The organism is Xanthomonas sp. DAR 80977 (assembly GCF_041240605.1).
Lineage (GTDB): Bacteria > Pseudomonadota > Gammaproteobacteria > Xanthomonadales > Xanthomonadaceae > Xanthomonas_A > Xanthomonas_A bundabergensis.
In genome coordinates this window covers 2,168,396-2,225,694 of the sequence record NZ_CP162487.1, presented here as the reverse complement: position 1 = coordinate 2,225,694, position 57,299 = coordinate 2,168,396, and the positions used below count along the sequence as shown (strand labels likewise).

The 57,299-nt window shown below is 69.8% G+C and carries 47 protein-coding genes and 2 tRNA genes (2 of these 49 running past the window's edge); 17 read left to right on the top strand and 32 right to left on the bottom strand.

Annotated elements, in window-relative coordinates; translation table 11 throughout:
• The 4 genes from mutL to AB3X10_RS09445 all read right to left on the bottom strand — a co-directional run.
• Positions 1 to 565: the start of a DNA mismatch repair endonuclease MutL gene (mutL, locus tag AB3X10_RS09460; RefSeq protein WP_369981017.1), read on the bottom strand. 1,301 nt of this gene lie to the left of the window's left edge; only the first 565 of its 1,866 coding nucleotides appear in the window; its start codon is at positions 563 to 565; its stop codon lies beyond the left edge, outside the window.
• A 147-nt stretch (positions 566 to 712) separates the two neighbouring features.
• Entirely contained in the window at positions 713 to 2,350 is a 1,638-nt protein-coding gene (locus tag AB3X10_RS09455) for an N-acetylmuramoyl-L-alanine amidase (protein WP_369981016.1), read from the bottom strand.
• Positions 2,351 to 2,431: 81 nt separating this feature from the next.
• Entirely contained in the window at positions 2,432 to 2,911 is a 480-nt protein-coding gene (tsaE, locus tag AB3X10_RS09450) for a tRNA (adenosine(37)-N6)-threonylcarbamoyltransferase complex ATPase subunit type 1 TsaE (protein ID WP_369981014.1), read from the bottom strand.
• Positions 2,908 to 4,392: an NAD(P)H-hydrate dehydratase gene (locus tag AB3X10_RS09445; protein WP_369981012.1), complete on the bottom strand. Its 1,485-nt coding sequence runs from the start codon at positions 4,390 to 4,392 to the stop codon at positions 2,908 to 2,910. Before AB3X10_RS09445 ends, tsaE begins: the two co-directional genes overlap by 4 nt.
• A gap of 23 nt (positions 4,393 to 4,415) precedes the next feature.
• Between AB3X10_RS09445 and queG the strand changes: the two genes are divergently transcribed.
• From queG to AB3X10_RS09430, 3 genes are read left to right on the top strand one after another with little or no spacing between them, the layout of a single operon-like run.
• On the top strand, positions 4,416 to 5,543 hold the full coding sequence (queG, locus tag AB3X10_RS09440) for a tRNA epoxyqueuosine(34) reductase QueG (protein WP_369981010.1): 1,128 nt from the start codon (positions 4,416 to 4,418) through the stop codon (positions 5,541 to 5,543).
• 28 nt (positions 5,544 to 5,571) lie between these two features.
• Positions 5,572 to 6,903, top strand: coding sequence for an exodeoxyribonuclease VII large subunit (xseA, locus tag AB3X10_RS09435; protein WP_369981008.1), 1,332 nt, complete (start codon positions 5,572 to 5,574; stop codon positions 6,901 to 6,903).
• Between the two features lie 44 nt (positions 6,904 to 6,947).
• Complete coding sequence (locus AB3X10_RS09430) at positions 6,948 to 7,343, top strand: antitoxin Xre/MbcA/ParS toxin-binding domain-containing protein (protein WP_369981005.1); 396 nt, start codon at positions 6,948 to 6,950, stop codon at positions 7,341 to 7,343.
• A 39-nt stretch (positions 7,344 to 7,382) separates the two neighbouring features.
• Here the strand turns inward: AB3X10_RS09430 and AB3X10_RS09425 are convergent, their stop codons facing one another.
• From AB3X10_RS09425 to AB3X10_RS09415, 3 genes are all read right to left on the bottom strand, one after another.
• Positions 7,383 to 7,925 carry a lipocalin family protein gene (locus AB3X10_RS09425; RefSeq protein WP_369981003.1) on the bottom strand — a complete coding sequence of 181 codons (543 nt, stop codon included), beginning with the start codon at positions 7,923 to 7,925 and terminating at the stop codon, positions 7,383 to 7,385.
• A 317-nt stretch (positions 7,926 to 8,242) separates the two neighbouring features.
• The gene (locus tag AB3X10_RS09420) at positions 8,243 to 8,527 is read right to left on the bottom strand and encodes a hypothetical protein (RefSeq protein WP_369981001.1); all 285 of its coding nucleotides are present in this window, start codon (positions 8,525 to 8,527) and stop codon (positions 8,243 to 8,245) included.
• 331 nt (positions 8,528 to 8,858) lie between these two features.
• Positions 8,859 to 8,934, bottom strand: a tRNA-Phe gene (locus AB3X10_RS09415).
• A gap of 700 nt (positions 8,935 to 9,634) precedes the next feature.
• On the opposite strand from AB3X10_RS09415, the gene AB3X10_RS09410 reads away from it, so the two are divergent.
• The 8 genes from AB3X10_RS09410 to dxs all read left to right on the top strand — a co-directional run bounded on the left by AB3X10_RS09410 (position 9,635) and on the right by dxs (position 19,029).
• Positions 9,635 to 10,111 (top strand): LEA type 2 family protein, encoded by a 477-nt coding sequence (locus tag AB3X10_RS09410; protein ID WP_369981000.1) that lies wholly within the window; start codon positions 9,635 to 9,637, stop codon positions 10,109 to 10,111.
• A 280-nt stretch (positions 10,112 to 10,391) separates the two neighbouring features.
• Entirely contained in the window at positions 10,392 to 10,889 is a 498-nt protein-coding gene (locus AB3X10_RS09405; RefSeq protein ID WP_369980998.1) for a MarR family winged helix-turn-helix transcriptional regulator, read from the top strand.
• Positions 10,886 to 13,066: an FUSC family protein gene (locus tag AB3X10_RS09400; protein ID WP_369980996.1), complete on the top strand. Its 2,181-nt coding sequence runs from the start codon at positions 10,886 to 10,888 to the stop codon at positions 13,064 to 13,066. Before AB3X10_RS09405 ends, AB3X10_RS09400 begins: the two co-directional genes overlap by 4 nt.
• On the top strand, positions 13,050 to 13,256 hold the full coding sequence (locus AB3X10_RS09395; RefSeq protein WP_369980994.1) for a DUF1656 domain-containing protein: 207 nt from the start codon (positions 13,050 to 13,052) through the stop codon (positions 13,254 to 13,256). Before AB3X10_RS09400 ends, AB3X10_RS09395 begins: the two co-directional genes overlap by 17 nt.
• An 8-nt stretch (positions 13,257 to 13,264) precedes the next feature.
• Positions 13,265 to 14,260 (top strand): biotin/lipoyl-binding protein, encoded by a 996-nt coding sequence (locus AB3X10_RS09390; protein WP_369980992.1) that lies wholly within the window; start codon positions 13,265 to 13,267, stop codon positions 14,258 to 14,260.
• A gap of 171 nt (positions 14,261 to 14,431) precedes the next feature.
• Positions 14,432 to 16,216: an acyl-CoA dehydrogenase C-terminal domain-containing protein gene (locus AB3X10_RS09385; protein ID WP_369980990.1), complete on the top strand. Its 1,785-nt coding sequence runs from the start codon at positions 14,432 to 14,434 to the stop codon at positions 16,214 to 16,216.
• 101 nt (positions 16,217 to 16,317) lie between these two features.
• A complete protein-coding gene (locus tag AB3X10_RS09380; protein WP_369980988.1) occupies positions 16,318 to 16,977 on the top strand; it encodes an HNH endonuclease in 660 nt (219 codons plus the stop codon).
• Positions 16,978 to 17,115: 138 nt separating this feature from the next.
• Positions 17,116 to 19,029, top strand: a complete 1,914-nt coding sequence (dxs, locus tag AB3X10_RS09375) for a 1-deoxy-D-xylulose-5-phosphate synthase (RefSeq protein ID WP_369980986.1) — start codon at positions 17,116 to 17,118, stop codon at positions 19,027 to 19,029.
• Between the two features lie 55 nt (positions 19,030 to 19,084).
• Here the strand turns inward: dxs and AB3X10_RS09370 are convergent, their stop codons facing one another.
• The 22 genes from AB3X10_RS09370 to thrS all read right to left on the bottom strand — a co-directional run bounded on the left by AB3X10_RS09370 (position 19,085) and on the right by thrS (position 42,259).
• A complete protein-coding gene (locus AB3X10_RS09370; protein ID WP_369980984.1) occupies positions 19,085 to 20,068 on the bottom strand; it encodes a TraB/GumN family protein in 984 nt (327 codons plus the stop codon).
• A 99-nt stretch (positions 20,069 to 20,167) separates the two neighbouring features.
• Positions 20,168 to 20,638, bottom strand: a complete 471-nt coding sequence (locus tag AB3X10_RS09365) for a cupin domain-containing protein (RefSeq protein WP_369980982.1) — start codon at positions 20,636 to 20,638, stop codon at positions 20,168 to 20,170.
• Between the two features lie 96 nt (positions 20,639 to 20,734).
• Positions 20,735 to 21,496, bottom strand: coding sequence for a WecB/TagA/CpsF family glycosyltransferase (locus AB3X10_RS09360; protein ID WP_369980980.1), 762 nt, complete (start codon positions 21,494 to 21,496; stop codon positions 20,735 to 20,737).
• A complete protein-coding gene (locus AB3X10_RS09355; RefSeq protein WP_369980978.1) occupies positions 21,483 to 22,274 on the bottom strand; it encodes a polysaccharide pyruvyl transferase family protein in 792 nt (263 codons plus the stop codon). The genes AB3X10_RS09360 and AB3X10_RS09355 overlap by 14 nt, the downstream gene beginning before the upstream one ends.
• Before the next feature lie 53 nt (positions 22,275 to 22,327).
• The gene (locus tag AB3X10_RS09350; protein WP_369980976.1) at positions 22,328 to 23,515 is read right to left on the bottom strand and encodes a glycosyltransferase family 1 protein; all 1,188 of its coding nucleotides are present in this window, start codon (positions 23,513 to 23,515) and stop codon (positions 22,328 to 22,330) included.
• Positions 23,516 to 23,567: 52 nt separating this feature from the next.
• On the bottom strand, positions 23,568 to 25,073 hold the full coding sequence (locus AB3X10_RS09345) for a lipopolysaccharide biosynthesis protein (RefSeq protein WP_369980974.1): 1,506 nt from the start codon (positions 25,071 to 25,073) through the stop codon (positions 23,568 to 23,570).
• Entirely contained in the window at positions 25,070 to 26,119 is a 1,050-nt protein-coding gene (locus AB3X10_RS09340; RefSeq protein WP_369980972.1) for a glycosyltransferase, read from the bottom strand. The genes AB3X10_RS09345 and AB3X10_RS09340 overlap by 4 nt, the downstream gene beginning before the upstream one ends.
• Positions 26,116 to 27,249 (bottom strand): glycosyltransferase family 4 protein, encoded by a 1,134-nt coding sequence (locus AB3X10_RS09335; RefSeq protein WP_369980970.1) that lies wholly within the window; start codon positions 27,247 to 27,249, stop codon positions 26,116 to 26,118. The genes AB3X10_RS09340 and AB3X10_RS09335 overlap by 4 nt, the downstream gene beginning before the upstream one ends.
• A gap of 43 nt (positions 27,250 to 27,292) precedes the next feature.
• Positions 27,293 to 28,390 (bottom strand): acyltransferase family protein, encoded by a 1,098-nt coding sequence (locus AB3X10_RS09330; RefSeq protein ID WP_369980968.1) that lies wholly within the window; start codon positions 28,388 to 28,390, stop codon positions 27,293 to 27,295.
• Positions 28,387 to 29,643 carry a polysaccharide biosynthesis protein GumE gene (locus AB3X10_RS09325; protein WP_369981749.1) on the bottom strand — a complete coding sequence of 419 codons (1,257 nt, stop codon included), beginning with the start codon at positions 29,641 to 29,643 and terminating at the stop codon, positions 28,387 to 28,389. Before AB3X10_RS09325 ends, AB3X10_RS09330 begins: the two co-directional genes overlap by 4 nt.
• Positions 29,644 to 29,794: 151 nt before the next feature.
• Positions 29,795 to 31,255: an undecaprenyl-phosphate glucose phosphotransferase gene (locus AB3X10_RS09320; RefSeq protein WP_369980966.1), complete on the bottom strand. Its 1,461-nt coding sequence runs from the start codon at positions 31,253 to 31,255 to the stop codon at positions 29,795 to 29,797.
• 316 nt (positions 31,256 to 31,571) lie between these two features.
• The gene (locus tag AB3X10_RS09315) at positions 31,572 to 32,999 is read right to left on the bottom strand and encodes a GumC family protein (protein ID WP_369981747.1); all 1,428 of its coding nucleotides are present in this window, start codon (positions 32,997 to 32,999) and stop codon (positions 31,572 to 31,574) included.
• Positions 32,981 to 33,679 carry a polysaccharide biosynthesis/export family protein gene (locus AB3X10_RS09310; RefSeq protein ID WP_145705921.1) on the bottom strand — a complete coding sequence of 233 codons (699 nt, stop codon included), beginning with the start codon at positions 33,677 to 33,679 and terminating at the stop codon, positions 32,981 to 32,983. Before AB3X10_RS09310 ends, AB3X10_RS09315 begins: the two co-directional genes overlap by 19 nt.
• 619 nt (positions 33,680 to 34,298) lie before the next feature.
• Positions 34,299 to 34,375, bottom strand: a tRNA-Pro gene (locus tag AB3X10_RS09305).
• Between the two features lie 98 nt (positions 34,376 to 34,473).
• Positions 34,474 to 34,830 (bottom strand): MerR family transcriptional regulator, encoded by a 357-nt coding sequence (locus AB3X10_RS09300; protein ID WP_009597860.1) that lies wholly within the window; start codon positions 34,828 to 34,830, stop codon positions 34,474 to 34,476.
• Entirely contained in the window at positions 34,811 to 35,110 is a 300-nt protein-coding gene (locus tag AB3X10_RS09295) for an integration host factor subunit alpha (RefSeq protein ID WP_003466661.1), read from the bottom strand. Before AB3X10_RS09295 ends, AB3X10_RS09300 begins: the two co-directional genes overlap by 20 nt.
• Positions 35,111 to 35,131: 21 nt before the next feature.
• A complete protein-coding gene (pheT, locus tag AB3X10_RS09290) occupies positions 35,132 to 37,510 on the bottom strand; it encodes a phenylalanine--tRNA ligase subunit beta (protein ID WP_369980963.1) in 2,379 nt (792 codons plus the stop codon).
• Between the two features lie 122 nt (positions 37,511 to 37,632).
• Positions 37,633 to 38,628 carry a phenylalanine--tRNA ligase subunit alpha gene (gene pheS, locus AB3X10_RS09285; RefSeq protein WP_369980961.1) on the bottom strand — a complete coding sequence of 332 codons (996 nt, stop codon included), beginning with the start codon at positions 38,626 to 38,628 and terminating at the stop codon, positions 37,633 to 37,635.
• Positions 38,629 to 38,826: 198 nt separating this feature from the next.
• Positions 38,827 to 39,186: a 50S ribosomal protein L20 gene (gene rplT / locus AB3X10_RS09280; RefSeq protein WP_128421688.1), complete on the bottom strand. Its 360-nt coding sequence runs from the start codon at positions 39,184 to 39,186 to the stop codon at positions 38,827 to 38,829.
• A gap of 10 nt (positions 39,187 to 39,196) precedes the next feature.
• Positions 39,197 to 39,394, bottom strand: coding sequence for a 50S ribosomal protein L35 (rpmI, locus tag AB3X10_RS09275; protein ID WP_002811096.1), 198 nt, complete (start codon positions 39,392 to 39,394; stop codon positions 39,197 to 39,199).
• Positions 39,395 to 39,766: 372 nt separating this feature from the next.
• On the bottom strand, positions 39,767 to 40,306 hold the full coding sequence (infC, locus tag AB3X10_RS09270) for a translation initiation factor IF-3 (RefSeq protein ID WP_128421689.1): 540 nt from the start codon (positions 40,304 to 40,306) through the stop codon (positions 39,767 to 39,769).
• Between the two features lie 48 nt (positions 40,307 to 40,354).
• Entirely contained in the window at positions 40,355 to 42,259 is a 1,905-nt protein-coding gene (gene thrS / locus AB3X10_RS09265) for a threonine--tRNA ligase (protein WP_369980958.1), read from the bottom strand.
• Positions 42,260 to 42,751: 492 nt separating this feature from the next.
• On the opposite strand from thrS, the gene AB3X10_RS09260 reads away from it, so the two are divergent.
• The 4 genes from AB3X10_RS09260 (at position 42,752) to AB3X10_RS09245 (ending at position 46,176) form a co-directional block, all read left to right on the top strand.
• Entirely contained in the window at positions 42,752 to 43,792 is a 1,041-nt protein-coding gene (locus AB3X10_RS09260; RefSeq protein ID WP_369980956.1) for a LacI family DNA-binding transcriptional regulator, read from the top strand.
• A gap of 239 nt (positions 43,793 to 44,031) precedes the next feature.
• Entirely contained in the window at positions 44,032 to 44,331 is a 300-nt protein-coding gene (locus AB3X10_RS09255; RefSeq protein WP_369980954.1) for a hypothetical protein, read from the top strand.
• Complete coding sequence (locus tag AB3X10_RS09250; protein ID WP_369980952.1) at positions 44,328 to 44,594, top strand: hypothetical protein; 267 nt, start codon at positions 44,328 to 44,330, stop codon at positions 44,592 to 44,594. Before AB3X10_RS09255 ends, AB3X10_RS09250 begins: the two co-directional genes overlap by 4 nt.
• A gap of 10 nt (positions 44,595 to 44,604) precedes the next feature.
• Entirely contained in the window at positions 44,605 to 46,176 is a 1,572-nt protein-coding gene (locus tag AB3X10_RS09245) for a PepSY-associated TM helix domain-containing protein (RefSeq protein ID WP_369980950.1), read from the top strand.
• Positions 46,177 to 46,390: 214 nt separating this feature from the next.
• On the opposite strand, the gene AB3X10_RS09240 is transcribed toward AB3X10_RS09245, so the two are convergent.
• The 3 genes from AB3X10_RS09240 to AB3X10_RS09230 are packed head-to-tail and all read right to left on the bottom strand — an operon-like array spanning position 46,391 to position 51,758.
• The gene (locus AB3X10_RS09240) at positions 46,391 to 48,070 is read right to left on the bottom strand and encodes an alpha-amylase family glycosyl hydrolase (protein ID WP_369980949.1); all 1,680 of its coding nucleotides are present in this window, start codon (positions 48,068 to 48,070) and stop codon (positions 46,391 to 46,393) included.
• Complete coding sequence (locus AB3X10_RS09235; RefSeq protein WP_369980947.1) at positions 48,067 to 49,560, bottom strand: MFS transporter; 1,494 nt, start codon at positions 49,558 to 49,560, stop codon at positions 48,067 to 48,069. The genes AB3X10_RS09240 and AB3X10_RS09235 overlap by 4 nt, the downstream gene beginning before the upstream one ends.
• Positions 49,557 to 51,758, bottom strand: coding sequence for a Six-hairpin glycosidase-like protein (locus tag AB3X10_RS09230; protein WP_369980946.1), 2,202 nt, complete (start codon positions 51,756 to 51,758; stop codon positions 49,557 to 49,559). Before AB3X10_RS09230 ends, AB3X10_RS09235 begins: the two co-directional genes overlap by 4 nt.
• A gap of 241 nt (positions 51,759 to 51,999) precedes the next feature.
• Between AB3X10_RS09230 and AB3X10_RS09225 the strand changes: the two genes are divergently transcribed.
• Together AB3X10_RS09225 and AB3X10_RS09220 are read left to right on the top strand one after the other, a co-directional pair.
• Positions 52,000 to 54,108, top strand: coding sequence for a glycoside hydrolase family 97 protein (locus AB3X10_RS09225; protein ID WP_369980944.1), 2,109 nt, complete (start codon positions 52,000 to 52,002; stop codon positions 54,106 to 54,108).
• Positions 54,109 to 54,783: 675 nt separating this feature from the next.
• On the top strand, positions 54,784 to 57,299 hold the 5' portion of the coding sequence (locus AB3X10_RS09220) for a TonB-dependent receptor (protein WP_369980942.1). It continues 244 nt past the right edge of the window; only the first 2,516 of its 2,760 coding nucleotides appear in the window; its start codon is at positions 54,784 to 54,786; its stop codon lies off the right edge, out of view.

Below are 57,299 nucleotides of genomic sequence, written 5' to 3'. Positions count from 1 at the left end.
ACACGCGCAGCTCCACGTCCGGGCGCGCCAACGCCAGCGAGCGCAGCCATTCCTCGATGTGGCCGAGCTCGGTGCGTTCGGCGCGCAGGAACTTGCGCCGCGCCGGCACGTTGTAGAACAGCTCGCGCACCTCGACCGTGGTGCCCGGCGCCTGCGCGCGCGGCTGCACCTGCCCGACCTTGCCGCCATCGACCTGCAGCGCGGCGCCGTGCTCGTCGCCGGGGCGCCGCGAGGCCAGGGTGAAGCGGCTGACCGAGGCGATCGACGGCAGCGCTTCGCCGCGGAAGCCGAGCGTGCCGACCGACTCCAGGTCGTCGAGCGAGGCGATCTTGCTGGTCGCGTGCCGCGACACCGCCAGCGGCAACTCCTCGGGCGGAATGCCGCCACCGTCGTCGCGGATCCGGATCAGGCGCACGCCGCCCTCCTCCAGGTCGATGTCCACGCGGCGCGCGCCGGCATCCAGCGCGTTCTCGACCAGTTCCTTGACCACCGAGGCCGGACGCTCGACCACTTCGCCGGCGGCGATCTGGTTGATCAGGATCTCGGGCAATTGGCGGATGCTCATGCCGCCTCCCGCGCGCACGCGCAAGGCAGGCGCCGCACGCTCGCGCCAGGCTCGGAAACAGGAGGACAGCTACGGTGACGGGACATCGGCACGGCTCACGGCGCGGGCGCCGTCATGAGGATCAGCCGGCGATGATAGCCGAGCGCCTCAGCGGCTGCCGCCGGCCACGGTGCTGGCCGCTTCCGCCTCGGCCTGCGCGCGCGCGGCGAACAGCGTGCCCGGCGGCGGCTGCCGGGTGAAGAAGGTATTGACCCCGTCCAGCACCGCGCCGGCCAGGCGCCGCTGGTAGCCCGGATCGGTCAGCCGGCGCTCTTCGTCGGGATTGGAGATGAAGGCGGTCTCGACCAGCATCGCCGGCATGTCCGAGGTGCGCAGCACCGCGAAGTTGGCGCGCTCCAGCTCCGGCTTGTGGTTGTTGCCGATCCGCTTGAGCCCGCCCAGCACGTGCCCGGCCGCGTCTTCGGAGGCCTTCATGTGCCCGCTCTGGGCCAGGTCCAGCAACACGCTGGCCAGGGTGCTGTCGGTCTTCTGCAGGCGCACGCCACCGACCAGGTCGGCCGCGTTCTCCTTGTCCGCCAGCCAGCGCGCGCGCTGCGACGAGGCGCCCTTGGTCGACAGCACGTAGACCGAGGAACCGGTCGCGCTGCGGTTCTCGGCGGCGTCGGCGTGGATCGAGATGAAGATGTCGGCCTTGGCCGCGCGCGCCTTCTGCGCGCGCATCGGCAGCGGGATGAACACGTCGGTGTCGCGGGTCATGTAGGCCTTCATGCCCGGCGTGGCGTTGATCTGCCGCGCCAGTTCGCGGCCGATGGCCAGGGTCACGTCCTTCTCGCGCTTGCCGGTCGGGCCCATCGCGCCGGGATCCTGGCCGCCATGGCCGGGATCGATGGCCACGATCAGCGGGCGCATGCCCGGCTTCATCGCCACCCGCGACGGCGCGCTCGGCATCACCGGGCGCGCCTCGGCGGCGGCGGCGGCCGCTGCGTCGTCGACGTTGCCCGCCTCGGGCCTGCCGTCGGGCGTCGGCGATGCCGTGCCGACGACGCCCTGCTGCGCCGGCACGGCCGCACCGACGGACGCGGATGCAGCGGCGGGCACCACCGCGGCGACGGCGTTGTTCGGCGCGGCGGCCTGAGCCTGCGCGGCACCCGGGTGCGTCGCCACGGTCGGCGGCGGCGCCACTACCGGCGGCGCAGGCGCAGGCGCGGCGCGCTGCAGCACCGACGAGGTCAGCGCCGCGGTCGCGCGCGCCGCTTCCAGGCGCGGATCGGGAACCGGTTTGGCCACGGCGGCCGCTTGCGCGGCTTGCTCGGTGGATGCGGCCGGCGTCTGCGTTGCGGAACCAGGCGCCGCCGCACCGGCGCTGGCCACCGGCCTGGCCGAGGACGCATCGCCCGGCCATTCGATCACCAGCACCGAACTACCGCCGACGGTCTGCATCTGCGGCTTGAACGCCACCACCGGGCTGCTCAGGTCGAACACGATGCGCAAGGTGCCAGGCACCGGACGGCCGGTGCGCACGGCGGTGACCACGCCGTTGCCGGCAGGCAGCTTCAGGCCCTGCACGGCGGAGGATTCGGGCAGATCGACGACCAGCCGGTTGGGGTTGGCCAGGGTCAGCGTGCTGAAGCCGCCGCTGCCCTGCAAGCGGATCTCGGCACGGGTGCCGGTGGCGCCATTGCCGAGCGACACCGCCTGCACCTGGCCCGCAAACGCCGATTGCGCCGCTAGGCACCAGCCTGCGGCGATGGCGGAACAGGCGAAAAAACGGATCCCCAGGCGCATGGAGCCGATTCAAGCATCACCGCGGCATAAACACAAGCGGTTTTCCCTTAATAATCCATAACCTGCCTGCACTTCCTAGTGTCAGCCGGCAGAAAGACCCCGCAAGTCCACCCGCTCTGCCACCCGCGCCAGCCAGGCTTCGCCCACCGTGGTACCGGCCTGCAGCTGCACCTCGCGTCCTTCGCCGTGCAGCGCCAGCGCCACGACCAGGTCGGCCGGCGGCAGCACGTCGCCGCCGCGTTCGGGCCATTCCACCAGCCACAGCGTCACCGCGGCCTCGTCCAGCCCGAGGAAGTCCAGCTCGCCGGCGGCGCCGATGCGGTACAGGTCCAGGTGCCAGGCTTCGCCGTCGGCCAGCGGATAGCGCTCGACCAGGGTGTAGGTCGGGCTGCGGATCGCGCCCTGCACGCCCAGCGCGCGCAGCAACGCCCGCGCCAGGGTCGACTTGCCGGCCCCCAGATCGCCGCGCAGATGCACCATGGCCTGCGCCGGGCGCGTGGCGGCCAACGCCTGGCCGAGCCGCTCGGTCGCGTCGCTGTCTTCGAGCTGGAAAGACATCATCGGTTCGATTCCGGATTGGCCAAATGACGCAGCGCCGGCAACAGGTCGGAGGGCAGCAGGCCGCGCTGGCCCTCGGCGGCGGCGCGGTCGCCGGCCGCCGCATGCAGCAGCGCACCGACGCTGGCCGCGTCGAAGGCGGCCAGGCCTTGCGCGCGCAGCGCCGCGATCACCCCGGTCAGCAGGTCGCCCATGCCGCCGACCGCCATGCCGGGATTGCCGGCGGCGATGACCCGCGGCAGCTGCCCCGGTGCGGCGACGATGCTGCCGGCGCCTTTCAGCACGACCGCCGCCTGGTAGCGCTCGGCCAGCGTCGCGGCGGCGGCGAAGCGATCGTGCTGCACCTCGGCGGTAGAGATGCCGAGCAGGCGCCCCGCCTCGCCCGGATGCGGGGTCAGCACCGCGTTCGGCAGCGCCCGCGGCGACTGCGCCAGCAGGTTCAGCGCATCGGCATCGATCACCAGCGGCAGCTCGGCGGCCAGCGCCAGCCGCCACAGGCCCTGCGCCCATTCGTCCTGGCCCAGCCCCGGACCCAGCGCGACCACGCTGGCCTTGCGCAACAGCGGCGCCAGCGCGGCGCCGTCCTCGACCGCATGCGTCATCGCCTCCGGGCAGCGCGCCAGCAGCGGCGCGACATGCGCGTCGCGGGTCGCCACGCTGACCAGGCCGGCGCCGCTGCGCAACGCCGATTCGGCCGCGAGCATGACCGCGCCGCCGCTGCCCAGATTGCCGCCGATGCACAGCACATGGCCGGAATCGCCCTTGTGGCTGTCGCGCCGGCGCGGCGCCAGGCGCGTGGCCAGCGCCGCGCTGGTCCAGGCCTGCGCCCGCGCCGCGCAGCCGTCGAACGCGGCGACCGGCACGTCCAGCGCCGCCAGCGCGGTGTCGCCGACATGGTTCAGCGCCGCGCCGGTCTGCAGCCCGGCATGGGCGACGATGAACTGCACGGTCAGCGTCGCCGGCAACGCCGCGCCGGGCACGCTGCCGTGTTCGGCGTCCACGCCGCTGGGCACGTCCAGCGCCAGTACCGGCGCACCGAGTCCGGCGAGCGCGCCGAGCAGCGCGGCCAGTTCGGCGTCGGGCGCGCGATTGAGGCCGATGCCGAGCAGCGCATCGACGACCACGTCGGCCTGCTCCAGCGCCGTATCGAACGCCTCGATGCGGCCGCCGACGCCGATGTAGTCGGTGCAGGCGCGCTGCGCCAGCGCCGACTGCGGGCCGCGCCCGGCCAGCTGCAGCACGCGCACGTGGCGTCCGGCGCAGTGCGCCAGCCGCGCCAGCACATAGCCGTCGCCGCCGTTGTTGCCGCTGCCGCAGGCCACCAAGATGCGTTGCGCCTGCGGCCAATGCTGCAGCAGCGCCTGCCAGGCCGCCTGGCCGGCACGCTGCATCAGCGTGTAGCCGTCGCCGCCGAGCAAGGCCGTGGCCTGCGCATCGATGCGCCGCGCGGCGGCGGTGGCGTAGAGATCGAACGAGTCGGACATGCGCGGGATTCTATACTTGCGCCATGTCCAGCAGCGTCGCCCCCGCCGATCCCCATGCCGCCGCCGCGCGCATCCGTGCGCTCGCGCGCGAGTTCGGCTTCCAGCGCTGCGGCATCGCCGGGATCGAGCTGCAACAGGACGAGGCGCATCTGCGCGACTGGCTGGCGCAAGGCCTGTACGGCACGATGCAGTGGATGGCCCAGCATGGCGACAAGCGCGCGCGCCCGGCCGAGCTGATTCCAGGCACGCTGCGGGTGATCTCGGTCGGCCTGGACTACGGGCGCAACGACGACGATTCGGCCTGGGACACGCTGCACGACGGCGAGCGCGCCTACGTCGCCCGCTACGCGCTGGGCCGCGACTACCACAAGCTGATGCGCAACCGCCTGCAGAAGCTGGCCGAGCGCATCCAGGGCGAGATCGGCCGCTTCGGCCATCGCGTGTTCGTCGACTCGGCGCCGGTGCTGGAGCGCGCGCTGGCGCGCGATGCCGGGCTGGGCTGGATCGGCAAGCACACCTGCCTGATCGACCGCAACGGCGGCTCGTGGTTCTTCCTCGGCGAGATCTACGTCGACCTGCCGCTGCCGATCGATCCGCCGGCCAGCGCGCACTGCGGCACCTGCACGCGCTGCATCGACGTGTGCCCCACGCAAGCGATCGTCGCGCCTTACCGGCTGGACGCGCGCCGCTGCATCGCCTACCTGACCATCGAACACGACGGCGCGATTCCCGAGGAACTGCGCCCGGCGATCGGCAACCGCATCTTTGGATGCGACGATTGCCAGCTGGTGTGCCCGTGGAACAAGTTCGCCAAGCGCAGCGACGAACCCGACTTCCGCGCCCGCAACGATCTGGACCGGGCCACGCTGGCGCAGCTGTTCGCCTGGGACGAGGACGAATTCCTGCGCCGCACCGAAGGCAGCGCGATCCGCCGCAGCGGCCACGAGCGCTGGCTGCGCAACCTGGCGGTGGCGCTGGGCAATGCGCCGACCACGCCGCAGGTGCTGGCCGCGCTCGGCACGCGCGCGCAGCACGCCTCGCCGCTGGTGCGCGAGCACGTGCAATGGGCGCTGGCGCGGCACGCCGACCAAGCGCCGGGCGGCGACGTCGCAGTGCCGCGACCGGCCGATCGCGCCGACGTGCGAGGATAGGCGCCCGCACGCCCACCGCAACGCCCGCATGCCCGATCGCGACGACCAGATCCTCAGCCCCAGCCAGCTCAACACGCTGGCGCGCGACCTGCTGGAAAGCGCGTTCCCGCTGGCCTGGGTGGAGGGCGAACTGGGCAACGTCACCCGGCCCTCGTCCGGGCACCTGTACTTCACCCTGAAGGACGCGCGGGCGCAGGTGCGCTGCGCGATGTTCAAGCCGAAGAGCCAGTGGCTGAAGTTCGTCCCGCGCGAAGGCCTGCGCGTGCTCGCGCGCGGCCGGCTGACCCTGTACGAGGCGCGTGGCGACTATCAACTGGTGCTGGATCACCTGGAGGAAGCCGGCGAAGGCGCGTTGCGCCGCGCGTTCGAGGAACTCAAGGCCAGGCTCGCCGCCGAAGGCCTGTTCGCCAGCGAGCGCAAGCGCGCCCTGCCCGCCTTCGTGCGCCGCCTGGCGGTGATCACCTCGCCCAGCGGCGCGGCGGTGCGCGACGTGCTGAGCGTGCTCGGCCGGCGCCTGCCGCTGCTGGAAGTGGACATCCTGCCGAGCCTGGTGCAGGGCGACAGCGCCGCCGCGCAGCTGACCTCGCTGCTGCAGCGCGCCGACGCCAGCGGCCGCTACGACGCGATCCTGCTGACCCGCGGCGGCGGCTCGCTGGAAGACCTGTGGGCGTTCAACGACGAACGCCTGGCCCGCGCCATCGCCGCCTCGCTCACGCCGGTGGTGTCGGCGGTCGGCCACGAGACCGACGTGACCCTGGCCGACTTCGCCGCCGACCTGCGCGCGCCGACGCCATCGGTGGCCGCGGAACTGCTCGCCCCCGACCAGCGCGACCTCGGCGCGCGCCTGCGCGGCCAGCACGCGCGGTTGCTGCAGTGGCAGCAGCACCGCCTGCGCCAGGCGATGCAACGCGCCGATCGCGCCTTGCTGCGGCTGCAGGCGCAAAGCCCGCAGGCGCAACTGCAATTGCTGCGGCGCCGCCAGCAGGATGCCGCGCGCCGCCTGCTGGCGCTGTGGCGGCAGCAGCACGAACGCCGCGAGGCACGCCTGCGCCATGCCGCCGCGGTGCTGCGCACGGCGCAGCCGCAGCGCCGCCTGGCGGCACTGCGCGAGCGCCTGCTCGCACTCGGCCGGCGCCCGCAGGCGGCGATGGCGCGGCAGCTGCAGGCCGACACGCAGCGCCTGCGCGCGCTGGCCCGCGCGCTGGAGACGGTCAGCCCGCTGGCCACGGTGACCCGCGGCTACGCGATCCTGACCCGGGTCGACGACGGTACGCTGGTGCGCTCGACCGCGCAGCTCGCGCCCGGCGACCGCCTGCGCGCGCGGCTCGCAGACGGCGAGGTGACGCTGCGTACAGAATGAGTGCGGTACATCTGTCGACCGCACCTCATCGCCAGTGCACTTCCATGCCGCACCCAGCCTCCAACGAACAACGCATCAAGGCGGTGCTGCAAGGCATGCGCCGCGGCGAGCGCAACAAGGCCAGCCGACTGGCGCGCTCTACCGACCTGCTGGCCCTGATCGACAGCGCCAGCTACGGCTCCACCGAGGACGCACAGCGCGTGATCGACTGGCTGGCGCGCGACGCGGACACGCTGGCGCCGTTGCGCGAGGCGCATCTGCGCGATGTCGGCGAGATGATCTGCATCGTCTGGAACGGTTGCGGCGGCGACCGCGAGGCACTGTCGCAGTGGCTCAACGGCAACCACCCGCAACTCGGCGGGCATACGCCGCGGCAGCTGCTGCAGGAAGGCGCCAGCGCGCGGCTGCTCGATGCGGCCCGCGCCTGCTTCGCCGGCTAGCGGCGATGCGCCGCTGGCGCGTGCAGACCGGCAGGCGATTCAGTCCAGCGGCGCGACCACCAGCAACGGATCCAGGTCGTAGCCCATCGCCACCGCCTTGGCCTTGATCTGTTCGAACAGCGCCCGCGGCATCCGCGGCGAACGCGACAGCACCCACAGGTACTTGCGGTCCGGCTCGCCGATCAGCACCCACTGGTAATCCGGATCCAGCGCGATCACCCAGTAGTCGGCCCAAACCAGCGGCACCCAGGCCAGCCAATCCGGCGCGAAACGCACCTGCAGCCGCCCGGGATGACCCGCCACCCGCCGCGCCACGCCCTCGGCGGCGAGCAGGTCGCCCTTGCCGGTGCGGCAGGCGTTGCGCACCCCGACCAGCCCGTCGTCGCGCAGCACGTAGGCGGCGGTGATGTCGCCGACGCACTTCTTCTGGAACGACACCGGCAAATGCGCGATTTCGTGCCACTGCCCGGCGTAGCGGCCGAGATCGAACTCGGCGACCGAGGTCACCGGCTGCGCGGCCCGCGCCGGCAGCGCCAGGCACAGCAGGCATGCCAGCAGCATCGCGAGCGATGGATGACGCATGCGGACGATCCTGCAAAAGAGAGAAGACCAGCCTTATGCAGGAGCGGCACGGCGATGTAAAGCGCCGGCTTGGCGCAGCCGGCGACGAACGGCCGCATCGGCCACAGCCCGGGACGCCAGGCGCGCAGACAGCGCACGCCGCTGCGGCGGCAGGCCAGCGCCAGGCAAGGATCCGCGCATCGCGCGCTGCGCGCGTGCAGCACGGCGACACGTGCGATGCGGCACACCGGCGACACGGCACCAGACCACGCAGGCGCTGCTCGCCACGACGGCAATGACGGGAAACAAGGACGCCGCCAGTGCGGCGCGCCAGCGCTCTAGGGCGACAGATCAGCCATGGCGCGGTCCTTGCCCTGGCTGCCGTTGCTGCATTCCACCGGCTCGCGCAGCACGACCTGCTTGGCGACACCGTCGCGCTGCTCCAGGTACACGTTGACCATCATGCACTCGGAGCCGACCTGCTCGATGTAGGGCGCGCCTGGGTTGGGAGCGCCCTGATAGGGATCGGCACCCGGCTTGTGCTCCGCAGGCTCGGCACTGGCGACACCGGCCACCGCCAGAGCGAGCGCGTATACGCACAGCCGCGTCAATTCCTTGTGCATTCGCCCACTCCGCGATTAATCGTGTCCCAATGATTACGACATCGGCGCGGCATAGTTGAGCGCTACATCACGGCAAACCTGAGAATTCACGCACTTGTCTACGAGCGTAAACCCGGCCCGCGTCCACGGCGATAGCACGGAGCAGCCAGCCTTCATGCGGAAGTCGGCACACAATGCGGCACTCGCGACGGCCCGTTGCAGCCGCTTCGCCGCAGCCCAGGCATGCCCGGCGGCCGCACGCGCGGGCCATCCGCCGACATCGCTGGCAGCGCGCCGCAGACGTTGCCGCACAAAGAAAAAGGCCTGCATTTCTGCAGGCCTTTCAGATATATGGTGGCCGAGGACGGAATCGAACCGCCGACACGGGGATTTTCAATCCCCTGCTCTACCAACTGAGCTACTCGGCCACTGCGCAACGCGGCAGGACCGGTGCGGGGACGCGCATCATAGCGATGCGATCGGAATTGGGCAAGTGCGGCATTTCGGAATTTCCCTACCGGCCGACACGGCCCACCCCGACTGCGCCGGACGCCCCGGGCTTCCATGCTGAATGCGTCCCCGGCACCTGGCCTATGCGCGGGCACGGAGGCCGCTGGCGATGGTCATGGGTCAGGCCGCCGAGGGCACCGCGCCGCTGCAGGGCGCGGCGCACCTGCCATTGGAGCGACGGCGCTGCCGGCAAAAGCACTCCGGCCCGCCGGCAGTGCAGCCTGCAGCGACACGCCCTGCTGGAGCCGGCGCCCCAATGCCGATGGCGCAGCGGTGCGGCAAGGCGAGGCGAGGCAACGCCAGGCAACGCGATGCGGCGCGGATGCATTGCATGGCTCTGCCGGAGCACCCGAGCACCGGAGCGGCTGAGCGGCTGAGCGGCGGGACAGCGGGACGGCGGGATCGCGAGATGAAAAGGGACCGGCGCCGACACCGAAGTCGAAGCCGTGCAACAAGAAGCCGTGCAACAAGACGACCCGCCATGGCCGGAACCGCGCGACCGACGCATCTGCGGCGGCCGGCAGGACGCACGCCTCCTCCCCGGCGTGGCGCTCGCCCACGTCGGGTCCAGCGGCGCCGTAGTATTCTTCGCCGGTCTTCACGTCCTGGAATCCGGTCATGCGTCAGCGGCTTCGCCTCGGCTTGCTCGTGTTGTGCACTGCGCTGCTGGCCTCATGCGGCGACGGCATGGTGCGCCGCGTGTCCGACCCCGCGGCCAGCGTGCAGCAGCTCACGGTCAACCTGGACGGCAGCTGGAAGGTGGAGTTGCGGCTGCAGAACTACAGCAGCATCCCGATGCGCTACGACGGCGTGCGCCTGGACCTGGGCATGGGCGGCGAAGCGGCCGGGACCCTGCAGCTCGCGCCGGGGATCTCGATCGGGCCGGAAACGGCCGATGTGGTCAGCGTCGCGCTGCGCCCGAGTTCGGCCGCGCGCATCGCCGTCGCCGACGCCCTGGCCGGCCGCCGCAGCCTCGAATACACGCTCAAGGGCAGCATCGACGCCACGCCGGAAGAGAAGAAGCAGCGCAACTTCGAGATCGATACGCGCAATATGCTCACCCCCGCGCCTGGACTGGACGGCGTCCTGCGCTAGCCGCACTCCGCCGCGCCAGCAGGCGCGGTTCCGCGACCGCTTCGAACGCCTATGACCTTGGGCGGCGATGCGGTGCCCGCCGATCGCCGCGACTGCGGCCATGACCGCTGCATTGGCAGACCCAGCGCTACGTGCGGCCACCCCACCCACGAACGCGGCCGCTGACGTCGCCCCACCCATGCTTCGAGCGCACGCCTCCCGCGCACGCGTTCAGCTGCCATTACCGCCCATTTAGTACATAAATGTAATATATACATATGTACCAAATACCCTGCCAGCCATGAGCCGCTTCGCCGCCACCGAACAGCGCCTGGACATCACCGACCGCAAGCATCCGGGCTTTCCCCGCGATGCGGCCACGGTCGTGCGCCTGATCAAGCTGCTGCACAAGCTGATCCTGGACCAGGGCAACGACATGCTGCGCGCCTATGGCCTGAACTATTCCGAATACAACGTGCTGATGATGATCGACGCCAGCCCGGACGGAACCCTGAGCCCGTCGCAGCTGAGCGACGCGGCCAGCGAGAAGTCGGCCAACATCACCCGCCTGACCAGTCACCTGGTCGACAAGGGCCTGATCCAGCGCACCCCCAGCGCCGAGGACCGGCGCATGCTGCTGCTGCGCCTGACCGCCGAGGGCGAACGCCTGATCGCGGCGTTCATGCCCGACGTGTTCGCCCAGCTCGGCGGCTACGTCCAGCACCTGCAACGCGCCGAGCTGGCGCAGCTGGAGAGCCTGCTGAAGAAATTGCTGCGCAGCGTGGAGGGCGAGGCATGAGCGCACTCGGCGCCGACATCGCCGCCAGCGCGCCCGCCGCGACGCCGCCGCGGCGCCTGCGCACGCTGCTGGCCGAGGCCTTGCGCGGCGAAGGCGAGGCCTGGCTGTTCGTGCTGCGCACGCTGCTGTCGATCTACATCGCCGGCTGGATCGCGCTGCGCCTGGACCTGTCCTCGCCGATGACCGCGATGATCACCGTGGTGGTGGTGATGCACCGGCAGACCGGCATGGTGTTCGCGAAGGGCTTCTACCGGGTGCTGGGCACGCTGATCGGCAGCGTCGCCGCGCTGGCGATGGTCGCGCTGTTCCCGCAGGAGCCGGTGCTGTTCGTGCTGGTGCTGGCGATCTGGATCGGCCTGTGCACCGGCGGCGCGCTGCTGTACCGCAACTTCAAGGCCTACGCGTTCGTGCTGTCCGGCTATACCGTGGCGCTGATCGCGCTTCCGGCGGTGAACCAGCCGGAGAACGTGTTCGCGCTGGTCACCGCGCGCGTCACCGAGGTGCTGCTGGGACTGCTGGTGACCGGCGTGATCAGCGACGTGGTGTTCCCCAGCCGCCTGCGCCAGACCCTGCGCGACACCGTGCGCCGCGCCTACGACGGCTTCCTCGACTTCGTCCGCGACGCCACCGGCGGCCAGCTGTCGCGCGCGTCGATGGAACAGGCGCACCTGCGCTTCGTCCGCGACGCGGTGCAGATCGAGGACCTGCGCAGCTCGGTGGTGTTCGAGGACCCGGAGGCGCGCGTGCGCAGCGGCCGCCTGCGCCTGCTCAACCAGCGCTTCATGGCGGTGTCCACCAGCTTCCAGTCGCTGCACCACTACATCAACCGGCTGCTGCGCCAGGCCGAGGGCGATGTCGCCGCCGCGCTGATCGGCCTGTACCGGCCGCTGCAGGCGGCGCTGAGCGAACGCGGCGGCCGCGAGCGCACCATCGAGACCGCGCGCCGGCTGGCCGAATGCCGCGACGCGCTGGCGCCGCGCGCCGCCGCAGTGCGCGACACCCTGCCGGACGCGCGCCACGAGGACTTCGACACCGGCGTGTCGCTGCTGCGGCGCTTCTTCGCCGAGCTGCACGACTACGTCGCCGCCGAGGCCGCGCTGGTCGCCCCGCAGCAGTGGCGCACGCCGCAGGCCGGCGGCGACACCGCCGTGTTCCTGCGTGGCAACGACTACGCGGCGGCCGCGCTGACCGCGCTGCGCAGCGCGCTGTTGGTGGCGGCGATGTGCTGGCTGTGGATCCAGGCCGGCTGGATCAGCGGCGCCACCGCAGTGTTCCAGGCGGTGGCGTTGAGCGCGATCCTGTCCTCCAGCGCCAACGCGCCGGCGGCGGCGCGCTCGCTGTTCAAGGGTTTCGTGTTCGGCGCCGCGCTGGGCGCGGTCTGCCAGCTGCTGGTGCTGCCGCAGATGGACGGCTACGTCCTGTTCGTCGCCGGTACCGCGCCGTTCCTGCTGCTGACCGTGTACCTGGCCTCCAAGCCGGCGCTGTTCGGTTTCGCCACCGGCACCAATCTGGCCTTCATCTCGATCCTGGCGGTGCAGCCCACGCCGAGCTTCAATGCCGTCACCACCTTCAACAGCGTGGTGCCGCTGCTGCTGGGCACGCTGGCGGTGAGCGTGGCCTTCGTGTTCGTGCCGCCGGTGATCGGCACGCGCTGGCATCGCCGGCGCCTGCTGGAACAGCTGCGGCGGCAGACCACGCTGGCCGCGCGCGCGCCGCTGCCTGGCCTGCACCTGCGCCTGGAGAGCGTCAACCGCGACCTGTTCCAGCAGATCGTCGCGCACACCCCGCCCGGCAGCGACGAGCTGCGCGACCTGCTCGGCTGGGCGCTGTCGGTGCACGAGACCGGGCGCACCCTGGTCGAACTGCGCCGCGACGCCGCCGACGGCGAGCTGCCGCACGCGCTGGCGGCCGAGGTGGACGCCGCCGTGCACGCGCTGGCCGCGCTGTACCTGGCGCCCTCGCCCGAACGGCACCGCCTGGCCCTGCAGCGCATCGACGCGGCGCTGGCCGCGAGCCGGCGCGACGGCGCGGTACCGCTGCGCTGGAAGCCGACCCGCGAGCACCTGCACCTGCTGCGCGGCGTGCTGCTCGATGCCGACTCGGTGCTCGCCGCCCTCGCCGCCGGGCACTTGCCCGACCCCACCCCGCCAGGAGCCGCCGATGGCGCTGCCCGCTGAAATCTCGATCGCCGGCGTGTACGTGCCCGGCCTGCTGGTGCTGGCGGTGCTGCTGCTGTTCGCCGCCTGGGCGGTCGATGCCCTCGCCGGCCGTGCCGGGCTGTACCGCTACGCCTGGCATCCGCCGCTGTTCCGCCTTGCCGTCTACGTCGGCGTGTTCGCCGCGTGCGGCCTGCTCCTCTTGCCGTGAGTCCCGCCATGAAGACCCCTGCCCTGATCCGTTTCGCCCTGACCGCCGTGATCGTGCTGATCGCCGCCCTGCTCGCGCACGCGCTGTGGCGGCACTACATGCTGTCGCCGTGGACCCGCGACGGCCGCGTGCGCGCCGAGGTGGTGCGCATCGCCCCGGACGTGTCCGGCCTGGTCGATGCGGTCGCGGTGGCCGACAACCAGCACGTCAAGCGCGGCGACGTGCTGTTCAGCGTCGACCGCCGGCGCTTCGAACTGGCGCTGGCGCAGGCCCGCGCCGACCTGGCGGCGGCGCAGGCGCAGGCGCGCTCGGCCGGCGCCAGCATCTCCGCCGCGGCCGCCAGCCAGGCGGCGAGCGAGGCCGAGTTCCAGATGCGCCGCGCCCAGGCCGAACGCCGCGCGCGCGCCGCGGCGGTGATCTCGGCCGAGGCCCGTTCCGACGCCGAGGCCACCGCGCGCTCGGCGCAGGCCGACGTGCACCGCACCGCCGCGGTCCGCGGCCAGGCCAGCGCCGCGCAGGCGCAGGCGCTGGCGGCGGTCGCGCAGGCGCAGGCCGCGGTCGATCTGGCCGAACTGGATCTGCAACGCACCGAAGTGCGCGCCACCGCCGACGGCTACGTCACCAACCTGGACGTGCGCGTCGGCGACTACGCCCAGGCCGGCAGCGCGCGGCTGGCGCTGGTGCGCGACGACGCGATGTGGATCTACGGCTACTTCGAGGAGACCAAGCTGCCGCGGGTGCACGTCGGCGACCGTGCCGACATCCGCCTGATGAGCGGCGGGGTGCTGCTGCACGGCAAGGTCGAAGGCATCGCCCGCGGCATCGCCGACAGCGACAACCCGACCAGCGCCTCGCTGCTCGCCGACGTCAGCCCCACCTTCAACTGGATCCGCCTGGCGCAGCGGGTGCCGGTGCGGGTGCGCATCGATCCGGCCAGCGTGCCGGCGGACACGGTCCTGGCCGCCGGCATGACCGCGACGGTCACGGTGCATGGGGAGCCGTGATTGGGGATTCGGGATTGGGGATTCGTAAAGGCAACGGCGGGTTCCGGTCTTGCACCGCGCGACGGCCGTTGCGAATCCCGAATCCCCAATCTCCAATCCCCGCCCCACATCCATACGCCGTAGTATCCTGCGCACCTCGGCCGCGCCGCGGCCCTTAGTCCGAGCGACCGCATGAGCACCTATCAAGCCCCGCTGACCGACCTGCGCTTCGCGCTGCACGACGTACTGCACGTGGAGGCGCTGTTCGCCCGCCTGGGCTATGCCGAGGCCACCGCCGACGTGGTCGACGCCGTGCTGGAGGAAGCCGCGCGCTTCACCGGCACGGTGCTGGCGCCGCTGAACCGGGTCGGCGACGAACACGGCTGCACGCTGGACGCGGCCACCGGCGCGGTCACCACCGCGCCCGGTTTCCGCGAGGCCTACCGGCAGTTCGCCGACGGCGGCTGGACCGGGCTGACCGCCGCGGTCGAGTTCGGCGGCCAGGGCCTGCCGCACACGCTGGGCGTGCCGCTCAACGAGATGGTCAACGCCGCCAACCTGGCCTGGGGCAACTTCCCGCTGCTGTCGCACGGCGCGGTCGAGGCGCTGAAGCAGCACGGCGAGGCCTGGCAGCAGGAGGTGTTCCTGAAACCGCTGGTCGACGGCCGCTGGACCGGCACCATGTGCCTGACCGAGCCGCACTGCGGCACCGACCTGGGCCTGCTCAAGACCCGCGCCGAACCCAATGCCGACGGCAGTTGGTCGGTCAGCGGCACCAAGATCTTCATCACCGCCGGCGAGCACGACTTCACCGACAACATCGTGCACCTGGTGCTGGCGCGGCTGCCGGATGCGCCGGCCGGGGCCAAGGGCATCTCGCTGCTGGTGGTGCCCAAGTTCAAGGTCGCGCGCGACGGCAGCGTCGGCGCGCGCAACGCGGTGCGTTGCGGCTCGCTGGAACACAAGATGGGCATCCACGGCTCGGCCACCTGCGTGATGAACTTCGACGGCGCCGAGGGCTACCTGGTCGGTCAGCCGCACAAGGGCCTGCAGGCCATGTTTACGATGATGAACACGGCGCGGCTGGGCGTCGGCCTGCAGGGCATCGGCCTGTCCGAGCGCGCATACCAGAACGCCCTGCGCTATGCGCGCGAACGCCTGCAGTCGCGTTCGCTGACCGGCGCCAAGCTGCCGGACAAGCCGGCCGACCCGATCCTGGTGCATCCGGACGTGCGCCGCATGCTGCTGACGGTGAAGGCGCTGACCGAAGGCAGCCGCCTGCTGGCGCTGCATGCGGCGACCCTGATCGACGTCGCCCACCACGCGCAGGACCCGGCCGAACGCGAGCAGGCCGACGTGCTGGTCAGTTTCCTGACCCCGATCTCCAAGGCCTGCCAGACCGAATGGGGCGTGGAGAACACCTATCACGCGCTGCAGTGCTTCGGCGGCCACGGCTACATCCACGAGCACGGCATGGAGCAGCTGGCGCGCGATGCGCGCATCACCACCCTGTACGAAGGCACCACCGGCATCCAGGCGCTGGACCTGATCGGGCGCAAGACCGCGTCCAGCCAGGGCGCGGGGCTGAAGCTGTTCCTGGCGCAGATCCAGGCCTTCCTCGGCGAGCACGCGGACAACCCGGCGGTGGCCGAGTTCCTCGGCCCGCTGCGCGAGAAGGCCGGCGAATGGGCGGCGCTGACCAAGCGCATCCTGCAGCGCGCCGCCGGCAACGCCGACGAGCTGGGCGCGGCCAGCTACGACTACGTGTTCTATTCCGGCTACGTGGTGCTGGCCTACTGGTGGGCGCGCAGCGTCGCCGCCGCCGACGCCTCCGCGCACAGCGAGGCGTTCAAGCAGTCCAAGCGCGAGACCGCGCGCTTCTACTACGCCAAGCTGCTGCCGCGCACGCTCACCCATGCCGCGGTGATCGAGGCCGGCGCCGAGCCGCTGATGGCGATGGCCGACGCGCACTTCTGAGTGCCGCGCGCTGCGCGACCGGTGGCGCCAGCGCCGGTCGCGCAGATCCGTCCCGCTTCGATACACAAATCGTCAACAATCGGGTATAAGCTGTCTTCCCGATGGAGACAGACACAACAACGCTTGGTCTGATCGATACCGGAGCCTTCGCCGCTTCGGCCGGCGAGGCGTCGTTGCCGACGCCCCCCACCCACCTGCCTTCGGTGCGACTGCTGTCGCTGGATGCGCATGGCCGGGTGCTGGACTGGATCAACTGGCAATCGGCGGCCTGCCTGTATGCGCGCGGCGCGGTGGCCTGGACCCTGGGCGAGCCGTGCATGCACATCCACGGCGGCATGTCGCGCGCCAGCGGCGAGCGCAGCGTGCTGCACCTGCATCCGATCATCGCCGCGCGCGGCCACGCCCGCTCGCGCGCACTCGACCCCACCCCGACCCTGACCAACACCGCGCTGTTCGCCCGCGACGCGCAGCTGTGCCTGTACTGCGGCCAGCAGTTCAGCCGTCCGCAACTGACCCGCGACCACGTGCTGCCGGTCTCCAAGGGCGGCCGCGACACCTGGGAGAACGTGGTCACCGCGTGCTTCCACTGCAATTCGCGCAAGGGCAACCGCACCCCGCAGCAGGCGTCGATGCCGCTGCTGGCGGTCCCGTACCGGCCGAGCTGGATCGAGCACCTGATCCTGTCCAACCGCAACATCCTCGCCGACCAGATGTCGTTCCTGAAGGCGCAATTGCCCAAGCGTTCCAAGCTGTCGGTCTGAACCGCACGCCGCTGCGCGCTGCGACCGATTGCCGCACCTCCCTCGCAACGCGGCCTGCGCCCGTGCGCAGCTGAACGGGTTGCTTGCCCGTGCCTGGAATGGGGAGGAAAATGGCCGGTCCGCTGAACCTTGATTCCGATGATCGACCCCACCCGCTATCCGCGCCTCTCGCGCATCCAGACCCCCGCCGAACTGCGCCGTTTCGAAGAATCGGAGCTGCCGGCGGTCGCGGAGGAACTGCGCGCCTACCTGATCGAGTGCGTCGGCAAGAGCGGCGGCCATTTCGGCGCCGGCCTGGGCGTGATCGAGCTCACCGTGGCCCTGCACTACCTGTACGACACCCCCGCCGACCAGCTGGTGTGGGACGTCGGCCACCAGACCTACCCGCACAAGATCCTCACCGGACGCCGCGACCAGATCCATTCGGTCAAGCAGGCCGGCGGCGTGGCGCCGTTCCCCAAGCGCGAGGAAAGCGAGTACGACACCTTCGGCGTCGGCCATTCCTCCACCTCGATCTCCGCGGCGCTGGGCATGGCCATCGCGCTGCAGCGCGCCGGCGACGAGCGCAAGGTGGTGGCGGTGATCGGCGACGGCGCGATGACCGCCGGCATGGCCTACGAGGCCCTGAACCACGCCGGCGGCATGGACCCGGAACCGAACCTGCTGGTGATCCTCAACGACAACCGCATGTCGATCTCCGAGGCGGTCGGCGGGGTCACCAAGATGCTCGGCCGGATGAGCGGCAGCAAGACGCTCAATGCGATCCGCGAGAGCGGCAAGAAGATCCTCGGCGACAAGAAGAGCAATCCGACCGCGCGTTTCGTGCGCCGCTGGGAGGAGCATTGGAAAGGCATGTTCGTGCCGTCCACGCTGTTCGAGGAGATGGGCTTCCACTACACCGGGCCGATCGACGGCCACGACCTGCCGGCGCTGATCGGCGCGCTGAAGACGCTGCAGACATTGAAGGGTCCGCAGCTGCTGCACGTGATCACCACCAAGGGCAAGGGCTACGAGCTGGCCGAGGGCGACCAGATCGGCTACCACGCGGTCGGCCCGTTCGATCCCAGCAAGGGCCTGGTGTCCAAGCCGGGGGCCAAGGCGCCGACCTACACCGACGTGTTCGGCGACTGGATCTGCGACATGGCCGCGGCCGAACCGGCGCTGCTGGCGATCACCCCGGCGATGCGCGAAGGCTCGGGCCTGGTGCGCTTCAGCAAGGAATACCCGCAGCGCTACTTCGACGTGGCGATCGCCGAGCAGCACGCGGTGACGCTGGCGGCGGGCATGGCCACGCAGGGCGCCAAGCCGGTGGTGGCGATCTATTCGACCTTCCTGCAGCGCGGCTACGACCAGCTGGTGCACGACGTGGCGGTGCAGAAGCTCGACGTGCTGTTCGCGATCGACCGCGGCGGCGTGGTCGGCCCGGACGGCGCCACCCATGCCGGCAACCTGGACCTGAGCTTCCTGCGCTGCGTGCCGCACCTGGTGCTGATGGCGCCGGCCGACGAGGCCGAGTGCCGGCAGATGCTCAGCACCGGCCTGCAGCATGCCGGCCCGGCCGCGGTGCGCTATCCGCGCGGCACCGGCCCCGGCGTGGCGCCCGGCACGGCGCTGGACACGCTGCCGATCGGCAAGGCGCAGCTGCGCGTCCAGGGCGCCACGCTGGCGCTGCTGGCGTTCGGCGCGACCGTGGCCGCGGCCGAACAGGTCGGGCGCGAACTGGGCCTGAGCGTGGTCAACATGCGCTTCGTCAAGCCGCTGGACCGGGCGCTGCTGCTCGAGCTTGCGCGCAGCCACGACGGCTTCGTGACCGTCGAGGACAACGTGGTGGCCGGCGGCGCCGGCTCCGGCGTGGCCGAGCTGCTCAATGCCGAAGGCGTGCTGCGCCCGCTGCTGCACCTGGGCCTGCCCGACGCGTTCCAGCACCACGCCAGCCGCGAACAGCTGCTGGCCGAGGCCGGCATCGACGCCGCCGGCATCCGCGCGGCGATCCTGGCGCGCTGGCCGCAGCTGGCCGGCGGCGCCAGCGCCGCGCGCAGCGCGGCCGGCTGACGCCGGCACGGTGCTCGGCGCGGCAGCGGCGCGGCAGTCAGCGCGCATCGCCAGCTCAGGGCGCGATCACCTCGTAGCCGCGTGCGCGCAGCCGCTCCAGCGGCCCGTCGCTGTCCTGCAGCGTCTGCATCGACAGCGTGGCGAAACTTGAGCGGTTCTGCGCCAGCGCCCGCTCGGCAGTCTCCAGCCACGTGTCCAGCGCACGCCGGCGCACATCGCCCAGGCCCAGCTTGCGCGCGATCGCCGCCTCGCCGACCGCATCCATGCACACCCGGTACTGGTCGTTGCCGGGGAGTCTGCCCAGCGCGTCGAGATCGCCCTCGGACCAGGCATTGGCGCGCAGGCGCATCGTCTCCAGGTCGCCCTGGATGACCTGCAGGGTGCGCGCGAAACAGCTGCTGTCGTTCAACGAGGTCGCCCGGAACTCCTGCAGCGCGCGCTTGGCGTCGGGCACCTTCACTTCCACCACCACCGGCACGATCGGCACCTTGGCGCGCTTGGCAGCGCGTTCGATCACAGGCTGGACCACGCTGCCCATGCTCAGCCCGGACTTGCGCATCGCCGCTTCGTACAGTTCCTGCGCGGCGAACACCGGCCGCCACTTTTCCACGCTGCCGTCGCGGCCCAGGTAACGCGCCTTCAGCGGCAGCCAACGCGCATACAGGTCGGCCGGCAACACCTGCTGCAGGGTCCGGTCGTCCGGATTGCGCCGCGCCTTCAGCAGCGACGGCAGCAACAGCATGCTGCGGAACACGCCCAGGTTGGAGGACAGCGACAGCGTCGGTGCGGCGATCACCTGCTGCGACTGGCCGATCACCCGCTCCACCTCGCCCGACTCCCATTGCATGCGCCTGGGCAGCGGCGAGACCGTGCCCAGGATCCACAGCACATGGTCGCCGCGGCGAACCTGCCACAGCCCGGCGCCGGGCTGGCGACCGGTCACCAGTACCGCATCGAGGTCGACCACCGGCGCGGCGGCCGGCGCCACCGGCGGCGGACCCGGCTTCGCCGCGGCCAGCGCCGCGAACGCCAGCAGCATGGCTGCACACCCGCCTCTCACCGCGTTCGCCAAGGGCATCGCGCCTCCACTCCAGGGATCGATTGGGACCGGCGCCAGCGTTGGCGCCGGCAAGGCTGCTCAGCCTGCCATCCTGGGCAGGTACGCCGCCAGGGGATCGGTGGCGGGCAGCAACTCGAAGCGCTCCCACAGGAACCCCGGCGCCACCACGCAGCGCACCAGGCTGTAGTCGTCCAGCGGCCGCGCCGCCTGCCAGCTGCCGGCCGGAATCACCACCGAAGGCAGGCCGCCGCGGCCGCTGGCGCCCATCCGGTAGCGCTGCAGGCCGTGCTGCGGATCGAAGCTGAGCAGTTCCAGCGCGCCGCCCTCCTCCCAGTGCCAGGTCTCGTCGGCGTCGATCCGGTGCCAATCGCTGCACTCCCCACGCACCAGCAGGAAGCGGATCGCGGTACAGGCCGGGCGCGTGGTGCCCGCGTGCTGCACCTGCAGCGCGGAGGTGTGCACGCGCGCATAACGTCCGCCTTCCGGGTGCGGCAGCAGCGAGAATTCGCGCAGCAAGGCGGCGATGCGAGTGGACGATTCTGTAGACATGGCCCAGTTTAGGGCCTGTCGCCGGGCTTGGGCTAGACCACCGGCGGCGTCCGCCGCACCGTCTGTCGGCGGGTCGCGGCCGGCCGCCGGCACGTCCTAGCCGAGGCGCCGGCCGTTGCGCAGGCACACGCCGAAGAACACCAGCAGGTCCCAGCTGTAGCGCTTGAGCAGGCGCCGCGGTTCGCGCAGCAGGCGGTACATCCATTCCATGTGCAGGCGGCGCACCCAGCCCGGCGCACGCTGCGCATTGCCGGACAGGAAATCCAGCAGCGCGCCGACCCCGAACAGCAGGGGCGCGCGCAGCTGCGCGGCATGGTCGAGGATCCAGGTTTCCTGCAGCGGATTGCCGAACGCCACTAGCACCACGTCGGCGCCGCTGGCGTTGATGCGCTCGGTCAGCGCCGCGCCGGCGGCGGCGAACTCGGCATAGCCGTCGCAGGTGCCGACCACGGTCTGGCCCAGGCTCTGCCGCAGCGTCTGCGCGGCGGCCTGGGCCACGCCCGGACGCCCACCGAGCAGGAAGAAGCGCAGCGGCCGCCGGCTGTGCCGGCACAGGTACGGGATCAGGTCGGTGCCGTTGAGGTTGCCGGCGAAGCGGCGGCGGTGCACCAGCAACGCGCCCAGGTCCATGCCGATGCCGTCGTTTACGATGCGCACGCCCGGCGCCTGCAGGCGCTCGCGCAACGCCTGGCACTGCACCACGAAGTTGGTGTTGGCGAAGAACACCTGGCGCTGCTCGCCCCGCGCCTGCGCCTGGAACAGCGCATGCGCGAACGCCGCTTCGGTGGTGCGCAGGATCCGATAGCCGCCCAGCGCCATCGCCTCCTGGGGTTCGGCGCGCGGGTCACCAGAGGTCATGGGGGAAACTGTCCAACAGACCGCGCTGCACCGCGTTCAGATCGAATGGGGCGTTGCCGCCCAGGGCCAGGCACTCCTCCACGCTGTGGCCGGCGTGCCACTGCATGCGTCCGGTGCCGTGGTAGTAGTCGTCGTACTTGAACGGGTCCTCGCCGTTGCCCCAGTCCAGGTACACCGACGGCACCCCGTAGGCTTCGGCCAGGATCAGGCCGTGCAGGGAACTGGACACCACCAGTTCCGCGCCCAGCAATTGCCGCACGAATCCGGCCGGCTGCCGGTTCGGCAGCACCAGCTGGTCCTTGTAGCCGGCGTATTTGTCCGACGGCTCGTTGAAGTGCGGCACGATCAGGAACGGCTGCCGCGTGGCCGGCGGCGCCAGCGCCTCGCGCGGGAAGAACAGCGGCATCAGCAGTCCCGGGTCGCCGTAGATTTCCGGCACCTGCAGCCCGCGTTCGCGCAGGAACGCGCGGGTCTTGGGACCGCGCACGGCGCGCACGTCGAGCGTGCGGAAGGTATGCCGGTCGGCCGGGATCTTGCCGTTGATGCCGCTGCCCCACACCGTGTCGCCGTCGCTGGCGAAATGCAGCACCGAGCCGATCGCGATCAGGCGCTTGCGCTTGTCGCGCTTGTCCAGCAGGGTGCGGTCGCGCTGCGCCAGCACGTTGGACACGATGATCTTGGACAGGTGATCGCCGACGTTGATCTCGCCGTTCTTCGGCTTCCACCAGAACAGCGCGCGGCGTTCTTCGTAATCGATCCATTTTTGCAGTGCGGACAATGCAAAACCCTCCTTTTGGTGCGCGCTTGGCGCTCGATGGCGATGCGCCTGTGTCAGGCGGCGTCGCCGGCGAAGAGCCGCGTCTCCGGATAGGCCGACGGATCCAGGACGCGGTCGGTGGTCTCCGACCAGCTCAGGCATTGGCGGTGGCGCACGTGCGGCGCCTGCAGCGCCTTTTCGATCGCCGCCACGATCGAGGCCTCGTCGCCCGGGGTATAGCCGAAGCGCGACTGATAGCTGCCGACCACCGCGTTCGGGCACACCGCCGGCAGGCCGAAGAAATCGTATTGCAGCAGCTTCATCGAGCTGTCGGCCAGATACACCGGCACCTGTTCGGAGGCATACGGGGCGATGCCGAAGCGCGCGTGCTTGATGTAGCCGATGGTCTCGGCATGCTTCATCTCCCCGTACACCACGACGTTGTCGCCGTAGCCCGGCGCGCGGCCCATGCCCGAGCCGATGACGTGGAAGGTGACCTGCGGGAAGGCGCGGCTGGCGGCGACGAAAAATTCGGGATCGAACAGCATCGAGCCGACCGCCACCGCATGGATGCCCTCCCCGTACGGCGAAGGATCGCCGAGCGTGTCCAGGTTGTGGTCCACGCCATGGCCGACGTGGAACACGTTGTGGCGGCTGGAAATCTCCTCGGCCATCGCCGGCGACACCAGCGCGATCACGTCCAGGCTCGGCGCCACGCGCTCGAACTCGCGTTCGATGAAATCGGCGACGTTGATCGTGCTCAGGCCGTCGGAGGCGCGGTAGACCTTGCGCGCGGTCGGGTTGATCCGCGCCGCCAGCTCGATGAAGGCCACCGCGATGCCGCTTTCGAACACGATCACGTCCGCTTCCTGCATCCAGCGCAGCAGCGTGGCCGGCGGCTTGGCCGCGTACAGCTTGAACATCAGGTCTTCCAGCGGCCGCAGCCAGCGCCGCCGGGTGTTGAACGGATGCAGCGGCGCGCGCCACAGGTAGCAGTCCACGCCGTTGTGGGTGACCACGGTATTGGCGGTGGCGTCCAGCGGCAGCCGCAGGTCGCCCTTCATCCGCGACAGCAGGCTGTAGCGCAGCGAGAAGAAGCGTGTGGTGCCGCGCTTGGCCAGCTCGTCGGCGATGAAGTGGATGTTGGCGCGGCGCGGCGTGCGGTAGTCGTGCGCCGACAGCACCAGGTAGCACGGCGGGCGGCCGGCAATGGCCGCGGCCGGTGCCGCGGCGAGCGTCGCCGATGCGGAAGAATCGCTCATGCCATCGCTCCTTTGCGGTAAGGGTGTTCGGGAAAGATCGCCTGCTCGCGGGTCATCGCTTGGCCCTGGCATCGCGCAGCAGCGTGCGCATGTTGAGGATCGCCATCACGTCGCGGCGGAACGCCGGCCACAGCGCGAACACCAGCACGCAGCCCAGCGCCATGGCCACGGCGCCCACCGCCAGCTGCTGCCACAGCGAACCGCCGCCCCACTGCTGCGCGGCGAAGTACGCCGCCACGCCGGCCGCGCCGTAGCCGAGGATCGCGCGCAGGCCGTTGTTGAACAACTCCATGGCCGGCACCTGCGGCGCCACCTTGGCGATCCAGATCACCGACAGCGGCCACATCACCAGCAGGCCGAGCGTATAGCCGACGGTCACGCCCATCACGCCCCACACCGAGCCGGCGAAGATGCAGGCGATCAGCATCACCCGCCCGACCACCGAGTACACCAGCTGCTGGCGCATCAGGCCGTGCGCCAGGAACACCCAGTAGGTGGCGTAGGACGCGGTCTGGAAGATGCCGCCGAGGGTCAGCACCTGGAACAGCGGCACCGCCGGGCGCCATTGTTCGCCGAGCACCAGCACGATCAGCGGCAGCGCCAGCGCGCAGGCGAAGGAGAACAGCGCCACGATCAGGTGCACCATCACCGTCTGCCCGCGCAGCAGGAAGCTGCCGAAGCGCGGCGGGTCGTCCTGCAGCTGCGACAGCACCGGCAGCGCCACCGAGGTGGCCGGGGCATTGATCTGGTTCAGCGGCATCATCAGCAGCTGGAATGCGCGGTTGTACAGGCCCAGCGCCTCGGCGCCGATGCGGTGGCCGATGATCACCTGGCCGACGTTGCGGCTGGCGTAGCCGAGCAGCTGCGCGGCCATCAGGTTCCAGCCGAAGCTCAGGAACGCGCGCATCGGCGCGTCGCGGCGGTAGCCGCGCGGCAGCCAGCGCGCGCAGGCACCGGCGATCGCCAGGTTGACCAGCGCCTGCACCACCTGTTGCCAGACCAGCGCCCAGTAGCCGTAACCGGCCAGGGCCACGCCGACGCCGGCGACCAGGCCCAGTACCTGCGCGCCGACATCGCTCAGCGACACCTGGCCGAAGCGCAGCCCGCGGCTGAGATGCGCGCGGTACTGGGTGGTCATGCCGTTGAGCAGGAAGGTCACCGCCAGCGCCTGCGAAATGCCCAGCAGCGCCGGCTCGCGATAGAAGTGCGCGATCCACGACGAAAACAGGAACACCACGACCGCCAGCACCAGGCCGATGCCGCTGTTGATCCAGAACAGGTTGTCGCGCTGCTCGCGGCTGACGTGCTTGGCCTGGATCGCGGCCGAGGACAGGCCGAAGTCGCGCAGGATCTCGGCCATGCCGACGATCGCGGTGACCATCGCCATCAGGCCGTAGTCGTAGGGCGTCAGCAGGCGCGCCAGCAGCACGATGCCGCCGAACTGCACCACCATCTTGGCCAGCTGCCCGGCCATGGTCACCGCCGCGCCGCCGGCCGCGCGCGCGCCCAGGCTGCGCTCCGGCGGCGCCGCCGGACGTGGCGATTCGGCCGCGCTCATGCCTGCGCCTCGCTGCGCACGCCGCGCGCATCCAGATAGCTGCGGTAATGCTGCACGCCGATCGCGCTCCAGTCGCGCCGCGACAGGTCCGGCATCGCGTCGGCGGGCAGGCGCTGCGCCTGCGCCAGGGCGTCCGCCAGCTGCGCCGCATCCAGCTCGCCCTGGTACAGCAGCACCCACTGCGGACCGACTTCCTCGGCGATCGCCGCATTGGACGCGCTCCACGGCGCCAGCACCGGCCGCGCCAGCGACAGGGCCAGCAGCAGCGTGCCGGAGTTGTGCATCTGCCGGTATGGCAGCACAACCAGCTCGGCCTCGCCGACCTCGCGCGCCAGCACCTCGTCTTCCACGTACTGCAGGCGCGCGCTGATCCGCGGATCGGCGGCGCAGGCCTGCTCGACCACGGCGCGGATCTGCGCATTGACCGGATTGCCGGCGATGCGCAGGCTCACTGCCGGGTCGGGCAAGGCCTGCAGCGTCGCGACCAGGGTCTCCACGCCCTTGTACGGGCGCAGCAGGCCGAAATGCAGCAGGCGTCCCGGCACCCGCGACGGTTGCGGCATCGCCGCGTACCAGTCGCGGTAGTGGCCGTGCAGGATGGTGTCGGTGGCCGGCGCGCGCTCGGGGGTGGTGGCGTTGATGCGGATCCAGCGCGCGGTCAGGCGGTCGGTCCAGCGCAGCAGCAGGCGCTCGCGCCAGCCCTTGTCCTCGTGCGGGGCCACGTTGTGCAGCGTGCGCACCAGCGGCACGCCGCTCAGCTTCAGCCGCAGCAGCAGCAGCGCCATGCACGCCTGCTTGGCCAGCGTGCCCAGGCCGGTGCGGTGCCGCATCATGTATTCCGGCCAGTGCACGTGCAGCACGTCGTAGCGCGACAGCAGCGCCGCGCGCATCGAGAAGAAGCGCAATTGCACCTGCTGCGGCAATGCCGCATACAGCTGGGTCAGGTACGGATTGGTGGTCGCGGTCGGCCGTTCGGTCGACAGCAGCACGGTGATCGGCGGGCCGGGCACGCGCTCATCGCCGCTGCAACGCGGTTCGCCGCTCATCGCGCGTCCTCCGCGGTGCCCAGTGCGGCGCGGTATTCGTCCAGATAGGCGCCGACCACATGCTCCCAGTCGTAGCGCTGCGCATAGGCCATCGCCGCCTGCCGTTGCGCGGCGAACGACGCATCGGTGGCCGCCGCGTAGGCCTGCACCGCGTCGGCGGCGCGCTGCGGATCGGCCGCCTCCACCAGCACCCCTTGCGCCGATTCGCGCACCAGCCGCGCGAACGGCGGAATATCGCTCAGCACCGGCAGCAGGCCGGCGCTCATCGCCTCGACCGCGGCCAAGCCGAAGCCCTCGTGCCGCGACAGGCACACGAAGTACTGCGCGCTGCCGAGCAGCTGCGCCAATTCCTCCTGCGACGGCGCCACGTGCAGCTGCACGCGCTCCTGCAGGCCGCGTTCGGCGATCGCCTGCAGCAGGTCGGCCTGGCTGAAGTCGTATTCGCGCCCGGCCACGATCAGCCGCCATGCCGGATCCTGCGTAGCCAGCGCGCGCAGCAGGTCCAGCGTCTCCAGCAGGCCCTTGTTGACCGACCAGCGCCCGAAATAGATCAGCGTGCGCCCCGGCGTCGCGCTGCCCTGCCCGGCGAACTTGCCCACGTCCACGCCGTTCTCGATCACCCGCAGCCGCTGCGGCGCGACCACCGCGGAGAACACCTCGCCATCGTTCTCGCTGGTCGCCACGACCCGCGCATAGGCCCAGGCCGAGGCCCGGGTCAGCGTCTTGAACCACAGCATCTTCAGCCGCGACGCGTAGGTGGTGTGGAAGAAACCGCCATGGGTGGAGACGATCATCGGCGTGCCATGCACTGCGCGGGTCAAGGCCAGGAAGTCGTAGAAGAAATCGATGCCGTGCACGTGCACCAGATCGGCGCCGCGCAGCGCGGCCAGCACCTTCGGCGCCAGCGGATAGCGCGAGGAACCGCGGAACGGCACGCGCACGATCGGCACGCCCTGGTAGGTATCGCGCTGCGCGAGCCGCTCCTGCGGCCGGGTGAAGACCCGGTCCAGGGTCACCACCTCGACCTGGTCGCGACCCTGCTGCAGATGCCGCCGCGCGATGTTCAGCACGACCTCCTCCATCCCGCCCACCGACGGATGGAACTGGCGCACCACATGCACCACCTTCATTGCGCGCTCCCGCGGGACCACATGCAGCATTGCGATCGCGCCATCAGCTCGCCTCCTGTCTTGCCGGCTCGCGCCGCAACCCGATCATCCACGGCGCCACGCGCACGATCACCGCACGCATCGGCACGCTGGCGAGGACCGCGAACACGCTCACCGACACCGCCCAGGCCGGCCCCCAGGCATCGCCGCGGACCAGGCCGGTGCGGCTGGCCACGCCGGCCATGACCGAGAACAGCAGCGTATGCGTGCACAGGATCAGCAAGGTGTTGCGTCCGATCCACTGCACCCATGCCCACTCCTGCACCAGCCGCGCCGCGCACAGCGCCATCGCGCTGCCGAGCAGGCTGGCGGCGAGGAAGCCGAGCGGCGAATGGCCGAACTTCATCATGTTCACATCCACGCGGCCGTTGTTCCAGGCGATCGCGAACCACGCCGCGCCGAGCAGCACCGCCGCCAGCGCATTGCCCGCGCGGCTGCCGGGAAGAACGGCGCTGCGCTTGGCCGCGGCCGCGCCGATCGCGAAGAAGCACAACGACACCGGTAGTACATCCAGCGCAAACGGAAGCCGGTAATCCTGGGTCGGGAACCAGATCGCCCAGGCCCAGGCCAGCAGCAGCGACAGCGCCGCCAGCAGCTCCAGCGACAGGCGCCGGCGCAGGTACAGATAGGTCAACGTGGTCACGAACAGCGCCGGCAGGAACCACAGCGCCGGCATCACGTAGAGCTTGGGTCCGATGCCGCTGACCAGGCCCAGCAGCGGCTCCCACCACGGCCGGTCGCCCCACAGCTGCGCCTTGGAACCGATGTTGCGGGTCAGCATCCAGTAGACGTACGCGACCACGAAGAACGCCAGGTACGGCAGCAGCAGGGTGCGCGCCAGCTTGGTCCAGGTCGCCACGCCCAGCGGCCGCTTGCCGAACGCCTCCCCGACCCAGCCGGACAACAGGAAGAACATCGGCACGTGGAAGCTGTAGGCGAGGATCACGTAGGCGTGCGGAATGCCCTTGGCATGGCCGAACACCACCAGCAGGATCGCCAGCGCCTTGGCCGCATCGATGCGCGCATCGCGCGTGCCGCGCACGCCGGTGCGCGCGGGCTGCTCGGCCAGCACCGTCTGCAGCGGCTGTGCGGGCGCGCTCATGTCGCCACCGCCGCACGCGGCGGCGTGTCGGTCGCCGGCGGCAACGCATCCGCCGCCGCGCGCCGCGGCACCATCTGCCACAGGCAACCGCAGACGAACCACCACAGCGCCGCGGTCTTGATCGAGAAATAGCCGTTGGAGACCAGCAGACTCAGCGCGAAGGCGAAGATCAGCAGGTTCTTGAACAGCTGGCCCTCGATCGTGCGCATCAGCATCGCGAACGAATAGGCGAGCAGGAACGCCAGCACCAGCACCACCGACTGCGAGGAGATGAAGTAGGCGATGCCGCTGTCGAAATACTTGTACGGCGTGTCGAAATCCAGGCCCAGCCACGCCTCGGCGGTCATGTTGCGGATCGAGTAGACGGTGAAGAACACCCGCCCCAGGGTGGTGTCCTCGTAGCTCTGGATGCCGGACGCCCACACCATCAGCCACGCGCCCAGCAACACGCCGAAGAAGATCAGGAAACCCAGGCGCTGGTCCATGCGCAGCAGCAGCGGCGTCAGCGCCACCATCATCACGCAGGTGCCGGCCGCCAGGCGCCCGTCCGAGGCCACGATCAGGAAGCCGATCATCGCCACCGATGCGGCGATGCCCACCGGCCGCATCCAGCGCCAGAAGGTCAGCAGGATCGCGGTGAAGAAGATGATGAAGTTGCCCATCGTCACCGGCTCGATGAACACCGAGGAGGCGCGCGGCAGGTTGGAGGACGGCAGGAAGTTGCGCGCGCCGGGCCGGGTCGCGCTGACGAACAGGTTGCTGTCCTGGTTCCAGAAACTGGAGGCGCTGGCGCCGCGCGCATTGACGAAGTAGCTCTTCGGGTTGACCACGTCGCCGTAGACCTTGGGCAGGGCCAGTTCGAACGCCGCCACCAGCGACACGATCAGCGCCATGCGCAGGAACAGCCTGGGCAGCGAGCCGGTATAGGCCGCGCCCAGCACCAGGAAGGCGAACGGGATCAGCGCATCGCGGAAGAACTTGGGATCGATCGACCAGACCAGGAACAGCCGCACCAGCATCAGCAGCGCCAGCAAGGCGATGCCGGTGAACACCATCGCCGTGCGCTTGCGGTCCAGCGACCACAAGCCGATCAGGAAACAGGCGCCGTAGATCGCCAGCTCCGCGACATAGGTCATCGCCGGGCTGACCCGGAACACCTTGGCGTTGACCACCGCGAGCACGAAGTTGTAGCCGATGGCGGCCAGCAGCACCAGCTCGATCAGCAGGTTGTGGCGCTGTTCGCGCAGCGTCATCGCCGGCGCGCTCGCCGGCGCGGTCAGCACGCGCCACCTCTGCCTGCAGTGCGGCACGCGCCCCGGCCGCCGCCGTCCCCGCTGCCGGCGGCGACGACGGGGCGGCGCCGGCAGTGGGGACGGTCGGCGCGATAACGGTACATCGGGCGCATCAGTAGGCGGTCTTCTGCCCGAGCACCTTCACTGCGGTGAGCACGATGATCCGCGTATCCAGCCACAGCGACCAACGCCGGATGTAGTCCAGGTCGTACTGGATGCGCTTCTTCATCGTCCGCAGCTCGGGCGTCTCGCCGCGGAACCCGTTGACCTGGGCCCAGCCGGTGATGCCCGGCTTGACGTAATGCCGCTGCATGTAGTGGTTGATCAGCTTTTCGTAGTGGGTGTTGTGCTGCGCCGCATGCGGACGCGGCCCCACCACCGACATGCTGCCGCCGAGCACGTTGAACAGCTGCGGCAGCTCGTCCAGGCTGCTGCGGCGCAGGAACGCGCCGAACGGGGTGACCCGGCTGTCGCCGCGCTTGGCCTGCACCACCACGTCGCTCGGCTCCTGCTGCACGCGCATCGAGCGGAACTTGTACATGTAGAACTCGCGCCCGCCCAGGCCGTGGCGGCGCTGGCGGAAGAACACCGGACCCGGCGAGCTCAGCTTCACGCCCACCGCGATCGCCAGCATCACCGGCCACAGCATCGCCAGCGCGGCCAACGCGACCACCTTGTCCTGCAGCGCCTTGGCCACCACGAAGTAGGTGTTGCGGTCCACCCCGCCCTGGCGCAGGTTGATCACCGGCACGTTGCCGATCTGGTCGCCGGACTGGTTGAGCATGCCGAAGTCGAACAGGTCCGGGATCAGCCTGACCTGGATCGGGTAGCGGTCCATCTGCTGCAGCAGCTGCTTGATGTGGTCGCGCTCGCCCAGCGGCAGCGAGATCCACACCTGTTCGACCTCGTTGTTGTTGAGGTAGTCGATCAGCGATTCCGGCGTGCCCGCCCCCAGGCACTGCAGCTTCTTCGGATGGTCGGCCACCGACAGGTCGTAGTCGCTGCTGAAATAGCCGACCAGCTGCATGCCCACCCACGGATTGCGGCTCAGGTAGTTGTGGATCTTGACCACCGGATGGCGCAGGCCGACCACCACCACGCGCTGCACGTCCACGCCTTCCGAGCGCAGGTGGTTGAGCACGCCGCGCACCATGGTGCGCGAGACCAGCAACGTGGCCAGGCTGGTGGCGAACCACAGGCCGATCCACAGCCGCGAGACCTGCTGTCCGAACTGGACCACGAAGGCATGCACCGCGAACAGCGCGAACACCCCGCCGCAGGCCAGGCTCAGCACCATCATCTCGCGCAGCAGGCCGCGCCCGCGCCAGCTGCGGTACAGCGGGAACAGCGCGAAGCAGATCACCGCGTACAGCAAGGTGGTCCCGATCGCGACCCGGTAGGGCGCTTCCGGCAGCCAGCTGGAGAACAGCAGGCGGTGGGTCACCAGCGCACCGGCGACGATGACCGTCAGATCCGAAACGCGTAGCAGGATGTCCGCAGCGGCTGCATATTTGGACAGCAGGCGGGGGGACGATGTCGTATAGGTGGCGCTACTCAGGTCTGCCAGAAGCATGGTCGGGATTCCTATCCAAACTCGGTCGGTGGCATGCGGGGGAACATGCGACGTATGCGAGCCTCGATCTCATCTGCCAGTGGACCGCTGCGGTGCCTTCCTCACCGACCCCAGGTCCACGGCAGCCCGTGTTATTTCAACAAAAGCGCGACTGCGTACAACCGGTCAGGAAAATAATGGAACACCTCTGTACTTAGCTGAACCACGTATCACCTCACTGAAGAATTTGCGTAGGAAACATGACGATGTGCCTGCGTCGTCGCAGCGGCCGCGATCGCGGTCACGGCGCATCGCAGCAAGGGTCGCGCCGCGCGCCTCATGCCGCGGCCGCCGCCTGCGCCTCGCGCAGGAAATAACGGATCAGGGCGATGGCGATCGCCGAGAACAGGCCGAACACGAACGCCAGCGCCAGGTTCAGCAAGGTCTTCGGCGAACTCGGCTTGCCCGGCACGTCGGCGCGGTCGACGATCGACACGTTGTTGGTGCCCACGTTGCCGGCCACGCCGATCTCCTTGTAGCGCTGCAGCAGCGCGTCGTAGAGCTGGCGGTTGGTGTCGGCTTCGCGCCGCAGCATGTTGTAGCGGATGCTGCGCGTCTGCAGATCCAGCTCGTCGTTCTTCAGGCTGGAGATGCGCTCGGACAGCAGCGTCTCCTGCTGCCGCGCCGCCTCGTAGTCGTTCTTCAGCGCGCTGCGGATGTTGGCGATCTCGTTGCCGATCTGGCGCTTGGTCTCGGCGATCTGGTTCTGCAGGCGCTGCATTTCCGGATAGCCGGGCTGGAAGGTGGCCAGCTTCTGCTGGTAGTCGGCCATCAGCTTGGCCTGCTCGGCGCGCAGGCTCTGGATCAGCGGGCTGGCGATCACCTGCGGCAGGCCCATGCCGTCGCCGATCCCGGCCTGGCGCCAGGCCGACTCGGCCTTGATCCGCGCATCCTGCGCGGCGGCCAGACGCACGTTCAACTCGCTCATGTTCTGCGTCGGCAGCGACGGCTTGTCCTCGCCCAGCGACACGATCTGCTCCTTGCTGGAGTAGTCGACCGCGTTCTTCTCCGACTCCTCCACCTTGTCGCGCAGCTGCTCCAGCCGCTCGGACAGGTACTTGGCGGCGAACGAGGACGCCTGCAGGCGCCGCTCCTGGGTCGAGGCGATGAACATCTTGGCGTAGGTGTTGGCCACGCGCGTGGCCAGCACCCGGTCGGGCGAATCGAAGTTGATCCGCACCAGCCGCGAGTCGCGCACCGGCTCGATCGTCAGCGCGTCCAGCACCGGGCCGACCAGCGCGTTCTCGGCCGCGGTGGCGCGCGCCTCGGGCGACGGCGCCGGGCCATCGCCATTGCCCTGCAACTTCTCCAGCGCCTCGTCGACCAGCGGCTTGAACGCCGGGTCCTGGGTCAGGCGCGCCTCGCGGATCACCGCCCGCGCCAGCGAGCGGCTGCCGAGCAGTTCGTACTGGGTCTGGTAGAAGTCGCGATCCTGCGGCGATTCCACCGGCATCAGGTTCGCCACGTTGGTGACGTTCAAGGACTCGCGCTCGATCTGCAGCACGCTGGTGGCGCGGTACTTGGGCGTCATCAATAACGTTACCAGCAGCGCCAGCAACACGACCGCCGCGGTGATCCCGACGATCAGCCAGCGCTGCCGGTACAGGGCGTTCCAGTAATCCAGCAAGCTGATGTCGGCCGGGCTCAGCGGCGCCGAGGAGGTGCGGGTGTGCATGCTCGAGGTGCTCATCGGTATGCCCGCCAGACCATGACGAACGGGGTCAGCTGCACCACGGTGCGCAGCAGCACGAGCGCATCGGAGCGGTACACCACCACGATGTCGCCGCCGTAGATTTCAGGATCCGGCGAGGCGCCCTTCTGGATATCGCGCAGATCGAAACGGGCCAGCATCTTCTGCCCGCCGACGTTGCGGAACACCACCACGTTGCCGCGGCTGGCCACGTCGCTGACGCCCTTGCCCAGCGCCAGCGCCTGCTGCAGGGTCAGTGCCGGCCCGGCGATCGGGTAGATGCCCGGCTCGCCCACCGCCCCGGTCACGGTGACCCGGTTGCCGGTGAACTCGTCGACCAGCACCGACACCTGCGGGTTCTGCAGGTAGCCGTTGCGGTAGCGCTGGGTGATGTCCTTCTGCAAGGCGTTGACGCTGAGTCCGGCGGCCTTGATGTCGCCGACCAGCGGCAGCGAGATGCGGCCCTCGTTGTCGACCCGCACCTGGCGCTCCAGATCGTCCACCTGGAACACCTTGACCGTCAGCAGATCGCCGGGGCCGAGCAGGTACTCCGGCTGTCCCATGGAACCGGCCAGCGGATCGCCTGGCGGCAATTCCGTCGGCAACTTCGGTCCGGTACTGCAGGCGGACAGGAAGACCAGACAAGAAAGGGCCAAGCACAATGCCCAGTTGAACGTACCGGAGAGTTTACCCATGCGCGATGCAGACGCCCTCTGTCGAGTGGTTTTAGGAACGCCGCACTCATCCAGCCGGCCAGCGCTCCATCACCGGTCGGGTAAGACGATTGCAGTGTCATTTCCAGCCTTGGACGACTGCCCAGGCCAACAGCGAAGCCTCGTGTTGCAGTGCACTATGGCACAGCTACCGGCCCTCACCAAGATATCGGCCGACATTTTTTTGACGCTATACCGGATGGATTCAACTACATGTCCGAGTGTTCAGCATGACAAGCGAAGCGGCGTCGCAAAATACACGACGTTAACGTGACGCATGTCAAGCGGTTGACGGCCCTCTTCCGCAGTTCGGTGGCGGGTTTCCGTCCCGTCCCTCCCGGGCCCGCCGGCCGCTTGCGCAGGCCCCGCGCCGGCGCCAGCGCGTTTGTCTACACCCTCGTCCGAGCGGCGGGCGCTCGCGGTTCGCCGCGCGACGGCGGCGAACGCGCGGCACGCCGGCGGCCGCTAGGACCGGCGCCGGCCTCCGGCCGATCCTCGCCCGGCGCGCTCGCGCAGGCCGCCGGCCATGCCGCCAACGCCGGCGCGGCCCGGAGGGCGCGAAACAAAAAAGGCCCATGTCGCTGACATGGGCCTTCGAAGATGGTCGGGGTAGCCGGATTCGAACCGACGACCACTAGTCCCCCAGACTAGTGCGCTACCAGGCTGCGCTATACCCCGGTAAAAACGTCCGCCGTTGCGGCGGTCCCGCCTCGCGGCGAGCTGGCGATTATAGCGGGATTGGCGCTGCCATTCCTAGCCGCCTGCGCCGCTGCCGCTCAACGCCGCAGCAACTGCAGTACTTCTTCCAGTTCCTGGCGCACCTGCTTGATGATCTGGTTGCTCAACGCCGACTCCTGGCGGGCGCCCTCGCCTTCCAGGCGCAGGCGCGCGCCGCCGATCGTATAGCCCTGTTCGTACAGCAGGCTGCGGATCTGCCGCACCATCAGCACGTCGTGGCGCTGGTAGTAACGCCGGTTGCCGCGGCGCTTGACCGGTTCCAGGCTGGGGAATTCGGTCTCCCAGTAGCGCAGCACGTGCGGCTTGACGTCGCACAGCTCGCTGACCTCACCGATGGTGAAGTAGCGCTTGGCCGGAATCGGCGGAAGTTCGCGGTTACTGCCCGGGTCCAGCATAAGCCTCCACTCGCTCCTTGAGCTTCTGTCCCGGGCGGAAGGTCACCACCGTCCGCGCCGAGATCGGGATTTCTTCGCCGGTCTTGGGATTGCGACCGGGCCGTTGGTTCTTGCGGCGCAGATCGAAGTTGCCGAAGCCGGACAGCTTCACCTGCCGGCCCTGCTCCAGCGCATCGCGCAGCACATCGAAGAAAGCATCGACGAATTCCTTGGCCTCGCGCTTGTTCAGCCCGACTTCGTCGAACAACCGTTCGGCCATTTCCGCTTTGGTCAACGCCATTGCCCTGCTATCCCCTACGTCTCAGCCGCGAATCCGCGCATCGTGTTCGCGCGCCAGCGCCGCCACTGCATCGGCGACCACTGCATCCACATCGCGATCCGTCAGAGTGCGCGAGTTGTCCTGCAAAATCAAGCCCATAGCGAGACTCTTGAAACCCGCCTCGACCCCGGGACCGACGTAGCGGTCGAACAGCACCACCTCGCGCAGCAGCGGCCCGACCGCGCCGCGCACGCTGCCGGCCAACGCCGACCAGGCCACCGCCTCCGGCACCAGGAACGCCAGGTCGCGGCGCACCGACGGGAACCGCGACAGCTCGGCGGCGCGCGGCAGCGCGCGCGCGGCCAGCGGCGCCAGGTCCAGCTCGAAACCGAGCACGTCCACGTCGATCTGCAGCGCCTGCAGCAACCGCGGATGCAGCTGGCCGATCCAGCCGATCCGCGCGCCGTCGCGGTACACGTCGGCCGACCGGGTCGGATGCGCGAACGGCAGCGCCGACGGACGGTAGTCCAGGCGCGCGCCGGCGGCGCTGGCCAGCGCGTCCAGGTCACCCTTCAGGTCGTGGAAGTCGACCTTGCGCGACGGCAGGCCCCATTGCAGCGCGTCGGCATCGCCGCACACCGCCGCGGCCACGCGCTGCGTCTCCGCCGGCGCGGCGCCGGCGGTTGCGGCCGCCGCGAACACCTTGCCCAGTTCGAACAGGCGCACCCGCCCGGCCTGGCGGGCGACATTGCGGCCCAGCGCCGCGACCAGCCCCGGCAACAGCGACGGGCGCATCACCGCCAGTTCGGCGCTGAGCGGATTGGCCAGTACCACGCGCCCCTCGTCCAGGCCCCACTGGTCCAGCAGGGCCGCGTCGACGAAGGCGTAGTTGATGGTTTCCAGCATCTCGCGCGCGACCAGCTGGCGGCGCACGCTCAGTTCGTCCAGTTGCGTCTCGCTGCCCATGGCGATGCGCGAGGCGCCGCCGGGCAGCGTGGTCGGCAGCCGGTCGTAGCCGTGGATGCGCGCCAGTTCCTCGATCAGATCCTCTTCCAGGGCGATGTCGAAGCGCCGGCTCGGCGCGGTGACCTGCCAGCCATTGGCGGCCGCGGCGACCTCCATGCCCAGCGCGCGCAGGATGCGCTCGACCTCGGCATCGGCGATCTCGATGCCGAGCACGCGCACGATGCGCGCGCGGCGCAGCGCGATCGGCGCCGGCGTCGGCAGGTGCTCGGGCAGCTCGGCCTCGACCACCGGGCCGGCGCGGCCGCCGGCCAGCTCCAGCACCAGCCGCGTCGCCAGCTCCAGCGCCGGCCGCGGCAGCGCCGGATCCACGCCGCGCTCGAAGCGGTGGCCGGCATCGGTGTGCAGGCCGAGCTTGCGGCCGCGGCCCATGATCGCCGCCGGCGCGAAATGCGCGGCCTCCAGGAACACGTGCCGGGTCGCGTCCGTGACGCGGGTGTCGTGGCCGCCCATCAGCCCGGCCAGCGCGACCACGCGGTCGCCGTCGGTGACGGCCAGGAAGCCGTCGTCGAGCGCCGCGTCGCGGCCATCGAGCAGCTTCAGCGTCTCGCCGGCGCGCGCGCGGCGCACGCCGATCGGGCCGTGCAGCGTGTCCAGGTCGAAGGCATGCATCGGCTGGCCCAGCTCCAGCATCACGTACTGGGTGATGTCGACCAGCAGCGAGACCGGACGCACGCCGCTGCGGCGCAGGCGTTCGGCCATCCACAGCGGCGTCTTCGCCGCCGGGTCCAGGTCCTCGACGACGCGGCCGCAATAGCGCGGCGCATCGCCGCCCGCCTGCAGGCGCACGTCCAGGCGGCGCTCGCTGGCGACGGCGACCGGCGCGGCCGCGAACGGCAGCACTTCGCTGGCGCAGGCCGCGGCCACGTCGTAGGCGATGCCGCGCACGCCGAAGCAGTCGGCGCGGTTCGGGGTCAGCTTGATCTCGATGCTGGCGTCGGGCAGGCCCAGGTACTCGGCCAGCGCCTGGCCGATCGGCGCGTCGTCGGGCAGTTCGAACAGGCCGGACGCGTCGCTGTCCAGGCCCAGTTCCTTGGCCGAGCACAGCATGCCGTTGGACTCGACGCCGCGCAGCTTGGCCGCCTTGATCGCGATGCCGCCGACCTGGGCGCCGACCAGCGCCAGCGGCGCGACCAGCCCGGCACGCGCGTTCGGCGCGCCGCAGACGATCTGCAGCAAGGCGCCCTGCCCGGCATCGACCTGGCACACCTGCAGCCGGTCGGCTTCCGGATGCCGCGCCGCTTCGACGATGCGCGCCACCACCACCTGCTGCAGCGACTCGCCGAGCGGCGTGACCTCCTCGACCTCCAGGCCGATGGCGGTCAGGGTCGCGGCCAGTTCATCGCGCGTGGCCTGGGTGGGGACGTGGCTGCGCAACCAGTTTTCGCTGAATTTCATGAGAGGCCGGGATTGGGGAGTCGGGATTGGGGATTCGCAAGAGCGGGTTCATGCGGGACTGGAGCAATCGGGGAGGAACCCGCTTCCGCGAATCCCCAATCCCGACTCCCCAATCCCGGCCCTCAGGCGAACTGCCTGAGGAACCGCACATCGTTCTCGAAGAACGCGCGCAGGTCGTTGACGCCGTAGCGCAGCATCGCGAAGCGCTCCACGCCCATGCCGAAGGCGAAGCCGGTGTAGCGCTCCGGATCGATGCCGACGCTGCGCAGCACGTTCGGATGGACCATGCCGCAGCCGAGCACCTCCAGCCAGCGGGTGCTGCCGTCGGGCTGCTGCCAGGCGATGTCCACTTCCGCGCCGGGTTCGACGAACGGGAAGTAGCTGGGGCGGAAGCGCATTTCGAAATCGCGCTCGAAGAACGCGCGCACGAACTCGGACAGGGTGCCCTTGAGGTCGGCGAAGGTGGAATGCTCGTCGACCAGCAGGCCTTCGACCTGGTGGAACATCGGCGAATGGGTCTGGTCGCTGTCGCTGCGGTAGACCTTGCCGGCGGCGATCATGCGCAGCGGCGGCGCGTGCTCGCCCATGTAGCGCACCTGCACGCCGGAGGTGTGGGTGCGCAGCAGGCGCCCGTCGCCGAAGTAGAAGGTGTCGTGCATCGCCCGCGCCGGATGGTGCGGCGGGAAGTTCAGCGCCTCGAAGTTGTGCCAGTCGTCCTCGATCTCCGGGCCGTCGGACAGCTCGTAGCCCAGCCGCGCGAAGATCTCGGTGATGCGCTCCAGCGTGCGCGTGACCGGATGCAGCCCGCCGCGCTCGCCGCGCCGGCCCGGCAGGGTCACGTCGATGCGCTCGGCGGCCAGGCGCGCGTCCAGCGCCGCGCCTTCCAGCAGCGCGCGGCGTTCGGCCAGCGCCGCGGAGACCGCATCGCGCGCCTGGTTGATCGCCTCGCCGGCCAGCTTGCGCTGCTCCGGCGGCAGCGCGCCGAGCTGCTTGAGCTGCGCGGTGATGCTGCCGCTCTTGCCCAGCAGCGCGACGCGCAGCTGCTCCAGCGCTTCGGGACTGTGGGCCGCGGCGATGTCCGCCAGCGCCTGCCCGCTCAGGGATTGGATCTCACTCATTGCACTCGCGCCTCACTTCAGCCGACCACCCGATCCGGATCCCGCGCCCGGAGACATCCCGCGACAGGATCGACCCCGCAACCGGGATGCCCAAAACGCAAAAAGGGGAAGGACTCGCGCCCTTCCCCTGCATGTCTGCGATGGCGCCTCGTTGAAAACCCGCACATGGATGTGCGGGCTCCTGCGAGGGACTCGCACTTATGCCGCCAGCGCGCCCTTTGCCTTCTCCGCCAAGGCGGCAAAGCCCTGCGCGTCGTGCACGGCGATATCCGCCAGCACCTTGCGGTCCAGGGTGATGCCGGCCTTGAGCAGGCCGTTCATGAAACGGCTGTAGCTCAGGCCGTTGATGCGGGCCGCCGCATTGATGCGGGTGATCCACAGCGAACGGAAATTGCGCTTCTTCTGCTTGCGGCCGATGTAGGCGTACTGCTGCGCCTTGATCACCGCCTGCTTGGCGACGCGGAAGACCTTGCGGCGGGCGTTGTAGTAGCCCTTGGCCAGGTTCAGAACTTTCTTGTGACGACGGCGTGCCTGGACGCCACGTTTTACTCGAGCCATGGTTCAGTCCTCAGAGGTAAGGCAGCATACGGTCAAGACGGCCAGCGTCCTCGGCACGAACATGGTTCGTCTGCCGCAGGTTGCGCTTCCGCTTGGTCGCTTTCTTGGTGAGGATATGGCTACGGTTGGCGTGGCCGCACTTGTACTTGCCGGAGGCGGTCTTGCGGAAACGCTTGGCCGCCGCCCGGTTGGTCTTGATCTTGGGCATTGCTATGTCCTTGATGGTGTTTTGTCACTGGTCAGGGCGGTGGCTGCTGCCACGCTTTCCGTCCGTGCCCGTACCGGCTTGTAAGCCCTTGATCCTCAAAGGATCGGGGCGGGTCCTGTTGCCGCGCGAACGGCAAACCCGATGAACTGGGCCGCGCATTATGCCAGGGCTTGGAATGCCTTGCAAATCATGCATTTCGATCCGGGCGCCTGTGCGCGGGGATTCGGGATTCGCAAAGGCTGGGCGGTGCGCGGCCACGCCGCAAGCGCGCAGCGCTGCGACGCGACGATCGGGAAACACAAAGGGCGCCGGCAGGCGCCCGGGGTGGCCGCGCGCCCGCACAGGGGCGGGGCGCGATCCTGACCTGTGCGGTCAGCGCTTCTTCGGCGCGATCATCATCACCATCTGCCGGCCTTCCAGGCGCGGACGCGATTCGATGACGATGTCTTCGCCGAGGTCGGCCTCGATCCGCGACGCCATTTCGCGTCCCAGTTCCTGGTGGCTCATCTCGCGGCCACGGAAGCGGATGTTGACCTTGACCTTGTCGCCCTCTTCGAGGAAGCGGCGCATGTTGCGCAGCTTGATCTGGTAATCGCCCTCGTCCGTGACCGGACGGAACTTGATTTCCTTGATCTCGACCTGCTTGGTCTTTTTCTTGGCTTCGTTCGCCTTCTTCTGCTGCTCGAACTTGAACTTGCCGAAGTCCATGATCTTGCAGACCGGCGGGTCGGCCTGCGGCTGGATCTCGACCAGGTCGAGTCCATCCTCTTCGGCCAGCGCCAGCGCTTCGTCGCGGGTCAACACGCCGACCATCTCGCCGTCCGCGCCGATCACGCGAACGCGCGGGACGCGGATCTCTTGGTTCTTGCGGTTCTGTTTGTTGTCAGGGGTACTGATGTTGCAATCTCCCAGGGGAATCGGACCGACACGGGCGGAGGCTCCGCCCGCATCGGGGTTGTCTTACGCCAGCTGCTCGGAACGCAGCCGTTCGGCGAAGGCGGCAACCGACATGGTTCCCAGATCCTCCCCCGATCGCGTGCGCACTGCAATGGCGCCGTTTTCCTTCTCGCGGTCGCCCGCCACCAGCAGGTACGGCACCCGCTGCAGCGTGTGTTCGCGAATCTTATAGCCGATTTTTTCGTTCCGCAAATCGGCCTCGATGCGGAAGCCTTGATTTGCAAGGAGTTTCCGCACGCTGTCTACATAGTCGGCCTGGGCATCGGTGATGTTCATCACCATCGCCTGCACCGGCGACAGCCAGGCCGGGAACGCACCGGCATGGTGCTCGATCAGGATGCCGATGAACCGCTCCATCGAGCCGACGATGGCCCGGTGCAGCATGACCGGGGTTTGGCGCTGGCTCTGCTCGTCCACGTACTCGGCGCCGAGGCGCTCGGGCATGAAGTAGTCGACCTGCATGGTGCCCAGCTGCCAGGTGCGGCCGATCGCGTCCTTGAGGTGGTACTCGATCTTGGGCGCGTAGAAAGCGCCCTCGCCCGGCAGCTCCTCCCATTCCACGTTCACCGCGCGCAGCGCGCGGCGCAGCGTCTCCTCGGTGCGGTCCCAAAATTCGTCGGTACCGATACGCTTGTCCGGACGCAGCGCCAGCTTCACCGAAATGTCGGAGAAACCGAAATCCGCATAGACCTTCAGCGCCTGCAGGTGGAAGGCGGTGACCTCGGACTCGATCTGCTCTTCGGTGCAGAAGATGTGGCCGTCGTCCTGGGTGAAGCCGCGCACGCGCAGGATGCCGTGCAGCGCGCCGGACGGCTCGTTGCGGTGGCAGGCGCCGAACTCGCCGTAGCGGATCGGCAGGTCGCGGTAGCTGTGCAGGCCCTGGTTGAACACCTGCACGTGGCCGGGGCAATTCATCGGCTTGACCGCGTAGGTGCGCTTCTCCGACTCGGTGAAGAACATGTTGTCCTGGTAGTTGTCCCAGTGGCCGGACTTCTGCCACAGCGACACGTCCAGGATCTGCGGGCAGCGCACCTCGCCGTAGCCGCTGTCGCGGTACACCTTGCGCATGTACTGCTCGACCACCTGCCAGATCGACCAGCCCTTGGGATGCCAGAACACCAGGCCCGGACCCTCTTCCTGCAGGTGGAACAGGCCCTGCTGCTTGCCGATCTTGCGGTGGTCGCGCTTGTCCGCTTCCTCCATGCGCAGGATGTAGGCGTCCAGCTGCTTCTTGTCGGCCCAGGCGGTGCCGTAGATGCGCTGCAGCTGCTCGTTCTTGGCGTCGCCGCGCCAGTAGGCGCCGGAGATGCGGGTCAGCTTGAACGCCTTGAGAAAGCGCGTATTGGGCACGTGCGGGCCGCGGCACATGTCCACGTATTCCTGGTGGTAGTACAGGCCCATCGCGGTGACGTCGTCGGGCATGTCCTCGATCAGGCGCAGCTTGTAGTCCTCGCCGCGCTGCCGGAACAGCTCCACCACCTCGGCGCGCGGGGTGACCTTCTTGACCACGTCGTAGTCCTGCGCGATCAGCTGCTGCATGCGCTGCTCGATCGCGGCCATGTCCTCGGGGGTGAACGGGCGCTCGCTGTAGATGTCGTAGTAGAAACCTTCGGCGATGACCGGGCCGATCACCATCTTGACCTCGGGGTACAGCTGCTTGACCGCATGGCCGACCAGGTGCGCGCAGGAGTGGCGGATGATCTCCACGCCCTCGGCGTCCTTGGCGGTAATCAGGCGCAGGCTGGCGTCGTGCTCGATGAGGTCGCAGGCGTCGACCAGGCGGCCGTCGACCTGGCCGGCGATGGTCGCCTTGGCCAGGCCCGGGCCGATGGACTGGGCCACGTCCATGGGGCTGACGGGGTGTTCGAATTCGCGGCGGCTGCCGTCGGGGAGCGTGATCGTGATCATGGGAGTCGGCAAGAAGGGGAGCGAGACGGGTCGGGCGTTTCCCGCGGCGCGCCGGAAACCGGCGGCGCAAGGCGCGGGATACAAAGAAGGCGCCACAAGGGCGCCTGCTCGGACAGCCTTGGACGGGGTTTCATGCTGGGGCGATGGTAGTGCTCATGTCGCACGCTCGGCCGGCGTTGCCGCGGGCCACCCGTAGTTCCGCATTGAAGAATTACCAAATGGTAACGCATTTGGGTGGTCTGTGGATTTGGCGGGGGTGGAGGCGCGGGACTCGGGACTCGGGACCGGGGACCCGGAAAGGCGCTTGGCTGGCGTTGATGGCGTGTGTGGCAATCGACGGTCAAGGCCTGCAGCGCGGTGGCAACGACGCTGCACGGCTGCGCTCTTCCGGGTCCCCGGTCCCGAGTCCCGAGTCCCGCGCCCCAATCCCACGCTGCGCCGCAGCAAGTGCTATCCCGTACGCCATGGCATGCTTCCATCTGTTTCCCTGCAATGCGAGCGCGCGTCATCAAAGGCAAGGCCACATCGCTCGACATCGCCTACCTGGCGGGCGTCTCGCAGCCCACCGTCTCGCGCGCACTGCGCGGCAGCCCGGCGGTCAACGAACAGACCCGGCGCAAGATCCTGGCGATCGCCAACGAGCTGAACTACAAGGTCGACAAGCACGCCTCCAGCCTGCGCCTGCGCAATGCCGGCACCCTGGCGCTGCTGTTCTTCGAGGACCCGACCACCGACGATTCGCTGATCAACCCGTTCTTCCACTCGATGCTGGGCTCGATCACCCGCGCCTGCGCGCGCCACGGCTACGACCTGCTGGTGTCGTTCCAGCAGCTGTCGGACAACTGGCGCGCCGACTACGGCGACAGCCAGAAGGCCGATGGCCTGATCCTGCTCGGCTACGGCGACTACCTGCAGGCGCAGCAGCGGCTGCAGCACCTGGTCGAGCAAGGCACCCATTTCGTGCGCTGGGGCGCGGTGCTGCCCGGCCAGCCGGGGGTGTCGATCGGCAGCGACAACTTCCAGGGCGGCCACGACATCACCGCGCACCTGCTGCAGCAGGGTTGCCGGCGCATCGCCTTCCTCGGTGACGCCTCCAACCACTATCCCGAATTCCTCGAGCGCTACCGCGGCCATGCCCAGGCCCTGCAGGCGGCCGGAGTGGACACCGTGCCCGGGCTGCAGGTGGACGCGATCACCACCGAGCAGTCCGGCTACGAGGCGGCGCAGGCGCTGCTGCGCGGCGGCGAGCGCTTCGACGCGGTGTTCGCCGCCAGCGACCTGATCGCGATCGGCGCACTGAAGGCGCTGCGCGAGCACGGCCTGCGCGTGCCCGAGGACGTGGCCCTGGCCGGCTTCGACGACATCCCGATCGCCGCCTGCGTGGCGCCGGCGCTGTCGACGGTGCAACAGGACACCGAGCTCGCCGGCGCGGTACTGGTCGAGACCCTGCTGGCGCAGATCGCCGGGCAGCCGGTGACCAGCCGCACCCTGCCGGTGACGCTGGCGCTGCGCGGTTCCTCGCTGCGCGACTGACGCCGCAGCGGTTCGCGAATCGGCAGGATCGGCAAGCCGCGTATGCCGGCCGGGTTTTGCTTACGAAAGCAGAATGATTATCATCCGCGGAATAGCGTCGCGGACTGCCGCGGCTGCACGCCGCCGCCTGGACTGCCGATGCCCCCTGCCCGTCACGCCCCCCGCCCCATCTTCGCTGTGCTGCCCGCGGTGGCCGCCTGCCGGCTGCGGACGCGGCCAGCAACGCGGAGAGGTTGCCGATGAGCGCGGCCATCGCCGCGATCGCCCTCGCCGCCGTGTGCGCGGCGCTGTCGGCGCTGGCCCTGTACGCCGGCTCGCCGAACTGCCGCCTGGCGCCGCTGCGGCGCCTGCGCCGGTTCGGCAACGGGCTCGGCCTGGCGCTGGCGATCGCCTCGCTGGCGGCCTGGATCATGCAATTGGGCGTCGGTGCAGGACTGTGCGCGATGCTGGCCAGCTGGATGCTGGCGCTGATGCTGGTCCCGACCGTCGGCGCCCTGCGCGGCGACGCAGGCGACGCGGCGCGGAGCCGGCCGCGATGATGTGGAGCCGCGGCCTGGCCGGGCTGATTCCCGGCTTCTTCCTCGCCACCGCGCTGACCGGCCTGGTCTGCTGGCTGCCGCCGGGGCCGTGGCAGCAGGCGCTGGTCCCCGCGCTGATCGCGTTCGTGCCGCTGTGGGTGGGCGTGGCGATCGGCGCCTATTGCTTCGCCAGCGGGCGCCGCGCCTGGAGCTGGCTGAGCGCGCTGGCGCTGGCCGGCTTCGCCCTGCTGTGGGCGCTGAAGGCCCTGGGCTGGGCGCAATGAGGACATCCGCATGAAACTGCACGCCACCACCCTGCGCACCTTCACCGCGCTGCATACCTGGATGGGCCTGGTCGCCGGCTTCGCCCTGTTCGTGGCCTTCTACGCCGGCGCGATCACCGTGTTCCACCACGACCTGCCACGCTGGCAAACCCAGCAAGTGGTGCCGGTGCAGAGCCTGGACGATGCGCAGCGCCTGCTCGATGCCACCCTGGCGCGGCATCCGCAAGCCAAGCCGATGCTCGGCATGCTGTTCCCCAGCAGCGAGTTTCCCAAGGCGCTGATCTACTGGCCCGACGCCCAGGGCGAGTGGCAGATGGCCACGCTGGACGACCTGGAGGGCGGCCCGACCCTGCCGCAGGCCGGACTGGCCACCCTGGTCAACGAACTGCACTACACGCTCGGGCTGCCGGTGGCCGGCGTCTATCTGATGGGCATCGTCAGCCTGCTGTACGCGGTGGCGATCGTGTCCGGGGTGATCATCCATCTGCCGAAGCTGCTCAAGGACCTGTTCGCGCTGCGCCCGGGCCGCAACCTCAAGCAGTTCTGGCTGGACGCGCACAACGTGATCGGCGTGCTGAGCCTGCCGCTGCACCTGATGTTCGCGGTGACCGGCGCGGTGCTGTGCCTGTCGCTGGTGCTGATGGCGGCGCTGAACCCGCTGGTGTTCGACGGCAAGGTGGCCGAGGCGATGCCGGTGGCGATGGACACCGCGCCGGTGCGCAGCGCCAGCGGCACGCCCGCCCCCGTGGGCACGCTGGCCGACTGGAACGCGCGCGCCGTCGCCGAGGCGCGGCGGCAGGGCCTGCACGAATTCGAGCCGGTGTACATGAAGCTGCAGCACGCCGGCGACCGCAACGCCACCGTGGAGATCAGCGGCGAGTCGCCCGGCACCCTGGGGCCGACCGGGACGGTGGCGCTGGACGCGGCCAGCGGCAAGGTGATCGCCACCCAGCTGCCCGGCCGCCGCGACGCCAACCACGCCACGCTGACCTCGGCCTACGCGCTGCATTTCGGCGAGTACGGCAATGCGCTGATTCCCTGGCTGTATTTCCTGCTCGGCATCGGCGGCGCGTTCCTGTTCTATTCGGGCAACCTGCTGTGGATCGAATCGCGGCGCAAGCGCCGCCAGGCGCAGCAGGGCCGCGCGCAGATCAACATGGCGCGGGCCACGGTCGGGGTGTGCATCGGCCTGTGCGTGGCGATCTCTGCTTCCTTCGTTGCGGTGCAGGTGCTGGAACGCGCCGCGCCGGACGCGGTGGATGCCGGCATGCGCTGGACCTGCTTCGGCAGCTGGGCGCTGTGCGCGCTGTGGGCGGCGCTGCGCGCGCCGGCGCAGGCCGCGCGCGAGTTGCTGTGGACCGCCGCCGCGGTGACCGCGGCGATCCCGCTGGCGCACGGCCTGGCCAGCGGCTGGTGGATGTGGACCAGCGCGGCGGCCGGGCAATGGCCGCTGTTCTGGGTCGACGGCATGGCCCTGGCGATGGCGGTGGGCTTCGCCGCGCTGGCACGCGCGACCGCGCACCGCGCGCGGCACGGCGAACCGAACAGCGTGTGGGCCGAGCCGCAGCCGGCGGCGGCGTGACCGCCGCCCGTCTCCTGTAGGAGCGGCTTCAGCCGCGACGAACGAAGCAGTCCCGTTATCCGACTTCGGACGCCGTCGGGACTGAAGTCCCTCCCACAGTGCACCCAGCCAGCGCACCCCAGGTCCCTGTGGGAGCGACTTCAGTCGCGACGCGTTACCGATAAAGCGTCGCTGCCAAGGCCGTTCTACAAGAACGCAAGCATCGAGGGAGACGCTACTGCAGCGGCTCCACGCCATCCTTGGCCGCCATCAGCCAATCCAGCCGCGCGCGCAGGTCCGAACGGACGATCGGCGCATCGGACAGGAACACCCTCACGCCATGCGCCGGCACCTCGGCGCGCAAGCTGTCCGCGACCTCGATCGCGCTGCCGTCGAAGCCGTCGTGCCAGGTGCCCGGCTGCAGGTAGCGCCGCACCTCCAGCGTCTTCGGCGCGTCGCTCTTGTTCAGCAGCACCAGCGCGGTCTGGGTGCTGCCGGCATGCTGCAACACGCGGTAGAACACCGCCTCGTCGCCGGACAGGCGCAGGTTGAGCTGCAGCCCGCGCTGCAGCGCCGGCGTGCGCTGGCGCAGCGTCGCGATGCGCTGCAGCGGCGCGAAGATCGGGCTCTGCGGCGCGGCATCGACCCGCTGCTGGCCGAAGTAGTTGCGGTTGCCGGCATGCTCGGCGCGGCCGCGCATGAAGCCGGTCTCCGAGCCGTAGTAGATCACCGGGATGCCGCGCGCGGTGAACAGCCAGTTGTGCGCATCGATGAAACCGGCGTCGCTGGCATCCAGCCGCGCCATGTCGTGGTTGTCGTAGAAGGTCATCAGCTCGTACGGATTGGCGTACGGGCCGCGCTCCAGGTACAGCGGCGCCTGCAACTGCTCGAAGCCGCCGCGCGCATGCCCGAACACCGACGCCAGCGCCTGCTTCAACGGGAAATCCAGCACGCTGACCCCGGCGTTGCGCGCCCAGGTGTGCCCGGCGATCTTGCGCGCGTCGTAGTCGAAGGCTTCGCCGAACATGAACATGCCCGGCCGCTGTGCGCGGATGCGGCGCACGAACTCGTGCCAGAAGCTGTCCGGCATCCAGCCGATGGTGTCGATGCGGAAGGCGTCGGCGCCCTGCCCCAGCCATTGCGCGTAGGCCCCGACCAGATAGTCCATCACCGCCGGATTGCGCTCGTTGAAGTCCGACAGCTCGGCCAGGCCGCCGCCGGTGTTGTAGAACGCATGCAGCGGGTTGTGCGCCGGATCCAGCCTGGCCGGCGGCAGGTTCTGGTGGTCGGCGACGAGCTTGCCGTCGCGGTCGAACACCTGGCCGAACATCGGCTGCCGCTTCGGCATCGTATACGCCGGCGAACCATGGTTGCCGACGATGTCCAGCACCACCTTCAGCCGCTGCGCATGCATCGCCTGGGTGAAGCCGGCGAAGTCCAGGCCCGGGCTGGGCAGGTGTTCGTCGAGCTTGTAGAAATTGACGCCCCAGTAGCCGTGGTAGCCAGTCTTGCCGCGATCGCTGAGGTTGCTGCCCCAACTGATCGGCTTGCCGCCGGTGAACGCTTCGTCCGGGTTGTCGACGATCGGGGTGATCCACACCGCACCGAAACCCAGGCCGCGGATGTAGCCGGCATTGTCGACCACGCCCTTGAAGTCGCCGCCCAGGTAGCCGATGTTGTCGCTCTCGCCCGGCGGCGCCGGCAGCGGGATGTCGAAGGTGCGGTGCGCGCCGCCCTGGTCGCGGTGATCGTTGCCGGGATCGCCGTTGACGAAGCGGTCGGTGACCACGAAATACACCGCCTCGCTGGCGAACGGTTCCAGCGTGCCGTAGTACTCCGCCGCGGCCTGCGCACGCGCCGGTGGCGCGCATGCGCCCAGCAGGGCCAGCGCCAGCAGCGAACTCCGATACGTCATTGCCTTGCTCCGTGTTCGGCCGGAACCCGCAGCACGCACAGCGCCGCCAGCAGCAGGCTGGCGCCGCCGATGCCCAGCGCATACAGCGGGCGGCCGCCCAGCCAGTGGCTGAGCACGAAGCCCAGCACGCTGACCGCGACCAGTTGCGGGATCACGATGAAGAAATTGAAGATGCCCATGTACACGCCCATCTTCGCCGCCGGCACGCTGTCGGACAGCAAGGCATACGGCAGCGACAGGATCGAGGCCCAGGCGAAGCCGACGCCGAGCATCGACAGCAGCAGCCATTGCGGGTCGCGGATCCACAGGAACGACAGCAACCCCGCCGCGCCCAGGCACAGGTTGAGCAGATGGCTGACACGCAGGCCGACCGCACGCACCAGCAGCGGGATCGCGATCGCCGCCAGCGCCGCGAAGCCGTTGTAGGCGCCGAACAGCACGCCCACCCAGTTGGCGCCGTCGTTGTAGGCCGCCGAGGCGGTGTCGGTGGCGCCGTAATGGGTCTGCGTCACCGCCGCGGTGGTGTAGATCCACATCGCGAACAGCGCGAACCAGGAGAAGAACTGCACCCAGGCCAGGCGCCGCATCGCCGGCGGCATCGCCTGCACGTCGCGCATGATCGCCGCCAGCATGTGCCCGGGCCGCAACCTCGGCGCCAGCCATCGCAACAGCCCGTAGCCGGCGACCAGGCCGGCCAGCACGTACAGCATGCGGTCGCCGCGGCTCCAGAAGATCGCCGCGGCGCCGGCAAGACCGAGCAGCAGCCAGATCGCCGCTGCGCCATCCGCACGCGGCAGGGTGGCCGCGTGTTCGGCGGCATGCGACGGCGGCGCGTCGTCGAACCCCTGCAGCGCCTCGGGCGGATACTCGCGCGTGCGCAGCACGGTCCAGCCGATGGACAGGAACAACACCGCGCCGCCCAGGTAGAAGGCATAGCGCACCGTGGCCGGCACGTGGCCCGGCGCGGCGGTATTGCTCACCCCCCACTGCGCCAGCAGCCACGGCAGCATGCTCGCCACCACCGCGCCCACGCCGATGAAGAAGCTCTGCATCGCGTAGCCGCTGGCGCGCTGGCGTTGCGGCAACTGGTCGCCGACGAAGGCGCGGAACGGTTCCATCGAGATGTTGATCGACGCATCCAGGATCCACAGCGTGCCGGCCGCCACCCACAGCGCCGGCGAGTTGGGCATCACCAGCAGCGCCAGCGTGGTGAACAGCGCGCCGACCATGAAATACGGGCGGCGCCGGCCGAAGCGGTTCCAGGTGCGGTCGGACAGATAGCCGACGATCGGCTGCACGATCAACCCGGTCAGCGGCGCGGCGATCCACAGGCCAGGCACCTGCTCCATGTCCGCGCCCAGGGTCTGGAAGATGCGGCTGGCATTGGCGTTCTGCAGCGCGAAACCGAACTGGATGCCGAGGAAGCCGAAGCACATGTTCCAGATCTGCCAGAACGACAGCGCCGGCTTGGCGCGCGACACGACGCTCATCGGCGCTCCTGCGCGGCGCCGGCCGGTGCGATCAGCAACGCGGCGACATCGGCTGCATTGACCACGCCGTCGGCGCCGCCCTGGCCGCCGGTGTAGCGCGCGAAGTGCTGCAGCGCGCTCATGTTGGCCGCAGGCGCAAGGCGGATGCGGCAGGCCTGCCCAGCCTTCAGCGCGAACACCGCTGCGGTGGACTCCTGTTCGCCGACGCTGTGCGGCATCACCACCGGCATCCGCTGCGGCGCGGCAGCGCCGCATTGCAGCTGCAGTTGCTTCACCGCGGCGGTGACGCCGGTGTTGATCGGGCCGTGCGCATTGACGTAGCGCAGACTCAAGCGGTACTCGCCATCGCGCGGCACGGTCCAGCGCCAGTCGTCGCCGCCGGCCAGGCGAACCACGTCGCCGACGCAGACGCTGGGACTGTGCAGCGATTCCCAGTGCGCATCGCGCCGGGTCAGGCTCAGGCACTGCACCTGCTCGCGCAGCGGCAACCGCGCGCCGTCGGCAGCGCCCGGCCAGCGCTGGCCATCGACGTACAGCACCGTGTCGGCGGCGGCGGCCACGCGCCAGCCCTGCGCATCGCGCTCGACGCGCGGCGCCGGCGGGGCCAGCGGGGCGAACGCATCGGCGGCGGCGAGCAGCGGCACCGGCGCGCTCTTCGTTCCGCGCGCGACCAGTTGCACCGTCGTCACGCCGTCATCGGTGCGCGTGGTGCCGGCCACCAGCAGGTCGCCGTGCAGTTGCGCAGGCCGCCGCAGCACGATGCGCCGCTCGTGCAGCTGCAGCGCGATCTGGTCGCGCTCGCCGAACAGCATCGGCACCAGGCTCACCGGCAGCTTGGGCGCCACGCTGCCGTCGTCTTCGACGCCGAACACGCCTTCGATCACCATCGCCAGGTAGCCGGCCACCGACCACAGTTGCCGCGGCGAATTGACCACCGGCCCGCTGAGCGGACCGTCGTCCACATGTGCGGCCTGGCTCAGGAATTCGTAATTCTCCATGTTCGAGCCGGCCAGTGCGGCGCCGCGCAGCAGCGAGCGCACTTCGAAGGCGATGCGCGCGCTGTCGTCGGTATGCCGCGCCGCGCGCAACGCATAGGCGCTGACGAACGGCCAGATCGCGCGGTTGTGGTAGATCGGCACGTCCCGCTGCTGCGGCCACACCACCGGGCTGCCGGCCTCGACCGCCGGATAGCGCGCCAGCGCCTGGCGTGCGCGTTCGCGCGGCAGCACGTCGGCCAGCACCGCCAGCGACAGGCCCAGCAGGTCGTAGCTTTCGTAGGCCACCGGATGCGCGGCGCTGCCGAGATAGCTGGCGTAGGTGCCGCGGTCCTCGCGCCAGAAGCGCTGCGCGATCGCCTGCTTCAGCGCGTCCGCCCAGCCGGCATAGCGCGCCGCGGCCACGCCGTCGCCCTGCCCGCGCGCCAGCCGCTCGCCCAGGCGCAACGCCTGGTAGTGCAGCACGTTGGTGGACAGCGCGAACGACTCGGCGATGAAGCGTACATCGTCGCGGGTCCAGGCCGGATAGGTCTGCTCGCGCCAGTCCAGGAACGAGGTCTCGCCGCGGTACAGGCCGATGCGCGGGTCGAACGCGAACGCCCGATCCTGCGCCAACGTCGCGTCGAGCGCGGCGCGGGTGTCGGCGGCGAACTGCGCATCATCGAGCAGGTGCCGCGCGGCCAGGAACCAGACCACGCGGTCGCTGCTCACCGGCCAACTGCCGCCGGAACCGGTGTCCTGGGCCACGAACAGGCCCGGCAGCGCGTCCGCGCCGCGCATCGCCGACAGCTTGAAGCGCAGCGAGCGCCGCGTGCGCTCCGGATCCAGCCGCGCCAGCGCCAGATCGGCGGCATAACTGACGTCGCGGGTCCACACGTAGGGCCAGCGTTCGCCGGTCTGGTAGCAGTCGCACGGCAGCGGCTTGCCATGGTCGAAGGCGGGATCGCGGATCGCATCGACCTGGTCGTCGTGCAACTCCTGCTGCGCCAGCGCGAACAGCGCATCGAACAGCGGGCTGGCGGTTTCGCTGCGCAGCGGCTGCGCCGCCAAAGTGCGCGTGCCCTGCGCCGAGGTCAGCACGAAGCCGCCGTCGGTACCGGCCACGGCCTGCGCGGTCCGGCCGCGCCATTGCAACGACGTCTGCCACGCAGACGCGGACACCGCGGCACCCAAGGTGGCGGCCAAGCAGATCATCTTCAGCATCGAAGCGGCGGACCGGCTCGCGCCCGTCGGCCTCCCTCCCTCTTTGCCTGCATTGTGGGTTCGCCGCACCGGCATGCCGGCACCGCGGTCGCGGCCTCTGCTTCGAGAAGCGCTGCCGACATGGTAGACGCGCCGCACCGCACCGCACGCATCTGCATACGTATTCATCGCGCAGGCCGCAGCGGCGCCGCAGCGCCTCGCTATAGTCGCCGCATCTGCAACGGCCGCCTTGGGAGGGGACATGCCGCAGTTTCATGCCATGCCACGCGCGCGCCGGACCCTGCGCCTGCCAGTGCTGTTCGCGGCCGCGTTGTTGTGCACCGCACCGCTGCTGCGCGCAGAACCGAAGACCGTGGCCAGCGTGGACTCGCCGGGCAAGGTGCTGCGGGTCGCGCTGCAACTGGACGACGGCAAGCCGAGCTACCGCGTGCAGCGCCTGGGCGACACCGTGATCGGCGAGTCCAGGCTGGGCTTCCAGTTGCGCGACGGGCGCCTGGATCGCGATCTGGCGGTGCTGGCGCAGGCCACGCGCAGCGTGGACGAGACCTGGGAGCAACCGTGGGGCGAACGCCGCTACGTGCGCAACCACTACAACGAACTGCGCGTGGAGCTGGGCGAGCGTGGCGGCCAGCGGCGCCGCTTCGCGATGCTGTTCCGGGTCTACGACGATGGCCTGGGCTTCCGCTACAGCTTCCCGCAGCAACCCGGCATGCGCGAAGCGATCATCGACGAGGAACTGACCGAGTTCGCCATCGCGCCGGAAGCCACCGCCTGGTGGATCCCGGCCGGCGAGCCGATCCACTACGAATACCTGTACCGGCAGACGCCGCTGAACCAGGTCGCGCTGGCGCATACGCCGATCACGATGCGCAGCCGCCACGGACTGCACATCGCCCTGCACGAGGCCGCCCTGGTCGACTACGCCGGGATGTGGCTGCGCCGCGGCGACGACCAGCGCCTGCACGCGCAGCTGTCGCCGTCGGCGCAAGGCTGGAAAGTCAGACGCAGCCTGCCGTTCGACACGCCGTGGCGCACCGTGCAGATCGCCGACCACGCCGGCGGCCTGGTCGATTCCAACCTGATCCTCAACCTCAACGAACCCAATGCGCTCGGCGACGTGAGCTGGGTGCACCCGGCCAAGTACGTGGGCGTGTGGTGGTCGATGCACCTCAACCAGCAGACCTGGGCGACCGGGCCGAAGCACGGCGCGACCACCGCCAACACCCGCCGCTACATCGACTTCGCCGCCGCGCACGGCTTTCGCGGCGTGCTGGTGGAAGGCTGGAATCCCGGCTGGAACGGCGAATGGTTCGGCAACGGCGGCGGCTTCGATTTCACCCGGCCCACGCCGGACTTCGACATCGAAGCGCTCAGCGCCTACGCCGCCAAGCGCGGCGTGCACCTGATCGGCCACCACGAGACCGGCTGCGCGGTGCAGCACTACGAAGACCAGCTCGACGCCGCCCTGGACCTGTATGCGCGCCTGGGCGTGGACACCTTCAAGACCGGCTACGTCTGCGACGACGGCCAGGTGGACCGGCGCAATCCGGCCGGCGGGCCGCTGTGGCGCGAGTGGCACGACGGCCAGTTCATGGCGCAGCACCACCTGAAGGTGGTGCGCGAAGCCGCCGCGCGGCATCTGTCGGTCAACGCGCACGAGCCGATCAAGGACACCGGCCTGCGCCGCACCTATCCCAACTGGCTGTCGCGCGAAGGCGCGCGCGGCATGGAGTACAACGCCTGGGGCCAGCCGCCGAACCCGCCCGAGCACGAGGTCAACCTGGTCTTCACCCGCATGCTGGCCGGGCCGATGGACTACACCCCCGGCATCCTCAGCCTGAAGGGCCGCGACGGCCAGCCGATCCCGAGCACGCTGGCGCGGCAGCTGGCGCTGTACGTGGCGATCTACAGCCCGATCCAGATGGCCGCCGACCTGCCCGAACATTACCTGCAGCACCGCGACGCGTTCCGCTTCATCGAGGACGTGGCGGTGGACTGGGACGACAGCCGCGTCCTCGACGGCGAGGTCGGCGACTACGTGACCCTGGTGCGCAAGGACCGCCACAGCCGCGACTGGTACCTGGGCAGCATCACCGACGAACACGGCCGGGTGCTGCCGGTGTCGCTGGCGTTCCTGGAACCGGGCGTGCGCTACCGCGCCGAGATCTACCGCGACGGCGACGCGGCGGACTACCGCAGCAACCCGTTCGACTTCGTGCGCGAGCAGCGCGAGGTCACCAGCGCCGACCGGTTGGAACTGAAGCTGGCGCCGGGCGGCGGCCAGGCGATCCGCTTCACGCCGGTGGACGCTGCGGCCGGTGCCGGCGGCAACGCGGCGGCACGTCGCTAGCGCATTTCCGCGCCGGACCAGGTCACGGGATAACGCCACCTGTAGCAGCGGCGTCAGCCGCGACGGGCTTCACCGACAACGCCCGCCACGACCGAAGTCGCCCAACAGGCTGTAACCGCTGCGGAATAAGCGCATCCGGCGACGGAAACAAGCGATCCACAATACAAAAGCGATGGCGCAGGCAGGCGATCGGCAACGTCCTGCCTCGGGCAGATGAACGACGCATCGCCTCTCGCGCAAGATCCTCTGGTGCAAGGCCGCCGTTTCCGTTACCCGAGCACGCTGCGCGCGAGCGCATGCCGCCCTGGCCCATCACGCTCGCGGGGCCTGGTATCGCATCTGTCTCCCAGGCATCTGCCCTTCCCATTCGCACGCGTGGACTGCCGCATACCGCGCATCCACCCCACCTCACAGCGCATCGTGCCGCAAATCCCCGCATACCGACCTCGCCATCACGGGACGCCCGCACTTCACCGCCACACGACATCGCCACCATGGAATCGATTCCAATGCGATGAAACCCTGTGAATACGTATGCAGCCGGCATTCGCGGCGGATCGCGGTGTCTACCATACATCGCAGTCGCGTCGCCCAAGAATGGCGGCGCGATCCCTACATCCGGCCACTGTGCCGGATCAGAAAAATTCGTACGACAACATTGCCTGGGAGGGGAAAATGTTGAACCACAAGCGCAATGCGCTGACGCTGGCCGTGGCCATCGCCATGACACCGATGCTGGCCGCCGCACAGTCCGAAACGCAGTCCGCCACCGCCACCACAGCTGCCGACGGCCCGGTCACCGAACTGGACAAGGTCGAGGTGACCGGCATCCGTCGCGGCATCGAGAGCGCGATCGCGATCAAGAAGGATTCCACGTCCATCGTCGAGGCGATCTCGGCCGAGGACATCGGCAAGCTGCCCGACGTCAGCATCGCCGAATCGCTCGCGCGCCTGCCCGGCCTGGCCGCGCAACGCGTGGCCGGACGTGCCCAGGTGATCAGCGTGCGCGGCCTGTCGCCCGACTTCTCCACCACCCTGTTGAACGGCCGCGAGGTGGTCAGCACCGGCGACAACCGCAGCGTCGAGTTCGACCAGTACCCGTCCGAGCTGGTCAGCGGCGTCACCGTCTACAAGACCCCCGATGCCGGCCTGGTCGGCCAGGGCCTGTCGGGCACGGTGGACATGCAGACCGCGCGCCCGCTCAGCTTCGGCGAACGCGTGATCGCGATCGGCGGGCGCTACCAGCGCAATTCGCTGGGCAAGGCCGCCGACGTCGATCCGTACGGCAACCGCTTCAGCGCCAGCTACATCGACCAGTTCGCCGACCGCACCATCGGCCTGTCGCTCGGCTACGCGCACACCGATACGCCGATCCAGGAGAACCAGGTCGGCCTGTACGAGCCGTGGAGCACGCAGAACACCGACAGCGGCGCACGGCCGGGCGTGGCCGCCGGCACCTATTTCTCCGACGGCATCAAGGCGCTGCGCCGCACCGGCAATTCCAAGCGCGACGGCGTGATGGCGACCCTGCAGTACCGCCCTTCCAACGCCTGGACCAGCACGCTCGACGCCTTCCACACCGAGGCCGAGCAGATCGACACCGCCAACCAGTTCGAGGTCAACCTCAGCAACTACAACGGCGGCTATACCCCGGGCCTGGCCATCGGCGGCGCCCAGGTCAACGACAACGGCACCTTCACCGGCGGCAGCGCCAGCGGCGTGTATCCGCTGGTACGCGGCATGTACAACAAGCGCGAGGACAAGATCGACGCGTTCGGCTGGAACAACGAGATCAACGCCGGCGTGGTGCGGATCATCGCCGACGTGAACTACTCCAAGGCCACGCGCAAGGAACTCAACCTAGAGAACAATCTGCAGCTGACGCCGATGCCGCAACTCGACACGGTGGGCCTGGCCTACCGCAACAACGGCTTCTCGCAGATCTCGCCCGGGCTGGACTATTCCAACCCCGACGCGCTGTACATCACCAACACCATCTACGGCTCCGGCTACGGCAAGGCGCCGCGCGTGGAGGACGTGCTGAAGGGTGCGCGCCTGCAGGCCAGCTTCCCGCTGCCCGAAGCGCTGCGCTGGTTCTCCGACCTGGACGTGGGCGTGAACTACGCCAACCGCGAGAAGGAAAAGCGCCAGCCCGAGGGCAACATCACCCTCGGCGCGCAGGGCGACACCACCATCGCCCCCGACCTGCAGTACGCGCCGGTGAACCTGGGCTTCGCCGGCATCGGCTACATCCCCGCCTGGAACGTGCCGGGCGCGGTGTCGCGCTACATGGAGTTCGCTCCCACCGAGGACGCCTCGTACCTGGTCTCCAAGGCCTGGACCGTGCAGGAAAAGATCACCACCGCCTGGGTGCGCGCCAATATCGACACCGAATGGGGCGAGGTGGGCGTGCGCGGCAACGTCGGCGTGCAGTTGCAGCACGCCGACCAGTCGTCGCAGGCGAACTATTGGGATGCCTCGCAACCCGCCGGCAGCGAAGTGCGGCCGATCGACGAAGGCAAGACCTACAACGACTGGCTGCCGAGCCTGAACCTCGCCTTCCAGTTCCCGCACGAGCAGACCCTGCGCTTCGCCCTGGCCAAGCAGGTCGCGCGGCCGCGCGTGGACCAGTTGCGCGCCTCGCTGGAATTCGGCGTGGACAACGCCACCGGCAAGCCCGGCGCCAGCGGCGGCAACCCGACGCTCGATCCGTGGCGCGCCAACGCCCTGGACATCTCCTACGAGAAGTACTTCGGCGCCAAGGCCTATGTCGCCGCCGCGTTCTTCTATAAGGACCTGAAGAGCTACATCTATACCCAGACCCGCGACGACTACGACTTCTCGGCGCTGGTCGCCGGCTACGTGCCGCCGCCGGGCGCGGCGCCGGTGCAGACCACCGGCACCTTCAGCGCGCCGTTCAACGGCAAGGGCGGCACGCTGCGCGGCCTGGAGCTGACCGCCTCGCTGCCGCTGGACATGCTGTTCGCCCCGCTGGAAGGCTTCGGCATCCAGGCCAGCGCCACCTTCAACGACAGCGACGTCAAGATCCGCGATCCGGAAAGCGCATCCAGCGTGGGCGACGGCGAGATCAGCCTGCCGGGCCTGTCCAAGCGCGTCTACAACCTCACCGCCTACTACGAGCGCAACGGCTTCGAGGCGCGCGTCAGCCAGCGCCGGCGTTCGGACTTCAT

Bases quoted from the DNA above. Each gene is read 5' to 3' on its own strand.
- AB3X10_RS09245 (WP_369980950.1), top strand. From the start codon at position 44,605: ATGAAACTGCACGCCACCACCCTGCGCACCTTCACCGCGCTGCATACC.
- AB3X10_RS09430 (WP_369981005.1), top strand. From the start codon at position 6,948: ATGCCGCACCCAGCCTCCAACGAACAACGCATCAAGGCGGTGCTGCAA.
- AB3X10_RS09300 (WP_009597860.1), bottom strand. From the start codon at position 34,830: ATGCTGGACCCGGGCAGTAACCGCGAACTTCCGCCGATTCCGGCCAAG.
- AB3X10_RS09410 (WP_369981000.1), top strand. From the start codon at position 9,635: ATGCGTCAGCGGCTTCGCCTCGGCTTGCTCGTGTTGTGCACTGCGCTG.
- pheT (WP_369980963.1), bottom strand. From the start codon at position 37,510: ATGAAATTCAGCGAAAACTGGTTGCGCAGCCACGTCCCCACCCAGGCC.
- AB3X10_RS09370 (WP_369980984.1), bottom strand. From the start codon at position 20,068: ATGCTGCTGGCGTTCGCGGCGCTGGCCGCGGCGAAGCCGGGTCCGCCG.
- AB3X10_RS09260 (WP_369980956.1), top strand. From the start codon at position 42,752: ATGCGAGCGCGCGTCATCAAAGGCAAGGCCACATCGCTCGACATCGCC.
- AB3X10_RS09255 (WP_369980954.1), top strand. From the start codon at position 44,032: ATGAGCGCGGCCATCGCCGCGATCGCCCTCGCCGCCGTGTGCGCGGCG.
- AB3X10_RS09340 (WP_369980972.1), bottom strand. From the start codon at position 26,119: ATGAGCGGCGAACCGCGTTGCAGCGGCGATGAGCGCGTGCCCGGCCCG.
- AB3X10_RS09235 (WP_369980947.1), bottom strand. From the start codon at position 49,560: ATGAGCGTCGTGTCGCGCGCCAAGCCGGCGCTGTCGTTCTGGCAGATC.
- AB3X10_RS09335 (WP_369980970.1), bottom strand. From the start codon at position 27,249: ATGAAGGTGGTGCATGTGGTGCGCCAGTTCCATCCGTCGGTGGGCGGG.
- AB3X10_RS09325 (WP_369981749.1), bottom strand. From the start codon at position 29,643: ATGACGCTGCGCGAACAGCGCCACAACCTGCTGATCGAGCTGGTGCTG.
- AB3X10_RS09400 (WP_369980996.1), top strand. From the start codon at position 10,886: ATGAGCGCACTCGGCGCCGACATCGCCGCCAGCGCGCCCGCCGCGACG.
- AB3X10_RS09345 (WP_369980974.1), bottom strand. From the start codon at position 25,073: ATGAGCGCGGCCGAATCGCCACGTCCGGCGGCGCCGCCGGAGCGCAGC.
- dxs (WP_369980986.1), top strand. From the start codon at position 17,116: ATGATCGACCCCACCCGCTATCCGCGCCTCTCGCGCATCCAGACCCCC.
- thrS (WP_369980958.1), bottom strand. From the start codon at position 42,259: ATGATCACGATCACGCTCCCCGACGGCAGCCGCCGCGAATTCGAACAC.
- queG (WP_369981010.1), top strand. From the start codon at position 4,416: ATGTCCAGCAGCGTCGCCCCCGCCGATCCCCATGCCGCCGCCGCGCGC.
- pheS (WP_369980961.1), bottom strand. From the start codon at position 38,628: ATGAGTGAGATCCAATCCCTGAGCGGGCAGGCGCTGGCGGACATCGCC.
- xseA (WP_369981008.1), top strand. From the start codon at position 5,572: ATGCCCGATCGCGACGACCAGATCCTCAGCCCCAGCCAGCTCAACACG.
- AB3X10_RS09230 (WP_369980946.1), bottom strand. From the start codon at position 51,758: ATGCTGAAGATGATCTGCTTGGCCGCCACCTTGGGTGCCGCGGTGTCC.
- AB3X10_RS09365 (WP_369980982.1), bottom strand. From the start codon at position 20,638: ATGTCTACAGAATCGTCCACTCGCATCGCCGCCTTGCTGCGCGAATTC.
- tsaE (WP_369981014.1), bottom strand. From the start codon at position 2,911: ATGATGTCTTTCCAGCTCGAAGACAGCGACGCGACCGAGCGGCTCGGC.
- AB3X10_RS09420 (WP_369981001.1), bottom strand. From the start codon at position 8,527: ATGCACAAGGAATTGACGCGGCTGTGCGTATACGCGCTCGCTCTGGCG.
- AB3X10_RS09310 (WP_145705921.1), bottom strand. From the start codon at position 33,679: ATGGGTAAACTCTCCGGTACGTTCAACTGGGCATTGTGCTTGGCCCTT.
- AB3X10_RS09350 (WP_369980976.1), bottom strand. From the start codon at position 23,515: ATGAGCGATTCTTCCGCATCGGCGACGCTCGCCGCGGCACCGGCCGCG.
- AB3X10_RS09395 (WP_369980994.1), top strand. From the start codon at position 13,050: ATGGCGCTGCCCGCTGAAATCTCGATCGCCGGCGTGTACGTGCCCGGC.
- AB3X10_RS09360 (WP_369980980.1), bottom strand. From the start codon at position 21,496: ATGACCTCTGGTGACCCGCGCGCCGAACCCCAGGAGGCGATGGCGCTG.
- AB3X10_RS09445 (WP_369981012.1), bottom strand. From the start codon at position 4,392: ATGTCCGACTCGTTCGATCTCTACGCCACCGCCGCCGCGCGGCGCATC.
- AB3X10_RS09405 (WP_369980998.1), top strand. From the start codon at position 10,392: ATGAGCCGCTTCGCCGCCACCGAACAGCGCCTGGACATCACCGACCGC.
- AB3X10_RS09390 (WP_369980992.1), top strand. From the start codon at position 13,265: ATGAAGACCCCTGCCCTGATCCGTTTCGCCCTGACCGCCGTGATCGTG.
- AB3X10_RS09320 (WP_369980966.1), bottom strand. From the start codon at position 31,255: ATGCTTCTGGCAGACCTGAGTAGCGCCACCTATACGACATCGTCCCCC.
- AB3X10_RS09250 (WP_369980952.1), top strand. From the start codon at position 44,328: ATGATGTGGAGCCGCGGCCTGGCCGGGCTGATTCCCGGCTTCTTCCTC.
- AB3X10_RS09225 (WP_369980944.1), top strand. From the start codon at position 52,000: ATGCCGCAGTTTCATGCCATGCCACGCGCGCGCCGGACCCTGCGCCTG.
- AB3X10_RS09295 (WP_003466661.1), bottom strand. From the start codon at position 35,110: ATGGCGTTGACCAAAGCGGAAATGGCCGAACGGTTGTTCGACGAAGTC.
- AB3X10_RS09425 (WP_369981003.1), bottom strand. From the start codon at position 7,925: ATGCGTCATCCATCGCTCGCGATGCTGCTGGCATGCCTGCTGTGCCTG.
- AB3X10_RS09330 (WP_369980968.1), bottom strand. From the start codon at position 28,390: ATGAGCGCGCCCGCACAGCCGCTGCAGACGGTGCTGGCCGAGCAGCCC.
- rplT (WP_128421688.1), bottom strand. From the start codon at position 39,186: ATGGCTCGAGTAAAACGTGGCGTCCAGGCACGCCGTCGTCACAAGAAA.
- AB3X10_RS09385 (WP_369980990.1), top strand. From the start codon at position 14,432: ATGAGCACCTATCAAGCCCCGCTGACCGACCTGCGCTTCGCGCTGCAC.
- AB3X10_RS09380 (WP_369980988.1), top strand. From the start codon at position 16,318: ATGGAGACAGACACAACAACGCTTGGTCTGATCGATACCGGAGCCTTC.
- AB3X10_RS09455 (WP_369981016.1), bottom strand. From the start codon at position 2,350: ATGCGCCTGGGGATCCGTTTTTTCGCCTGTTCCGCCATCGCCGCAGGC.
- rpmI (WP_002811096.1), bottom strand. From the start codon at position 39,394: ATGCCCAAGATCAAGACCAACCGGGCGGCGGCCAAGCGTTTCCGCAAG.
- AB3X10_RS09240 (WP_369980949.1), bottom strand. From the start codon at position 48,070: ATGACGTATCGGAGTTCGCTGCTGGCGCTGGCCCTGCTGGGCGCATGC.